Origin of the sequence: Desulfuromonas sp. (genome assembly GCF_002868845.1) — a bacterium.
Lineage (GTDB): Bacteria > Desulfobacterota > Desulfuromonadia > Desulfuromonadales > BM501 > BM501.
The window spans coordinates 46,830-102,241 of sequence record NZ_PKUB01000048.1; the positions used below are offsets into that span (position 1 = coordinate 46,830).

General features: G+C 61.4%; 51 protein-coding genes, 1 tRNA gene and 6 pseudogenes. 25 read left to right on the top strand and 33 right to left on the bottom strand.

The window, feature by feature from the left end; translation table 11 throughout:
- Positions 1–898 precede the first annotated feature (898 nt).
- From C0617_RS14560 to C0617_RS14580, 5 genes are all read right to left on the bottom strand, one after another.
- Entirely contained in the window at positions 899–1,852 is a 954-nt protein-coding gene (locus C0617_RS14560) for a phospholipase A (RefSeq protein ID WP_291317766.1), read from the bottom strand.
- 267 nt (positions 1,853–2,119) lie between these two features.
- On the bottom strand, positions 2,120–2,986 hold the full coding sequence (locus C0617_RS14565; RefSeq protein ID WP_291317767.1) for an NAD(P)-dependent oxidoreductase: 867 nt from the start codon (positions 2,984–2,986) through the stop codon (positions 2,120–2,122).
- 327 nt (positions 2,987–3,313) lie between these two features.
- Positions 3,314–3,829 carry a hypothetical protein gene (locus C0617_RS14570; protein ID WP_291317768.1) on the bottom strand — a complete coding sequence of 172 codons (516 nt, stop codon included), beginning with the start codon at positions 3,827–3,829 and terminating at the stop codon, positions 3,314–3,316.
- A 42-nt stretch (positions 3,830–3,871) separates the two neighbouring features.
- A complete protein-coding gene (locus tag C0617_RS14575; RefSeq protein WP_291317769.1) occupies positions 3,872–4,381 on the bottom strand; it encodes a hypothetical protein in 510 nt (169 codons plus the stop codon).
- Positions 4,382–4,806: 425 nt separating this feature from the next.
- Positions 4,807–5,178 (bottom strand): pyridoxamine 5'-phosphate oxidase family protein, encoded by a 372-nt coding sequence (locus C0617_RS14580; protein WP_291317770.1) that lies wholly within the window; start codon positions 5,176–5,178, stop codon positions 4,807–4,809.
- A gap of 138 nt (positions 5,179–5,316) precedes the next feature.
- Here C0617_RS14580 and C0617_RS14585 point away from each other — a divergent pair, with 138 nt between their 5' ends.
- Together C0617_RS14585 and C0617_RS14590 are read left to right on the top strand one after the other, a co-directional pair.
- Positions 5,317–5,736, top strand: coding sequence for a winged helix-turn-helix domain-containing protein (locus C0617_RS14585; RefSeq protein ID WP_291317771.1), 420 nt, complete (start codon positions 5,317–5,319; stop codon positions 5,734–5,736).
- Positions 5,737–5,748: 12 nt separating this feature from the next.
- Positions 5,749–6,711: pseudogene (locus tag C0617_RS14590) on the top strand (PLP-dependent aminotransferase family protein); the annotation flags it as partial.
- 200 nt (positions 6,712–6,911) lie between these two features.
- Here C0617_RS14590 and C0617_RS14595 read toward each other — a convergent pair.
- Positions 6,912–7,301 carry a hypothetical protein gene (locus C0617_RS14595; RefSeq protein ID WP_291317772.1) on the bottom strand — a complete coding sequence of 130 codons (390 nt, stop codon included), beginning with the start codon at positions 7,299–7,301 and terminating at the stop codon, positions 6,912–6,914.
- A 61-nt stretch (positions 7,302–7,362) separates the two neighbouring features.
- Between C0617_RS14595 and C0617_RS14600 the strand changes: the two genes are divergently transcribed.
- Positions 7,363–8,265 carry a metallophosphoesterase gene (locus tag C0617_RS14600; RefSeq protein WP_291317773.1) on the top strand — a complete coding sequence of 301 codons (903 nt, stop codon included), beginning with the start codon at positions 7,363–7,365 and terminating at the stop codon, positions 8,263–8,265.
- Between the two features lie 132 nt (positions 8,266–8,397).
- Here the strand turns inward: C0617_RS14600 and C0617_RS14605 are convergent, their stop codons facing one another.
- The 7 genes from C0617_RS14605 to C0617_RS14635 all read right to left on the bottom strand — a co-directional run bounded on the left by C0617_RS14605 (position 8,398) and on the right by C0617_RS14635 (position 16,056).
- Complete coding sequence (locus C0617_RS14605) at positions 8,398–9,669, bottom strand: hypothetical protein (RefSeq protein ID WP_291317774.1); 1,272 nt, start codon at positions 9,667–9,669, stop codon at positions 8,398–8,400.
- A 37-nt stretch (positions 9,670–9,706) separates the two neighbouring features.
- Entirely contained in the window at positions 9,707–10,369 is a 663-nt protein-coding gene (locus C0617_RS14610; protein ID WP_291317775.1) for a CDP-alcohol phosphatidyltransferase family protein, read from the bottom strand.
- Complete coding sequence (locus C0617_RS14615; protein ID WP_291317776.1) at positions 10,366–11,493, bottom strand: histidinol-phosphate transaminase; 1,128 nt, start codon at positions 11,491–11,493, stop codon at positions 10,366–10,368. The genes C0617_RS14610 and C0617_RS14615 overlap by 4 nt, the downstream gene beginning before the upstream one ends.
- A gap of 105 nt (positions 11,494–11,598) precedes the next feature.
- The gene (locus C0617_RS14620) at positions 11,599–12,498 is read right to left on the bottom strand and encodes a phosphocholine cytidylyltransferase family protein (RefSeq protein WP_291317777.1); all 900 of its coding nucleotides are present in this window, start codon (positions 12,496–12,498) and stop codon (positions 11,599–11,601) included.
- Between the two features lie 696 nt (positions 12,499–13,194).
- The gene (locus C0617_RS14625; protein WP_291317778.1) at positions 13,195–14,058 is read right to left on the bottom strand and encodes a YitT family protein; all 864 of its coding nucleotides are present in this window, start codon (positions 14,056–14,058) and stop codon (positions 13,195–13,197) included.
- A 286-nt stretch (positions 14,059–14,344) separates the two neighbouring features.
- Positions 14,345–15,010: an NINE protein gene (locus C0617_RS14630; RefSeq protein WP_291317779.1), complete on the bottom strand. Its 666-nt coding sequence runs from the start codon at positions 15,008–15,010 to the stop codon at positions 14,345–14,347.
- Between the two features lie 368 nt (positions 15,011–15,378).
- Entirely contained in the window at positions 15,379–16,056 is a 678-nt protein-coding gene (locus tag C0617_RS14635; protein WP_291317780.1) for a hypothetical protein, read from the bottom strand.
- A 238-nt stretch (positions 16,057–16,294) separates the two neighbouring features.
- Between C0617_RS14635 and C0617_RS14640 the strand changes: the two genes are divergently transcribed.
- Genes C0617_RS14640 through C0617_RS14650 form a run of 3 tightly spaced genes read left to right on the top strand, consistent with a single transcriptional unit; the run spans position 16,295 to position 17,546 of the window.
- Positions 16,295–16,534 carry a hypothetical protein gene (locus C0617_RS14640; protein WP_291317781.1) on the top strand — a complete coding sequence of 80 codons (240 nt, stop codon included), beginning with the start codon at positions 16,295–16,297 and terminating at the stop codon, positions 16,532–16,534.
- Complete coding sequence (locus C0617_RS14645) at positions 16,531–16,989, top strand: iron-sulfur cluster-binding oxidoreductase (RefSeq protein ID WP_291317782.1); 459 nt, start codon at positions 16,531–16,533, stop codon at positions 16,987–16,989. The genes C0617_RS14640 and C0617_RS14645 overlap by 4 nt, the downstream gene beginning before the upstream one ends.
- Before the next feature lie 2 nt (positions 16,990–16,991).
- A complete protein-coding gene (locus tag C0617_RS14650; RefSeq protein WP_291317783.1) occupies positions 16,992–17,546 on the top strand; it encodes a hemerythrin domain-containing protein in 555 nt (184 codons plus the stop codon).
- Positions 17,547–17,644: 98 nt separating this feature from the next.
- Here the strand turns inward: C0617_RS14650 and C0617_RS14655 are convergent, their stop codons facing one another.
- Positions 17,645–17,833 carry a hypothetical protein gene (locus C0617_RS14655; RefSeq protein ID WP_291317784.1) on the bottom strand — a complete coding sequence of 63 codons (189 nt, stop codon included), beginning with the start codon at positions 17,831–17,833 and terminating at the stop codon, positions 17,645–17,647.
- Between the two features lie 263 nt (positions 17,834–18,096).
- Between C0617_RS14655 and C0617_RS14660 the strand changes: the two genes are divergently transcribed.
- Positions 18,097–18,172, top strand: a tRNA-Thr gene (locus C0617_RS14660).
- A gap of 268 nt (positions 18,173–18,440) precedes the next feature.
- Positions 18,441–18,914, top strand: coding sequence for a hypothetical protein (locus C0617_RS14665; RefSeq protein ID WP_291317785.1), 474 nt, complete (start codon positions 18,441–18,443; stop codon positions 18,912–18,914).
- An 88-nt stretch (positions 18,915–19,002) separates the two neighbouring features.
- On the opposite strand, the gene C0617_RS14670 is transcribed toward C0617_RS14665, so the two are convergent.
- A complete protein-coding gene (locus tag C0617_RS14670; RefSeq protein WP_291317786.1) occupies positions 19,003–19,185 on the bottom strand; it encodes a hypothetical protein in 183 nt (60 codons plus the stop codon).
- 188 nt (positions 19,186–19,373) lie between these two features.
- Here C0617_RS14670 and C0617_RS14675 point away from each other — a divergent pair, with 188 nt between their 5' ends.
- The 3 genes from C0617_RS14675 (at position 19,374) to C0617_RS14685 (ending at position 20,686) form a co-directional block, all read left to right on the top strand.
- Entirely contained in the window at positions 19,374–19,583 is a 210-nt protein-coding gene (locus C0617_RS14675) for a hypothetical protein (RefSeq protein WP_291317787.1), read from the top strand.
- Positions 19,584–19,716: 133 nt separating this feature from the next.
- Positions 19,717–20,289, top strand: coding sequence for a rubrerythrin (rbr, locus tag C0617_RS14680; RefSeq protein ID WP_291317788.1), 573 nt, complete (start codon positions 19,717–19,719; stop codon positions 20,287–20,289).
- A 16-nt stretch (positions 20,290–20,305) separates the two neighbouring features.
- A complete protein-coding gene (locus tag C0617_RS14685; RefSeq protein WP_291317789.1) occupies positions 20,306–20,686 on the top strand; it encodes a desulfoferrodoxin in 381 nt (126 codons plus the stop codon).
- Positions 20,687–20,920: 234 nt separating this feature from the next.
- On the opposite strand, the gene C0617_RS14690 is transcribed toward C0617_RS14685, so the two are convergent.
- The 3 genes from C0617_RS14690 to C0617_RS14700 all read right to left on the bottom strand — a co-directional run bounded on the left by C0617_RS14690 (position 20,921) and on the right by C0617_RS14700 (position 23,507).
- Positions 20,921–21,289, bottom strand: coding sequence for a response regulator (locus tag C0617_RS14690; RefSeq protein ID WP_291317790.1), 369 nt, complete (start codon positions 21,287–21,289; stop codon positions 20,921–20,923).
- Between the two features lie 52 nt (positions 21,290–21,341).
- Complete coding sequence (gene ercA / locus C0617_RS14695) at positions 21,342–22,502, bottom strand: alcohol dehydrogenase-like regulatory protein ErcA (protein ID WP_291317791.1); 1,161 nt, start codon at positions 22,500–22,502, stop codon at positions 21,342–21,344.
- Positions 22,503–22,751: 249 nt separating this feature from the next.
- The gene (locus C0617_RS14700) at positions 22,752–23,507 is read right to left on the bottom strand and encodes an FKBP-type peptidyl-prolyl cis-trans isomerase (RefSeq protein ID WP_291317792.1); all 756 of its coding nucleotides are present in this window, start codon (positions 23,505–23,507) and stop codon (positions 22,752–22,754) included.
- A gap of 497 nt (positions 23,508–24,004) precedes the next feature.
- Between C0617_RS14700 and C0617_RS14705 the strand changes: the two genes are divergently transcribed.
- Together C0617_RS14705 and C0617_RS14710 are read left to right on the top strand one after the other, a co-directional pair.
- Entirely contained in the window at positions 24,005–26,446 is a 2,442-nt protein-coding gene (locus C0617_RS14705) for a DUF3536 domain-containing protein (RefSeq protein WP_291317793.1), read from the top strand.
- A gap of 229 nt (positions 26,447–26,675) precedes the next feature.
- A complete protein-coding gene (locus tag C0617_RS14710) occupies positions 26,676–28,949 on the top strand; it encodes a PAS domain S-box protein (RefSeq protein WP_291317794.1) in 2,274 nt (757 codons plus the stop codon).
- Positions 28,950–29,071: 122 nt separating this feature from the next.
- Here the strand turns inward: C0617_RS14710 and C0617_RS14715 are convergent, their stop codons facing one another.
- Together C0617_RS14715 and C0617_RS14720 are read right to left on the bottom strand one after the other, a co-directional pair.
- Positions 29,072–30,244: a pyridoxal phosphate-dependent aminotransferase gene (locus C0617_RS14715; RefSeq protein ID WP_291317795.1), complete on the bottom strand. Its 1,173-nt coding sequence runs from the start codon at positions 30,242–30,244 to the stop codon at positions 29,072–29,074.
- Positions 30,241–31,494 carry a M48 family metallopeptidase gene (locus C0617_RS14720; RefSeq protein WP_291317796.1) on the bottom strand — a complete coding sequence of 418 codons (1,254 nt, stop codon included), beginning with the start codon at positions 31,492–31,494 and terminating at the stop codon, positions 30,241–30,243. Before C0617_RS14720 ends, C0617_RS14715 begins: the two co-directional genes overlap by 4 nt.
- 125 nt (positions 31,495–31,619) lie before the next feature.
- Between C0617_RS14720 and C0617_RS14725 the strand changes: the two genes are divergently transcribed.
- The 5 genes from C0617_RS14725 (at position 31,620) to C0617_RS14745 (ending at position 36,898) form a co-directional block, all read left to right on the top strand.
- Complete coding sequence (locus C0617_RS14725) at positions 31,620–33,137, top strand: ATP-binding protein (RefSeq protein WP_291317797.1); 1,518 nt, start codon at positions 31,620–31,622, stop codon at positions 33,135–33,137.
- Between the two features lie 157 nt (positions 33,138–33,294).
- Positions 33,295–33,507 (top strand): ferrous iron transport protein A, encoded by a 213-nt coding sequence (locus tag C0617_RS14730; RefSeq protein ID WP_291317798.1) that lies wholly within the window; start codon positions 33,295–33,297, stop codon positions 33,505–33,507.
- 113 nt (positions 33,508–33,620) lie between these two features.
- Positions 33,621–35,465 (top strand): ferrous iron transport protein B, encoded by a 1,845-nt coding sequence (feoB, locus tag C0617_RS14735; protein WP_291317799.1) that lies wholly within the window; start codon positions 33,621–33,623, stop codon positions 35,463–35,465.
- 11 nt (positions 35,466–35,476) lie between these two features.
- Positions 35,477–35,647, top strand: a complete 171-nt coding sequence (locus tag C0617_RS14740; protein WP_291317800.1) for a hypothetical protein — start codon at positions 35,477–35,479, stop codon at positions 35,645–35,647.
- A 138-nt stretch (positions 35,648–35,785) separates the two neighbouring features.
- The gene (locus C0617_RS14745; protein WP_291317801.1) at positions 35,786–36,898 is read left to right on the top strand and encodes an LbtU family siderophore porin; all 1,113 of its coding nucleotides are present in this window, start codon (positions 35,786–35,788) and stop codon (positions 36,896–36,898) included.
- Positions 36,899–36,985: 87 nt separating this feature from the next.
- Here the strand turns inward: C0617_RS14745 and C0617_RS14750 are convergent, their stop codons facing one another.
- The 3 genes and pseudogenes from C0617_RS14750 to C0617_RS14760 all read right to left on the bottom strand — a co-directional run.
- The gene (locus C0617_RS14750) at positions 36,986–37,630 is read right to left on the bottom strand and encodes a radical SAM protein (protein ID WP_291317802.1); all 645 of its coding nucleotides are present in this window, start codon (positions 37,628–37,630) and stop codon (positions 36,986–36,988) included.
- Entirely contained in the window at positions 37,631–38,596 is a 966-nt protein-coding gene (locus C0617_RS14755) for a hypothetical protein (protein ID WP_291317803.1), read from the bottom strand. It abuts the gene before it with no gap.
- Between the two features lie 29 nt (positions 38,597–38,625).
- Positions 38,626–38,715 (bottom strand): annotated as a pseudogene (locus C0617_RS14760) (IS1595 family transposase); the annotation flags it as partial.
- A gap of 190 nt (positions 38,716–38,905) precedes the next feature.
- Here C0617_RS14760 and C0617_RS14765 point away from each other — a divergent pair.
- Positions 38,906–39,022 (top strand): annotated as a pseudogene (locus tag C0617_RS14765) (NAD(P)H-dependent oxidoreductase); the annotation flags it as partial.
- A gap of 62 nt (positions 39,023–39,084) precedes the next feature.
- Here the strand turns inward: C0617_RS14765 and C0617_RS14770 are convergent.
- Positions 39,085–39,261, bottom strand: coding sequence for a MarR family transcriptional regulator (locus tag C0617_RS14770; protein WP_291317805.1), 177 nt, complete (start codon positions 39,259–39,261; stop codon positions 39,085–39,087).
- A 56-nt stretch (positions 39,262–39,317) separates the two neighbouring features.
- Entirely contained in the window at positions 39,318–39,689 is a 372-nt protein-coding gene (locus C0617_RS14775) for a pyridoxamine 5'-phosphate oxidase family protein (RefSeq protein ID WP_291317806.1), read from the bottom strand.
- Between the two features lie 240 nt (positions 39,690–39,929).
- Here C0617_RS14775 and C0617_RS14780 point away from each other — a divergent pair, with 240 nt between their 5' ends.
- A complete protein-coding gene (locus C0617_RS14780) occupies positions 39,930–41,321 on the top strand; it encodes a PLP-dependent aminotransferase family protein (RefSeq protein ID WP_291317807.1) in 1,392 nt (463 codons plus the stop codon).
- Between the two features lie 365 nt (positions 41,322–41,686).
- Here C0617_RS14780 and C0617_RS14785 read toward each other — a convergent pair whose 3' ends face one another.
- The 4 genes and pseudogenes from C0617_RS14785 to C0617_RS14800 all read right to left on the bottom strand — a co-directional run.
- Complete coding sequence (locus C0617_RS14785) at positions 41,687–43,387, bottom strand: potassium channel family protein (protein WP_291317808.1); 1,701 nt, start codon at positions 43,385–43,387, stop codon at positions 41,687–41,689.
- 372 nt (positions 43,388–43,759) lie between these two features.
- The gene (locus tag C0617_RS14790; protein ID WP_291317809.1) at positions 43,760–45,007 is read right to left on the bottom strand and encodes a hypothetical protein; all 1,248 of its coding nucleotides are present in this window, start codon (positions 45,005–45,007) and stop codon (positions 43,760–43,762) included.
- On the bottom strand, positions 45,007–45,597 hold a 591-nt coding region (locus C0617_RS14795), incomplete at its 5' end, for an NAD-dependent epimerase/dehydratase family protein (protein WP_291317810.1). The genes C0617_RS14795 and C0617_RS14790, both read right to left, overlap by 1 nt.
- Position 45,598: 1 nt before the next feature.
- Positions 45,599–46,030: pseudogene (locus C0617_RS14800) on the bottom strand (NAD-dependent epimerase/dehydratase family protein); the annotation flags it as partial.
- A gap of 171 nt (positions 46,031–46,201) precedes the next feature.
- On the opposite strand from C0617_RS14800, the pseudogene C0617_RS17210 reads away from it, so the two are divergent.
- A pseudogene (locus tag C0617_RS17210) lies at positions 46,202–46,321 on the top strand (hydrolase); the annotation flags it as partial.
- 255 nt (positions 46,322–46,576) lie between these two features.
- On the opposite strand, the gene C0617_RS14805 reads toward C0617_RS17210, so the two are convergent.
- The 4 genes and pseudogenes from C0617_RS14805 to C0617_RS14820 all read right to left on the bottom strand — a co-directional run bounded on the left by C0617_RS14805 (position 46,577) and on the right by C0617_RS14820 (position 49,185).
- Positions 46,577–47,074 carry a YqhA family protein gene (locus tag C0617_RS14805; protein ID WP_291317811.1) on the bottom strand — a complete coding sequence of 166 codons (498 nt, stop codon included), beginning with the start codon at positions 47,072–47,074 and terminating at the stop codon, positions 46,577–46,579.
- Between the two features lie 432 nt (positions 47,075–47,506).
- Positions 47,507–48,562: pseudogene (locus tag C0617_RS14810) on the bottom strand (SO_0444 family Cu/Zn efflux transporter).
- Complete coding sequence (locus C0617_RS14815) at positions 48,559–48,924, bottom strand: metalloregulator ArsR/SmtB family transcription factor (RefSeq protein ID WP_291317812.1); 366 nt, start codon at positions 48,922–48,924, stop codon at positions 48,559–48,561. Before C0617_RS14815 ends, C0617_RS14810 begins: the two are co-directional and overlap by 4 nt.
- A gap of 27 nt (positions 48,925–48,951) precedes the next feature.
- A complete protein-coding gene (locus tag C0617_RS14820) occupies positions 48,952–49,185 on the bottom strand; it encodes a hypothetical protein (RefSeq protein ID WP_291317813.1) in 234 nt (77 codons plus the stop codon).
- 206 nt (positions 49,186–49,391) lie between these two features.
- On the opposite strand from C0617_RS14820, the gene C0617_RS14825 reads away from it, so the two are divergent.
- The 4 genes from C0617_RS14825 to C0617_RS14840 all read left to right on the top strand — a co-directional run.
- Positions 49,392–49,772, top strand: a complete 381-nt coding sequence (locus C0617_RS14825; protein ID WP_291317814.1) for a hypothetical protein — start codon at positions 49,392–49,394, stop codon at positions 49,770–49,772.
- A gap of 103 nt (positions 49,773–49,875) precedes the next feature.
- Entirely contained in the window at positions 49,876–51,225 is a 1,350-nt protein-coding gene (locus C0617_RS14830) for a TolC family protein (protein WP_291317815.1), read from the top strand.
- Positions 51,222–52,637 (top strand): efflux RND transporter periplasmic adaptor subunit, encoded by a 1,416-nt coding sequence (locus C0617_RS14835; RefSeq protein ID WP_291317816.1) that lies wholly within the window; start codon positions 51,222–51,224, stop codon positions 52,635–52,637. The genes C0617_RS14830 and C0617_RS14835 overlap by 4 nt, the downstream gene beginning before the upstream one ends.
- Positions 52,638–52,647: 10 nt before the next feature.
- A partial coding sequence (locus C0617_RS14840) for a CusA/CzcA family heavy metal efflux RND transporter (protein WP_291317916.1) occupies positions 52,648–55,412 on the top strand: 2,765 nt, incomplete at its 3' end.

Consider the following 55,412-nt stretch of genomic DNA (forward strand, 5'->3'; position numbering starts at 1 on the left):
AAGGCTGTTGCTGGCATGGGAAAGCCTCTGGGTCAGTCTGTCGTAGAACTGAAAGGCGATGATGGCCTTGTTGACCTGCTTGGCCAGCGGTTGAACGTTTGCCAGAATGGCCCTTTTCTCGTCCGTATCCTGAAGGTTTTCCGCAGCCGAGTCGATAGCCTGGATGCTCCCGGCCAGCGAGGTGAAGGTGTCCGCCAGGTGGTCTACGGACTCATCCCCCTCCTTCATGGCCTTTTAGATCTGGGCGACGGCCAGGTTCAGCATCAGTACGGTCTCCCGCACCTGGCTCCAGTCCAGGTCGGGTTTTGGGGGGGTAAATCCTGTCGTATCTTCAGACATGTGGGGTTCCTTTTGCTTCTTGGATTATTAATGTTGAAACGTGTCCGGGGAAATGAGCTTTCATTCCCCGGCCTTCTCTGTGCCCTCAGTGTCTCTGTGGCAAACAAACCACTGTCTATCGTTGCCGGTCCGTTTTGCCGGCCCATTTTCCGGTCCTGAAAACGCGACAACCCCGCCAGGATGGCGAGGCTGCCGACGCACGATCTTGAAACTTGGGGAGACGGCGGGGCGGTACCGGTTTCGTCCCTTCACCGAATGGTGGCCCCCGGAAAGTCACTTCAGGCTTCCCGCTGCCAGGGCGGGCCTGCACACCATGCTTTGCCGAAGGCGGAACGTTTTAAAGTGATGACGAATAGGCCTGTATCGAACCGCCGTGACCCCTTTATCAAAAAGCTTGCCCTTGGTTTACTTGTCGGCAGGCGGGGAAGGGATGTTTAGTTTTTCTCGAAGGGCCGGAGAGCCCGGGGGAAGGGAGGGGGATTGAAATGCGAGAGCCGCTGCGTCGGGCAGCGGCTCTCGTTTCATGTGAAGGGGGCCTGGGGAGGGGCGGCGCGCCTCTTCAGAGCCAGTTGGCGAGGATCAGCCCGAAGCCGATCCTGTTGTTGGAGCTGTCGTATTCGATCAGATTCTCCCCGTAGCCGTTAAAGTACTGAACGTAGCCGTCGAGTTTCTTGTGCAGGGGGAAGCTCCAGTCGAGCTGAACGGCTCCCTTGTTCTCCGAGCGCAGGTTGTTGCGCAGCATCAGCCCCAGGCGCTGCTTGCCCAGGGCGTAGACGGCGTAGAACTCGCCGTGGCCGAGGTACTTGTCGATGTCGGGGTTGTCGTCGTCGGCGCTCTTCTCGGGGATGCGGTACCACGGCCGCAGCGCGAAGTAGAGGTTTCCCCGCTCGAAGGCGAACTGCGCGTAGAGGCGGTTCCAGCTGCGGGAGAGGTCCCCGCCCCGGCCGTTGGACTGATGCACCAGGCCGAGGGTGACCATGCGGTTGCGCACCCCGAGGACCGGCAGGTCGTTGAAGAGGTTGAGGAAAAGCTCGGGCTCGTAGTTGGTTTCCCGGAAGGGAGAGGAGCTTTTCGAGTTGTAGGCCTGCCAGTACGACTGCTGGGTGTAGCCGGCGAAGAGGGTCCCCCGGTCGGCGAATATCCCCTCCCAGAGAGGCATCTTGAAGCTCAGCTGGAACTTGAGCTCCACCCGTGCGACGTCGTCGCCGAGGTCCTGGTAAACCTGCCGGTTGGGGGTGGCGTTGTAGGTGAAGGGCAAAAGGTAGCTCGGCTTGTACGGCAGGAAGGCGAACCGGTTGCCGGCGGCCCGTTCCTCGAGCCGGCGGCGCTGCACGATGGCCGAGGCGGAAGGGTTCGCCTCGATGTCGGCGGCGGAGGGGGGGCACTGGGGCCCTTCGGCGTCGAGGGCCGCCGGGGCCGTGAGGGCCTCCTGGGCGAAGACGGGGGCGGGGCCGGTCGGCAGAAGCAAAAGGAGCAGGAACGTCGCCCCTGCCAAAAGATAGGGTGATTTCATGATTTTCCGGGTCGCTCGGGAAAGACTGGATACGTGATGCCTGTTTCAGAATATTGATCTGCTCCTTTTTGCCACGGGGCGGGCCGCTTGTCAAATTGTGAAATCTCCACCGCTGCCTGTTGACCCAGGCGCCCCCCCCTATGGCCGGATCGTCGTCGAGTCGGCTTCACTCGATCCCCACGACAAAGGGCCGCCCCACATATCGGGGGCGGCCCTTTTTTCTTCAATGTCAAACCGTGAAAGCCTGATCCCCGCGCAGGACCAGATCTACACGCGGAGCACCTTGACCACGGCCGAAAAGTCCTCTTCGCCGCGGCCGTCTTTGACCGCCTGAGCGAAGACCCCGGCCACCGCGTCGGCGGCGGGGAGCTTGAGATCGGCGTTGCTGGCGGCGTTCTGGACCAGCTGCAGCTGCTCCTGGACGTATTTGAGGGCGAGGTTGCGGGAGAAGTCGCCGCGGGAGATCGAGCGCCCCTTGGCGTGGAAGAGGGGGGAGGCGACCCCGCCCGAGTCGAGCACCTCGAGGATCTTGTCGGCCTTGAAGCCGAGCTTCTCGCCGAGCACCAGCCCCTCGGAGAGGGCGACCATCAGCTCGGCCTGGACCAGGTTGACGACGAACTTCATGCGGGTGGCGTCGCCGACGTTGCCGACATGGATAATGTTGATGCCGAAGAAGCCGAAGGCCTCGCGGCAGCGGCTGATCAGGTTCGGGTCGCCGCCGGCGAGGATCGTCAGCAGGCCGTTGGCGGCATGCTCCTTGGTTCCCCACACCGGCGCGTCAAGGAACATCACGCGGTGCTGAATGGCCTGTTCGGCGAGCTCCATGGTCGCCTCGAGGGAGTGGGTCCCCATGTCGACCAGGATGGTTCCGGGGTCGATCCCCTCGAGGACCCCCTCGGCGCCGGGGAGGACCGCCTGCATCTCCTCCTGTTCGGGGAGGATGATGATGACCATGTCCTTCCCTTTGGACGCCTCGAAGGGGGTGGCAGCGGCGGTCGCGCCGAGCTTGACCAGTTCGGCCACCTCGGCGGGATGCCGGTCGTAGATCGTCAGGTTGTAGTCCCCCTTGGTCAGGTTGGCCGCCATGTGCCGCCCCACCGTTCCCAGCCCGACAAAGCCAATCTCTTTGATCATTGTCATCCTCCAGTTAAGATGTCGGAATAAAAAAGATTATATATTCTATACATTTTTGCGGTTAAAAACCACCTAATTCAAAAGCAGGGCCCGGGTAGAGGGGGGGCGGTTCGCCAAAGCGTGAACCACGGCCCCGCCGCGCTCTTATGGTGCACAGCAGGATCCCATAGCCCTGTTTTTCCAGTCCTCGTGAGCACCGGGAATGGCAGACATCCTGACCTCCAGGATCTACCCGGTTTCAGCTGAAACGACATGAGCCCATCTCTGCAGAGATGGGCTCATGTCGTTTTTGGCGGACCGCTGGGTCGCTCCGTTTTCCGGTCCGGTCTACTGGATCAGGATGGGGGAGTAGCCCTTGGCCTGGTAGCCGATGGCCGAGATGAAGGTGTTGCCGACAACCTTGATCTCCGGCAGGATGGCGTCGTTGGGGGTCCCGGTGAGGGCGGTGGCGACGTTGCAGGCCTCGAAGGTGACCCCCATGCCGGCCAGCGTGGTCACCAGCCCCTTGACGTCGTCGGAGGCGGCGCCGGTGACCAGGGTGACGGCCGAGCCGCGGACCGCGACGATGATGTCGGCGGCGGCGCCCTGGGCCTCCAGCCCATCATGGGTCTGCCGGATGACGTCGAGGTAGAGGGCGAGCTTGCCCATCGACGCATCGAAGGTCTCCGGGGTGACGCCGATGTTGACGTCGAAGAGCCCCTTGCCGACATCGACGCCGGCCAGGGCCGCCATGTCGTTGGGGGTGGAAGGCGTCGCGGGTGAGTCGCTGTCGCTGCCGCAGCCGGCGGCGAGGATGAGCAGCGTCAGTCCCAGCAGTAGCAGGAACCCTTTTTTCATGGTCATGATGAACTCCCTTGGGATTGAAGAACGGTTCGCTGGGCCGGGTTACATGATGGGAATGGTGGCGTACCCCTTGTGGTCGCTGCCGTAGCCGATGGCCGAGATGAAGGTGTTGCCGACGACCTTGATCTCCGGCAGGATGGCGTCGTTGGCGGTCCCGGTGAGGGCGGTGGCGACGTTGCAGGCCTCGAAGGTGACGCCCATGCCGGCCAGTGCGGTCACCAGCCCCTTGACGGTATCGGAGGCGGCGTCGGTGACCAGGGTGACGGCCGAGCCGCGGACCGCGACGATGATGTCGGGGGTGACGCCCTGGGCGACCAGCCCTTCATGGGTCTGCCGGATGACGTCGAGGTAGAGGCCGAGCTTGCCCATCGACGCATCGAAGGTTTCCGGTGTGACGCCGATGTTGATGTCGAAGAGGGCCTTGCCCGAGGTCAGGCCGGCCAGAGCATCGCTGTCATCGGGCAGGTCGACGGCCCATGCCGGAGAAGCGGCGAGGAGCAGGGTCAGGGCGAGGGCGGCGAGGAGCCGGATGGGACTGCGGGTGCTTTTCATGATTCCTCCTTGACGGTTGGTGTACGGGCGAAGGGATATTCCGTCCGTACGGGAACGGGAAAAACGTTTGTCCATAGGGGGTGGACCGAAGTCAGAAAGAACATTCGGTCTAATAGTAGGCGGAACGGCCCGGCCCAGTCAATGACAATCCGATTAAACCGCTGCAATCGAAACTGCGGGGGAGGCCGGGGCATGATGCCTGTTTCGGAAAATGGGCGTTATGGTCGTGGGTTATGGGATGGGCGGGGGGACGTCGGCAGGGGGGGGGAAGGGCAGGAATCAGGTTCTTTGTGGCGGTCGAAAAAAGTGCCAAGGCAAGACTCCTCGGCCGTTCTGGGGCGCCAACCCAAAGGGCCGCTTCCCGTTGAAGCGGCCCTTTGGGTTGTTCGAAAAATGCCAGGAATAGCGATCCCGCAAGGCCCGATCTACAACGTCTGGGTGGCCGAGTCAATGGTCACGGCCAATGCCGCCCGCGCCCATCCGAACTTTGCCTTGATGGTGTCAAAGTCCGGGCCGGAGGCGACGAAGGCCGCCGTGCCCTTGATCAGGAAGCCGGTGCCGGGGCCGTTCTTGCCGGCCACCTTGCTGCTGCCAAGGGTCATCAGGACCTTGTTGTTGACGGCAAGGTTCGCCTCGGTGAGTTGCATATAGCCGGCCGGGATCAGGAACCGCCCATCGGCCGTGATTTGAATGTAGCTGTTCCAGGTGTTCACCATGTGCGGATCGCCCCGCCCCATCGTCGCGATGGCCACCACCCCGTCCTTCTTCAGTACCTCGAGTAATTTTTCGGGAATCATCGTCGTTGTCTCCTGTCGTTCGTGTGGGTGTCCTGGCTGACACTTGCCAATGTGTCACCCTCGGTTTAAGCTGTTTCCATGAAGTGCAAGGGGGCAGATGGCTGCAGGCCCCCTGGATTTAGGTTGATTGGAGCGCCTATGTACATCCTGGATACCGATAACCCTGCCCCGCTCTACCAGCAACTCTATAGCCAGATAAGAGAGCGCATCCTGTCGGGGCGGCTGCCCGCCGATTCCAGGCTTCCATCCGTCCGGCACCTGGCCGCCGAACTTTCAACCAGCCGCAACACGGTCGAAGGGGCTTATCAGGAACTGTACGCCGAAGGGTACATCTACAGCAGACCGCGCAGCGGTTATTTCATCTCGGCCCTCGACCAGGAGGCCGCGCCGCTGTCCCTGGTGCACAAGCCGCGCAAACGCGCCCCGCTCCCGGCGCCCCCGCCGCACTACGATTACGATTTCCACCCTGCCCGCCTCGTCCCGGAGAGCTTTCCTGCGCCCCTGTGGCGCAAGCTTTTTACGGAAAGCCTGCGCGAAAGCTCCCGAGATCTTGTCTAGTACGGCGACCCCCAGGGAGAGCGGGACCTGCGCCGCACCCTCCAGCACTACCTGGAGCGTTCACGGGGCGTGGTCTGCGACCCGGAGCAGATCGTCATCTGCGCCGGACTTCAGAACAGCCTCGACATTGTCGCCCAGATTCTGAAGGACAGCCATCCGGTGGTGGCTGTCGAGAATCCCGGCTTCCACCTGCCGCGTTCCGTCTTTCGCAACCATGGGTTTGACGTCGTTCCCGTTCCCGTCGGATCGGGCGGGATGGACCTGGGTGCCCTCAAAACCAGCGGCGGCACCCTTGTCTATGTCACCCCCTCGCACCAGCTTCCCATGGGTTGCGTGATGCCTGTGGCCAACCGGATCACATTGATCGAGTGGGCCGAATCGAGCGGCAAGCTGATCATCGAAGACGATTACGACAGCGAGCTCCGCTACCACGGCAAACCGATCCCCTCATTGCAAGGTTTGCGACCGCAGGGGCCGATCATCTACCTGGGGACCTTCTCCAAAGTTCTCTCCCCGGCGCTGCGCGTAAGCTACATGGTCCTGCCTGATGCCCTCCTCGCCGCCTACCGCCGGCTTTTTCAGGATTATTTTGCCACGGTCTCCCTGCTGGAGCAGAGAACCCTGGCAAAATTCATGGAGCGGGGGCACTGGGACCGGCATGTCCGCCGGATGCGCGCCATCTATAAAAAGAAGCACGACGCCCTGCTTCGAGCCGTCGACCGTCACTTCGGCACCCGGGCCGATGTCGTCGGGCAGGGGGCCGGGCTGCATGTCGTTTTGCAGCTGCCCGAGGGCACCCCGGGAGAGACGGAGATCATTGAGAGGGCACGGCAGAAGGGCATCCGCCTCTTTCCCTTTTCCGCCACCTGCGCCACAGGCGAACCCGCCTCGACCCGGTTGCTGCTCGGCTTCGGCGGGATGAGCGCCAGCGAGTTGGAGCGGGGGATTGCCCTTTTGTCCCGGGTCTGCTTTTGAGGGGGCCACGAGTTCAGGATAGGTAAAAGTTGACCCCGGTTGTAGGTCCAGCTTTGGATATAATTATGGGGGCAGATTTGACCGGCGCGGGCGGATGGGGCGCCTGGCTCGACGAGCAGAGATCATGACGGATAGTGATGGGCGGGGGATAGGGATACGGCCCCCTTTTCCCCGTGGTGGGAAACCTTCGCGCGAGCGGATCAGGCCGCGAGATCGGTCACGGCAGTGTCCGGCTGGGCCGTTTCCTCCTCGACATCTTCGAACTCTTCGCTGTCGACGTACGGTTCCGTCCTTCTCCCGAGGATGGCGATGACCTTGCCGGAGACCAAACCGGAACAGGCGGCGATGACGACAGTGACGACAATCGCGGTCAGCTGGGCGCCGAAATCGATGCCGGAGACGACGAAGGCGGAAAGGCCGCCGAAGATGCCGGGCAGGCCGGAAGCATGGGAACAACAGGCAGAAGGGTGGTTCTGAGGTGCGCGGTCATGGCTTCCTCCCTGAAGGCAATAAAATTCGACGCGGCCATAACACTGTAAAATGTCGAGAGTCAGGAAGGGCCTGGCCTTTGCGACTTCCCCGGACCCCAAGCTTCTCTTGACTTTGTCTGAAATGGAGAGCCATCGTGGGCGGGACGACGCTGCATTGAGTATGGCCGCGAAGCGCGAGGCGGTGAAGATGGTGGCCGACCCCGAATTGGAGTCATGCATGAATATTTTACATATCTCGGATCTGCATTTCGGTCCCCGCCACTGGGAGGGGGACGATCAGCTGCTGCTGGAGAAAATCAATTCCTATGCCGCCGATATTGTCATCAATACCGGAGACAGTACAACCGATGGCCTGGAAGATGAGTATGCCGAGGCGGGGCGCTTTCTGAATGCCATCACGTGTAAAAATGTTATCTCCACCATCGGCAATCATGACAAAAGAAGTATGCGCTCCCATGAACTATTCCGAAAATATATCTACAATTCCGACACTATCTGTATCCCGGAAACGGTAAAAACCACCAAGAAACACCTCTTTCTGAATCGGGAGATAACAAAAGTCAACGAAAATTTTACCGATGTGAATTTTATCAAATCCATTTCTGTCAAGGGCCAAACCCTATTGATTATTAACATCGACTCCAATGAATTGTACAGTGATGACGGATATGTTGAAAAAGAGGTTCTGAGTGCGGTTTCGATGAAAATTGAGCAGACAGAATATGATCTGCCGCTCCTGATGACTCATTATTCGATTCTGGGCACCGACGAGTGTCCGCTAAAAAATTCCGCCTGCCTGATCGATTTTGTACAAAGGCACAACATCAAATACGTCTTTTGCGGTCATACCCACGAGCTGGAACTGATGCGAACCACCGACCTGTATCACGGCCACTCCTTTCACCATTTCATGTGCGGCACCCTGGCCTCCTGCAATCATGCCAACGATGACAACATGTTCCTGTATTACGAAAATTTTGACAGCGATGAGATGCACTTGTATCTGACCCGGATCTTTCTGGAGCGGGGCAAGGTTCATTTCAAGGAGGAAATGGTCTTTTAGGGCGTTCAACAAATCTGCCGGGCTCCACCTGAACAGCCGGCAAAATCGACTCAGCGGCCCATCCCTCACCCTTGGCCCGGTTGGCATCACCGATGTTCCTTAAATATGTCCGGTCCCTGCCGATTCTGGCGACTAATCCCGCTTAACTCCCAGCTCTGCCAATGCCGCCTCGAGCAGCTGAAGTTGGGCCATGTCGTCGGCCAGAAGAATCACGGCGAAGTTTCCGGTCCGTGATAAATCTTCGCAGTTGAAAGGAAACACGGAATTCGATTTGCTGCCGTCGTAAAGTACTGAATCGATCCGTTGGCTCAATTCGACAAAGGTGCAGGGGGTCGTCTTGATCTTGATAAACTTCCAGACCGGAACCGGCCCCATCAATCCTTCAATGTTATGCAGGATCATGTGCACAAAGGAAGAGCCATTAAAGCGGGCATTATTCTCAACCGGGAAGATCCCTTCATCGGTGACGATATAATCGAAACCGGTCACCCCTCGATATCCCGATTCGGCCATCTCGGATACGAGTTTCAGCGATGTCGATGTAATGGCCTCAACGACTTGCGATGAAGGCCCTTGTCCCTTGAGACTGCCGACATGCACCATCCCCTGCTCGCAGAGCTGCTCGATCATGCCGATATGGGTGACCCTGCCGTCCAGACCGACGACCCATTGGTCATTCGGGGTGGACCTGACCTGCAAAAAAGGTTCGATGAGCACGACCTTTTCGCCGCTATCGGCAATGGTCTGGTAGAGTTCGGCAAGGTCAGCGCCCGTTGTCTTGTACAACGACATGCCGGCCTCACCCAGGGTGCCTCGGATGATGACGGTGTCGCGGGTAGACCGGTAGCCTTCAACCAGGCTCCTCATTTCCTCGAAGTTGTCACTACCCTCCGGCTGCATTGCAAAGGCGACACCCTCCACGACCGGCACCTTCAATCGCTGGCACAACGCCTTAAAGGTCGCTTTGTCGTTATGTTTCCACGTATCGGCTTCGGTAGCGCCAAACAGCTCAGCGCCAAGGGCTTTGGCCGCAGCGGCTTCCATTTGGGTCGAGAACCAGGGGGCGTAGACCGGTTTCCCGCCGATCTCGCTGATCTTCTTTTTAACCGGTTCCGGATTAGCCACAATCAGTTCCGAGAGGGTCTTTCCGAGGGGGGGCATGTTGTAAGAAACGACATGGTCTGATCCCAATTTATGGGAGCGCAACCAGCGATGATAGTCCTGATCCAGTTCGCCACGCAAAACCACCAGGTCGCCGGCGCTTGCCGAGGCCAGGGCGCGGTCACTTTTCGCAGTGACTGAGGCATCACGCCGGGGAAATTGGGAAAAGTTATCGACGGCATAAATGACCAGGTCGTCTTTGTTGTCAGAAATTGCGGTTCTTATCGATTGAAGGTCTGTCACTTCGGACTCCCGGGAACGGTATAAAAAAACGTGCGGTTTATGCCGGACAGAGCAATTTCCAGCCGTAGGCCAGCGTCAGCACCAGCGTGTAACCGGTGACGGCGTAATACCAGCGTCCGGCAAATTTAGGGGTCTTGATCGGCGCGACGTTGAGGGCGCAGAGAGCCATCAGCAGTGCGTAGAGCATTGGGCCGAAAACCGCGGGACTGACCAGGCCGTCAAAGAGGAAGAGAAAAACCAGGATAATCACATTGTTGTCGAGGGCCAGACCCCAATAGGTTGATTTGTCCACCAGGCCAAAGACATTAAAATAGCTCAGCCGGATCACGCCGGTCGCGACAACGATAAAGGCTCCGGGGATGTACCAGGGGCTGAAATTGCCATAGCTGAGCAGAATAACAGCGGGACAGATCCCGAAACTGACAATATCGATCAGCGAGTCGAGTTGGCCGCCAAACTCCCCCTGCTCATGGGTTCGACCTTTCATCCGCCGGGCGATAATGCCATCGCTCCAGTCAAAGAAGACCGCCCAGATCAGGCAGATCATCGCTGCCGGGAAATTGCCCAGAAAACCGAAATAGATGCCGAATATTGCGCAGAGGAGGCCGACCAACGAACAGATGTTCGGCAGGTCCTTCGCGTAGCAGAGGATGGCCCTGGGAGTCTCTGGGGGCGTTGGGGTTTGGGGAGATTCACTCATGAACTTTTCTCCGAACCGATAATCACACCTAAGGCCTCAGCCACAACCTTGTTTTCAGCCTGGGTGCGGCTGGCAATGCGGATGTAACGGTCAGATTCCGGCATCGTCTTGCCCTGGCAGTGCTTGACGTAGATATTGTGCTGGACAAAAAGCCTGCGGGCCACCTCGGGACAGGAAGGAGCATGGTCGGGCAGCCGGCAGAAAATATAGTTGGCGTCAGGCCGATAGACCGTCAGTCCATTAATGGCACAGAGGTCCCGATAAAACTGATCTCGATCCGCCCGGACCCGGTCGCAACTGGCAAGAAACTCCTGTTGGTATTCAGGGGCATGAATCAGAAAGGTTTCCGCAAAGCCGTTGAGGTTCCAGATATGCAGCCCTTGACGGACCTGATCGGCAAATGCCGCGTTGGCCGTCAGCATATAGCCGATGCGCAGACCGCAGATACCGTAAGCCTTGCTCATGCTCTTGAAGATCGCCAGGTTAGGGTATTTGGCGATATCCCCGTCCAGGGTTTCCCCGTCGCGATCCCGGGCAAAATCGATGAAAGATTCATCGACGATAAGGATACAGTCGTGCGCGGCCAGCTTGTCCAGCAGGCGAACCAGATGCGCTTTGGGTACCAGCAGTGACGTCGGATTGTTCGGCGACACCACCACCGCAACGTCGGCCTTGTTGCGGATAGCCTCCGCCGCAAACTTATCTACATCGAGCTGGAAGGAAGGCGCATCGAGGGCGAACTCAATTACATTTTCCGTCGGTGCGGCATTGGCGTATTCGTTGAACGACGGCACCGGAACAATCAGCTTTTGGGCGAGGTGGCCGGAGACGATATTGATCAACTCTGCCGCGCCATTGCCGACCACAATCCGTTCCGGCGGCTGGTCGATGAGGGTGCCCACCAGTCCGGCCAGAACATCCTGAGCGACCGGATAGTTCAGCACCAGTTCATTGATCTGGCTGGTCAATTGCTGGAAGAAACGCTCTGGCGGAAAATAGAGATTATAGAGGTAGGCATGATCGATAAAGTCATGCCGCCAATAGCCGCCATGCTGGCGTTCGATGGCTTCAAATTGTTGTTCTTTGTTAGCCGCATCCAGATTTATCGTATTTTGTTCTGTCATGTTTTGTTATTGCCTATCGTTAAAGCGATCAGAACTGACGACTGTCTTACGGTCTTTACACAGAAACCGTCAACCCCATCCCATTTCATTCCCGGAGAGGATCGCTCAATTAGAGGTAGCTAGGGGCAATAATGGGAATACGGGTTTGCCCGGAGTCGTATGTTTCTTCATGTCGAGAGCCTTCTGGGAACGGACCCTGATAGCTTCCCGAAGAGGTGACAGCCTCTCGTCCATAGCTACCTTGACCTTGGAAGGCTCGGGAAACATTTTCTCCGCCGCGCTCAGGTCCTCAAGGGTATCGATCTCATACCAGCGGGCAGCATCAAAGAAAACCGGCGCAAAGGAGATGGTCCCTTCCGCAACCATCTCGGCGAAGATCGACTCATAATAGCCATTCACCTTCCCGGCGGAAATATGTTGATCCAGTCGTTTCTGGATCAACGCCCAGGTGTTCCTGGAGAAGTTGTAGATGTTCACCGTCTTATAATGGCTGGCGTCATTGCGGCTTGCAGTGCCGAGGCAAAAGCCCTCCAACTGTTGCCGTTCATTGAGCGTCACCGTCGTGCCGTTCATCCATGGCAGCATTTTGGAGACAGCAACCCGGTCAGGTTGGAGCATAGGCGTAAGCAGTTCCGGATGAAAAACCAGATCGCTTTCAATCAACAGAAAAGGTTCGTCAATGACTGCTCCGGCAAGCCACAAGGAGTAGATGTTGTTGGTTGTTTTATATCGCGGGCTGTGGATATATGTGATTTCAATATCGGCATGCCGACTGCCCAGATAGTCTTGAATAACTTCCGACAGGTGGCCTGTGACCACAAAGAGCCGATTGAATCCGTGACTACGCAGGGAGCGCATCAACCTTTCAAGGATGGGGAGAGTATTCACTTCGACAAGACATTTGGGTGTTGAATCCGTCAAGGGAGAGAGTCGACTCCCCATGCCGGCGGCCAACAACAAGGCGGTTCTCACCGGGGTACCATCATTTGAAAGGTCACTGTGCATTAACGCTCCTGATGTTGCCTGAGGTGAACAGGGAAAGGAAAAGGGGGGAATCATGCCCGGGTGGAGCAACCGTCACTGTGCTCAGCCGAAAAACAAACGACATAAGGTCGCTGGCAGGCTAAGAAACTGCACCAATACAGGTGAGAGAACAAGCCTGTGCATGGTGGCTGAACGGATAAAAGACGAGCGGTGTTCTTTTTCCGGGGTGCGAGAAAGAACCTGTATGGGACCTGAACGGTTGAAAGTATTGAGTGTTCTTTTTAGTGAGTACGAGAAAGAGATTGAGAATGGAGACTGGAAAGGTAGAAGTGAGCTTTTTGGCAGGGCTTATTGCGGGAAACGAACGTCGCCTCACAACATGTTACGTGACCAAGGCTTTAAGATATAGCACTTCACCGAAACATGCAAGGGTAATGCTGTCAATAGGGTAGTGCTGCACAGTCTTTGAAAATCGACATTAGAGCCTGAGGGAGTTCCGGGGGATGGGTCTTGGGGACATTCTATGGTCCAGACGTCAACAGGAAAAGAGCGGGGGGGGCGTGGAGGCGAAAAGGGGACTGATTTGTTTTCGGAAAAATCAAGAGTAAAGATGCGCCGCAAAAGCCAACGGCAGACTTGACCCCTTTGGCACTCCTTGTGGGAGTGCCTTAAAAAAGTGTTACGGCAAGACTTGAACCCGCCGCTCCGTCCGGATCTTCAATAGAGCTTGCGCCGGGAAAAGGACGAGCCGATGACGTTGAAGGTGTTCTCGACGATGAAGAGAGCCTCGGGGTCGAGGGTGAAGACGATCTCCTCCAGCCGTTTCAGCTGAATGTTGTTGATTACCGTCATCAGAACCCGCTGGGGGGACTTGTTGACGGCGCCGCTTCCCTCGAGAAAGGTCGATCCGATCTTCAGCTTTTCGAGGACTTCGTTGGCGATGCCTTCGGATTTCTTGGAGATGACCAGGGTCAGCTTGCGCTCGCTGAAAAGCGCCAGCACCTGGTCGACGATGTTCGCCGAGACGAAGGCCATGATCAGCGAGGCGATTACCAGGTCGGCGTCGCGGGTCAGGAAGCAGATGGCGAACAGGAAGACATTGAAGATCAGGTAAAAACGTCCGATGCCGACGTTGTAGCGCTGAAAGCAGATCACCGCCAGGACGTCGATGCCGCCGTTCGAGCCGAGGGAGCGCAGCACGATCCCGGCTCCCGCCCCGGAGATGGCGCCGCACGTGACGGCGGCGTAGAGCTCGTTGTGGATGGTGAAAGTGACCGGCAGCAACGAATAGGAGAGGCCGGTGACCAGCATCGCGTAGAGGCTGTAAAGAATAAAACGGCGGCCGATCATGGTCCAGGCGAGGACGAACATCGGGATGTTGTACACGATGTACCAGGTGCCTGCGTCAAGGATGCCGGTCAGCTGCTGGGTCAGCACCGAGATCCCGAACAGCCCAGCGGGGATGAAGCCGTGGCTGAGGGCGATCCCCTTGATCGCCAGCGAGTAGATAAGGGAGCCGCTGGTGATGAGTAAAAGGTTCCAGAGGACGGAATAAGCATAATCCTGGCGGTTGATATTCAAGGCTCTTCCTCTCTGGCCGAAGATTCGGGGATGGCTGGGGCTAACCCGTAAGAAGTTTATGGGAGGTTGGTGAGGGCGTCAAGGCGGGGTCCTGAAGGGGCAAGGCGTATTAGCAATGATTAAATCTGTCTCGGTTTCTTTGGCTTATCCGTTTCCGGCCCTTTTGTATGATGGTGCCTAAAGAAAAAAGGGGACGAAGAAAAAAGGGGACGGATTTATTTCTGTGCGAAAATAAATCCGTCCCCTTTTTGTCTCTTTATATATTTGTTACGCTCACCAATATGAATTATTCGATAAATTCAAAGCCATCACCTAGTAACCCATCACCCTGTAACCCATCACCAATGTCACCTGAAAGCAGACTGATCATTTCCGTCTTTGATTTCTGTCTAATTACGGAGGAATCGGGACTAGCTGAATAAGCCTCATCACCATCATCATGATAGGAAATGATTAGGTAATCATCACCGGAATCGAGGGCCATATAATAAACTGTTACTTTATTAGATACGCCACAGCTTAACTGCTCAGCCCGTACCGGGTAAGTCATATTGTCCGCAAAATATGCCTCAGCTTGAGTTTTACAATTTTTCAAATCAGACTTAGCCGCAGAGTTGAAAGCCTTTAACCGATAGGATGAAGATTTTGGAATGGCTATGGCTGCAAGAATTCCAACTATGACAAGACAGACAAGAGGAAGCACAACAGCGAGAACAATTGCTGCTCCACTGGTTTCAGGATAACGCTGCTGTAGTTCTTCTTCACTCTTAAAACAGTAGATAATAAATTCAATCAGTGCGACAAGTCCGGGGATATAGGTCCAACAAAAAAGAAGATAAAGAATACCGAGCCCATATTTTTTTTGATAGAACCTATGTCCTCCAAAACCACCTAAGAAAAAAGTAATTAGGAGCAATGCGACTTTGTTGATCCTCTTGTTTGGCGCAACCATGGCTATAACCCCGCAATCTGGGCAATTTCAGCCTTAACATTCATTTCATTACCACATTCAGTACAAAATTTCTTCTCTACACTCGCGACATTGCTCATCATTCCCACTCCTTTTTAAGATTTGATATAAATAAGATATTAAAAAATGTCTTTGGGGTCAGGTTTTGCCGTGCCGCTTTTGAGGCCTGGGATCAGACCCGAAAGCCTGCATCCCCCGAAAACCAAAAGCCGCCCAACCCGTCAACGACAGGCCAAGGCGGCTTAGAAATTTATCGGCCATCCCCTCGCAAAACCATCACACCCCGCATCCCATGAAATATTTCACATAAGCTACGCCTCCATCTCGGGGATGTCAAGGATGTCGTACAGTTAGTCCTCCCGCGTCGCCAGCCAGATCATGTGTAGCGATCCTTGTTTCCCATCGGACAGCACCCGGGCCTGTCGCACCGAGAAGCCGGCCTTTTTCAACCGTTGGGTAAAAACGCGGTCGGGGCCGGCCGACCAGATGGCGAGTATCCCTCCGGGCCGCAGGGCGGTGTAGGACTCGGAGAGCCCGTCGAAGCTGTACAGCCAGTTGTTCTTCTGGCGGGTCATCGCCTCGGGGCCGTTGTCCACGTCGAGCAGGATCGCGTCGAACGCCTTGCGCTCGGCCCGCAAAACCTTGGCGACGTCGCCCACCCGGACCGTGGCCCGCTTGTCGTCGAGGGGGCGGCCGGCGTGCTCGCCGAGGGGGCCGCGGTTCCACTTTACGACCTCCGGTACCAGCTCGCCGACCACCACTTCGGCGTCGTCGCCGAGGTGGCGCAGGGCCGCGGCGAGGGTGAAGCCCATGCCGAGGCCGCCGATCAGCACCCGGGGCTGGGGGCGATTCGCGACCCGGGTGCAGGTCAGCTTGGCGAGAGCGTCCTCGGACGAATGCTCCCAGGTGTTCATCAGCTGGCCGCCGTCCTGGATGTCGATGGTGAAGTCGTTTTCGCACTGGTGCAGGCAGAGTGCGCCGTCGGTGCCGGGGATCGTGGCGGTGTCGAGGAGGGTCCAGTGATTCATCGGGGCATCTTCCGGTAGGGTTGGCGCCGGCTTCGGGTGGCGCGGCGTCTCTCAAGATATCTGAATGGCGCCTTTTGCACAAAGAAATAGTGACTCCCTGCCGGTGCGGCCTCCCTTCCGATCGCCTCGAAATCTTAATCCCTGATCGATTTTGTCGGGCTTTTGACCCCGGTCATGTTTCCCCGTCCCCTTTTCGCCTATCCTGGCATCAACAAACGGGAACAAAAGGAGCGCAACCATGAATCTCCCCCACGGCATCGGCCGGCAGGCCATCAACAAGGTGATCGAAGAGCATCCCGCCATCGGCGAGATCCTGCAGAAGCACGACATCGGCTGCGTCACCTGCGGGGTCGGCATCTGCCTCCTCGGCGACGTGGTCACGATCCACGCCCTCGGCGACGAGGCCGAGGCCCGGATCGAGCGGGAGATTGCGGACTATCTGAATACACAAGGCAACGACAAAGGAGAAACAAGATGAAGAATCTTGCTTGCGGTTGCCCGGGCTCCCAGGTCCGCACCATCGAAAAGAAAGAAACCGACGTCGCCGGACCGGCCGGCCGCCTCGCCTCGGAGCTGCGCCAGTGGCCGACCCAGCTGCACCTGGTGCCGCCGACGGCCCCCTGGCTGCAGAACGCGCACCTGCTCATCGCCGCCGACTGCGTCCCCTTCGCCTACGCCGAGTTCCACCGCGACTTCATCAAGGACAGGGTGCTGGTCAACGCCTGCCCGAAGCTCGACGACACCAGCCCCTACGTGGAGAAGCTGGCGGCGATCATCCGCAACAACGACATCCAGTCGGTGACCGTGACCATCATGGAAGTCCCCTGCTGCCGGGGCATGGCGATGATGGCCCAGCAGGCCCTCGCCCAGTCGGGCAAGGAGATCCCCCTGGAGATCGCGGTGATCGGGGTAGGCGGCGAGAGGAGGAGCTGATCATGAAGACCGACGTGACACGGGTGATGGTCGAGGAGCACAAGCTGATCCTGCGCATGATCGCGCTGGTGGAGAAAAACACGGCGCTGCTGGAGGCGGGCCGGTTCCGCCACTGGCAGTTCTACCTCGACGCGGTCGATTTCATCCGCAACTACGCCGATCGCTACCACCACGCCAAGGAAGAGGACGTCCTCTTCGTCGAGCTGATCCGCAACGGCATGCCCGAGAAGAACTCCCCCATCGAGGCGATGCACATGGAGCACGAGCAGGGCCGGGCCCACGTGAGGGCGGTGGAGGAGGCGGCGCAGAAGGCGCTGGCGGGCGAGCCCGGCCAGGGCGCGGTCATCGCCGAGCACGCCCGTGGCTACGCCGAGCTGCTGCGCGGCCACATCGCCAAGGAGGACGACATCCTCTACCCCCTGGCCGAGCGCGTCCTGCCCGAGGAAGTGCGGCCGGGGATGCTGGCCGCCTACGAACAGGCCGAGGCGCGCACCCCCGGGCTGGAAGAAAAATACCGACTGATGGTCGAGGGGTACGAGGCGCAGGCCGCGGTGTGAGGGGGGGGCGATCTCCGGACAAAAAAAAACCTCCTGATCGGAGGCTCTTCTGAATCATGGCCCACCCGTCCGGGGCGGGCCGATTTCATCCTCGGCCTTTAATCCTCGGCCTTGCAGTTTTCGGCGATCCAGGTCTTGTGCTCGCCGTTCACGTCCACCTCGAACTCGTAGTCTTCGGGGTGGCAGGAGAGAATCTTGCCGATCTTGTGGGTCACGATGTGCTTGACGTGCGCCTCCTGACCCGACTGGACCTTTTGACAGAAACTTTCGAATTCGGCGTGTCTCATTGTCGACCTCCCTGCGCAGGGTTTTCGCTCCGTACTCTTGCCTGTCTGCTACGACTCAATTATACCACCCCGGAATAGAGTTTCAGGGTTTGGCAGGGCGGAAGTTTATTCGCGCGATCGGGGGGTTGCGGGGCCCGAGGACGTGCGGCTCATGAAGGGCTGCCGGGTCGGGCCCGGCCCCGGCCCTGCCGCCCATCCATTGCCCGGAAAGAGATTGACAGCCCCCGGAAATTGCGGTAAATACTGGACCGCAATTACAAATTGCCGCTGTAGCTCAGCTGGTAGAGCAGCTCACTCGTAATGAGCAGGTCGTCCGTTCGAGTCGGATCAGCGGCTCCAGTAAGACAGAAGGGCCCGCGCGACAGCGCGGGCCTTTTGTCATTTCCGCCAGGCGCTTCGGGCCTTTCCGGCTTTTCGGGCCTGAGTTTCCCCTCATCCGGCATTTACAAATCTTTACAACAAAACACCCCTCCTTAACGTTCCCGCCCCCCTGTTTGCTTTAGAGTGGAAGTAGAAGACAGGTAACGAAAAAAGCCGGGGAACGAACCCCGGTTCGGGCCCGTGGCCCAGCCCGCCGCTGAGCCCGCACCCAAGAAAGGAGGACGAGATGAGATCCCTGAAATCAGTCCAGACCCTTTCGAGCCCTCGTGTTCTTGTTGCAGCGCTCGCGGTTGCAGTGACCTCTCTGCTTCTGACCGCTCCCGTCGCCAGGGCCGGCGATGTGGACCTGAGCTTCTCGGTCGGCGTCCCCATCGTTTACAGCGCTTATGGCGACCACGGCTACCTGGTCATTTCGACCGGTTCCTGGGGCGCGGGGTACGGCCACTACTACGGCACACCCCATTTCCGCTACGGGATTCCGCAACATCATGCCATCAGGTCGCATCGTCCCTACGGGAAGCGCCACATCTACTACGGCAAGCACTATCGCCCGTACGGGAATGACCACCGCTCCTTCGTCAACCACCGCGGGCACGGCAAGGGCGGCCGCTTCTACGGCAACCACCGCAGCCACGGGGGCCATCGCCACCAGCAGATCGACCGGTACCAACGCCGGAACTTCCGGGGCCACCGCCGCTAGAAAGAGCAAAGAAGCAGGCCCGGTCGGAAAATTCGACCGGGTCTGCTTTGTTCTGCTCTCTCTGCCCACCGGTGGCGTCAGGCAGTGCCTATCTGGCCCTGCGCCGTCCGAACCCCAGCAGCAGGACCAGCGCCGCGGCCGCGCCGAGCGCCGGCCAGAAGAGGGGCGAGCCGGTTATCTGGTCGAGCGCCGGCGGGATGGTGTCTCTCCACCATTCGGCGGCGTCGAAGCGCACCTGGATGGTCCTGGTTTCGAACAGTTCGGACCGCATCGCCGCCCTCCCTTCCCCCGGGGTGTTTGTCCCTATTATATCCTGCGAAATCCGTTTTGCTCCCCCCGCGCGTGACGTTGACAGCGCCGGCAAAGGTGTTAATGGTTTATAAGGTTGTATTCTCCCACCGGTCGGACGGGACAGGGTCACGCCGGCGCCTGCCGGGGGGCATTTTTTGTAGGAGGGCGATGAAGAGACATTTCTGCCACAACCCCCGCTGCCAGTTTCACGACGTGCCTTTCGACGGTCTTTCCCCCTTCATCCATAGGGCGGGCGGGGGAGGGCGGATCGACCGCTTTTCCTTCAAGGACATTTCCGGGCATGTGATTCACCTCTGCGGCTGTTGCGCCGGTTCCAGGAGAGGCCACCCGGCCCCTCCGTCGCAACTCCGCCACTAGCCTCCGCCATCCCATTCGCTCCTTTCGGACCGGGCGTAAACGGGCCGCTTTTATCCCCGGGAGATTGACCCGTGGGGGAAGTGTGCTAGAATTTCCCCGTTTAATGAACTTTTTGCCCAAAGGAGTGACGTGCATGAGCTTGAAAGGAACCCGGACGGAAAAGAACATCCTGACCGCCTTCGCCGGCGAGAGCCAGGCCCGCAACCGCTACACCTACTTCGCCGGCAAGGCCAAGAACGAGGGGCTCGTGCAGATGGCGGCGATCTTCGAGGAGACCGCCGACCAGGAGAAGGAGCACGCCAAGCGGCTCTTCAAGTTGCTGGAGGGGGGCGAGGTGGAGATCACTGCCGCTTTCCCGGCGGGGATCATCGGCACGACCGCCGAGAACCTGAAGGAGGCGGCGGCCGGCGAGTGCTACGAGCATACGGAGATGTATCCCTCCTTCGCCAGCGTCGCCAGGGAGGAGGGCTTCGAGGAGATTGCCACGATCTTCATGGCCATCGCGGTGGCCGAGAAGCAGCACGAGAAGCGCTACCGGGCCCTGCTGGCCAGCCTGGAAGCGGGCCGGGTCTTCAGCCGGCCCGAGACGGTGACCTGGCGCTGCCGCAACTGCGGCTACCTGCACGAGGGGACCGGGGCGCCGGAACTCTGCCCGGCCTGCGCCCACGCCCAGGCCCATTTTGAACTGCTCGCCGAAAACTACTGACCACAGGGAGGAGATCATGGCCGAACAACTGGAAGTCTACAAATGCGCAGTCTGCGGGAACATCGTCGAGGTGCTGCACGGAGGGGCCGGGGCCCTGGTCTGTTGCGGGGAGGAGATGGCCCTGCTGAAGGAGAACACCGTCGATGCCGCGAAGGAGAAGCACGTGCCGGTCATCGAGAGGGGACCGGACTCCATTACCGTCAAGGTCGGCAGCGTCGCCCACCCCATGGAGGAGGCCCATTACATCGAGTGGGTCGAGCTGATCGCCGACGGCAGGGTCTACCGCCAGTTCCTCCAGCCGGGCGGCAAGCCGGAGGCGACTTTCCCGATCACCGCCGACAAGGTCACCGCCCGGGAGCACTGCAACCTGCACCTGCTCTGGAAATCAGAGGGCTGAGGCTGCGGAAAAATCTGGTAACGGAAAAAGGCACCCTGCGCGGCGGGGTGCCTTTTTCCGTTGCCTGATTCGTACATGTCTTCCGCTCGACCCTTCTCCAGGGGGAGAAGCTGGCCGAAGTCCGGATGAGGGGGCTTGGGTCAAGACACGGCGGAAGATGGATGCCAGACAGGTTTTTTTTCTCTCGAGGGGCATGCCGGGGTGGCAACGGGGACTGTCGCCCGGAGGGGGGGGTTACTGGGTCAGGAACTTGTCGACCTTCTCCTTCAGGTCGCTGATGTCGAAGGGCTTGCCGATGTAGTCGTCGGCCCCGGCGGCGAAGGCGTCCTCCTGGTCCTGGGCCTGGACCTTGGCGGTCATGGTGATAATGGGGCAGGCGGCTGTCAGGGGGTCTTCCTTGAGGGCCTTGGTGTTCTCGTAGCCGTCCATGCCGCCGGGCATCATCACGTCGAGCAGGATCACGTCCGGTTTTTCGGAGCGGGCGATGGCGACGGCCTCTTCTCCGCTGTCGGCGTGGAAGAACTGTCGACCCCCGCCCTTGAGGATGATCTCGAGCAGGCGTTTGACTTCGGGCTGGTCATCGACGATCAGAATCTTTTTCACGGCTCTCTTTCGGTTCTCGCCTGCATCCTCCGGTGCGGAAGAGGCGCAAAGCTCAGATGGATTCTTCGTAGATGGTTTCGAGGTCCTGCTCGGTCGCCCGTCGCGGGTTGGCCTGCATGCAGGCGTCCTGCAGGGCCTTGTGGCCCAGTCGGGCGAATTCGGACCGGCTCACGCCGAGGCTGCCGAGGGTCTGGTCGATGCCGGCCTTCGTCTTCAGGGCATGGAGTCGCGCGATGAGGGCGGTCTTGCGGGCCGCCGAATCCCGGCCGGCCATATCGATCCCAATGGCCTCGCCGATCCGCTCGAAGCGCTCCGGGCAGGCCGCCCAGTTAAAGGCCACCACGTGCTCCAGGAGGATGGCGTTGCACGCGCCGTGGGGCAGGTCGAGCTGCCCGCCGAGGCTGTGCGCCATGGCGTGGACCGCGCCGAGGCTGGCGTTGGAGAAGGCGAGCCCGGCGTGGAGGCTGCCGAGCATGACCTGGGCGCGCCGGTCCACGTCCTTCGGGGCTTCAACCGTGGCGATCAGGTGGGCTGAGATGAGGCGGACGGCCTCCAGGGCGTGCAGGTCGGTCACCGGGGAGTGGGCCTTGGCGACGTAGGCTTCGATGGCGTGGGTCAGGGCGTCGAGGCCGGTGCAGGCGGTCAGGAAGGGGTCCTTGGTGGTCAGGGTCAGGGGGTCGACGAGGGCCACATTCGGCACCGCCTTCCTGTCGACGATGGTCACCTTGACCCCCTCGTCGGGGTTGTTGATGATGACGAACTGGGAGACCTCCGAGCCGGTGCCGCCGGTTGTCGGCACGCAGACGAGGGGGGGGAGGGGCTTTTCGACCCGGTCGCTCCCCTCTAATTCAAGGATGTGCCGCCCGTTGGCGGCGACGATGCCGATCCCCTTGGCGCAGTCCATGGGGCTGCCGCCTCCCACCGCGACGATGCCGTCGCAGCCCTCTTCCCTGTAGCGTTCGGTCCCCGCCATGACCTCCTTGGCCCGGGGGTTGGGAGAGACCGAGGAGAAGACCGCTGTCTGCAGTCCGTACTCCTCGAGGGACTGGGCGACCTCCCCGGACCAGCCGGCGGCGGTCACCCCCGGGTCGGTCACCAGGAGCACCTTGCTGCATCCCAGGCCCTTGGCATGGCGTCCCGCCAGGTGGCGCGCCCCGACCCCGAAGATGAATTCGGGGGCGACGAATTTCCCCATTTCCAGACTCTTTTCCATAAACCCTTTCCTGAAAAGTAATTTGATTATAGGGGCTATATGGGAATGAATCAACTGCGGAAGGGCAAAACGGGGCGCAGCGGGATGCGGGGACGGGAGTGTGAGATCGCATCTCGCCGGAGCCCGGGAGGGAAGGTGCCGGCCTCCCGGGTTCTCTGGAGATCTTAAAAAAGAGGGCCGCCCCTTCCGGAGTTGATCCGGCAGGGGCGGCCTTTGGAGCAGACGCCCGGGGAAGCCCCCGATCCCGCTTTACTTGGCTTCTTCGACAGGCTCTTTTTCCTCTTCTTCCATCTTCGGTTTCTTCTGCCCGATGTACAGCAGTTCCACGTCGAAGACGAGGGCGGAGTTGGGCTGGATGACGTTTCCGGCGCCGCGCTCGCCATAGGCCAGCGTGGCGGGGATGAAGAGCTGCCACTTGGCCCCTTCCTTCATGAGTTGCAGGGCTTCGGTCCAGCCGGGGATGACGCCGCCGACGGGGAAGGAGACGGGCTCGCCGCGCTTGTAGGAGCTGTCGAACTCGGTGCCGTCGATGAGGGTCCCTTTGTAGTTGACGGTGACCGTTTCCGAGACCTTGGGGGTTGCTCCGGTCCCTTCCTCGATGACCTTGTACTGCAGGCCGCTTTCGAGGGTTACAACGCCTTCCTTTTCCTTGTTCTCGGCGAGAAAGGCTTCACCCTTCTCCTTGTTCTCGGTCTTCATGTTCTCGACCCGGGCGGTCTGCTTGGCGACGACCTCCTCCTGGAAGGCCAGCTGGGTCTCCTTGATTTCTTCGTCGGTCATCAGGGCCTCGGCGCCGGACAGGCCGTCCTTGATGCCCTTGGCGATGATGGCGGGGACGACCTCGATTTCCTGCTTTTCGAAATCCCGCCCCATGCTCAGGCCGATGGCGTAGCTGACTTTGTCGTTCTGGTCCTTGAGCTCGATTTTCTTGTCCTCGGCGACGCAGCCGCTCGCCAGGAGCAGAATGCCCAGAGTCCCTGCTGTTGCCCACATTAGTCGTTTCATCGCTACGGTTCTCCTTGACTGGGATTAATGAAATTATGCCTTTCCTGAGAGGCCACCATTACATACATCAGGGGGGGGGTAACTGTCAATAATTGTTTGGCATTGGCCCTGCTCTGCGCGAGCGGTTCAACGCTCCCTGTCCAGGCGCAGGGAGAGGGCCCGGGCGACCGCGGGCAGCAGGCCGAGGGCCTGGGTGTCGAGCAGGGCCGGCACCGGACTCGGCCTCTTGATTGTAGGTTTTTGACGGGACCCGCTATCGGCGATAGAGTTGTCTGGCGCGGCCGCCGCCGGGGGAGCCTCGGCCCCCGGGAGGAGGACCTCTTCGAACCCTGGCCCGCCGCCCCGGCCTTTATCGCCGGCGGGCCGGGAAAAGGGCCTGAACCGGGAAGCCGACTTGGAACTTCCACCTTTTGGTGTAGACTATTCGGAGGCCCGGGCCGGATTCGGCCCTCGGCCCATAACCCACCCCCGGCTCCGCCCGGGGTCGCGGAGGGAACGTGAGCTCGCAATCGAAGAAACGCTATGTCTGCATCCACGGCCACTTCTACCAGCCGCCGCGGGAGAACCCCTGGCTGGAGGACGTGGAGCTGCAGGACTCGGCCCACCCCTTCCACGACTGGAACGAGCGGATCACCGCCGAGTGCTACGCTCCCAACGCCGCCTCCCGGATTCTCGGCCGGGAGGAGCGGATCGTGGAGATCGTCAACAACTACTCCCTGATCAGCTTCAACTTCGGGCCGACCCTGCTGTCCTGGCTTGAGCGCCACAGCCCGGAGACCTACCGCGCCATCCTCGAGGCCGACCGGCAGAGCATGGCCCGCTTCTCCGGCCACGGCTCGGCCCTCGCCCAGGCCTACAACCACATCATCATGCCCCTGGCCAACGAGCGGGACAAGCGCACCCAGGTCCGGTGGGGGGTGGCGGACTTCGAGCACCGCTTCGGCCGCCGCCCCGAGGGGATGTGGCTGCCGGAGACCGCGGTCGACACGGAGACCCTGGAGGCCCTGGCCGGGGAGTGGATCCTCTTCACGGTCCTCGCCCCCTACCAGGCGCGCCGGGTCCGCCTGATCGGCAGCGAGAAGTGGTGGAGCGTGCCCGGGGCGGGGATCGACACCCGCATGCCCTACCTGTGCCGCCTGCCGTCGGGGAAGGCCATCAGCCTCTTTTTCTACGACGGCCCCGTGGCCCAGAAGGTGGCCTTCTCGGACCTGCTGCGCAAGGGCGAAAACCTCGCCAGGGGCATGCTCGGCGGCTTTGCCGCCGAGGAGGTCCCGCAGCTGGCCCACATCGCCACCGACGGCGAAACCTACGGCCATCACCACCGCTTCGGGGAGATGGCCCTGACCTACTGCCTCGACTACCTGGAGAAGAACGACCTGGCGGCCATCACCATCTACGGGGAGTACCTGGAGAAGCACCCCCCCACCCACGAGGTGGAGATCGCCGAGAACACCTCCTGGAGCTGCGCCCACGGGGTGGAGCGCTGGCGCAGCGACTGCGGCTGCAGCATCGGCGGCGAACGGGGCTGGACCCAGGTCTGGCGGGGGCCGCTGCGCTCCGCCCTCGACTGGCTGCGCGACCGGGTCGCTCCGGCCTTCGAGAGGGAGATGGCCTCCCTGGCGGGGGATCCCTGGGCAGCCAGGGACGCCTACATCGAGGTCGCCCTCGACCGCTCCCCGGCCAACGTCGAGGCCTTTCTGCGCCGCCAGGCCGGCCGGGAGCTGACCCGGGAGGAACGGATCAAGGCCCTGCGCCTGCTCGAGATGCAGCGCCAGGCCATGCTCATGTATACCAGCTGCGGCTGGTTCTTCGACGAGGTCTCCGGGATCGAGACGACCCAGATCCTCGCCTATGCCGCCCGGGTCCTGCAACTGGCCGAAGAAGCCTGCGGCGAGGCCCTGGAGGAGGAGTTTCTCCGCCGTCTTGAGGCGGTCCCCAGCAACGTGGCCAAGTGGGGCAACGCCGCCCGCCTCTATGCCGGGCAGGTCAAGCCGACCCGCCTCGATCTGATCCGGGTGGCCGCCCACCATGCCATCGCCTCGGTCTTCGACGGGCATCGCCCGGCCGAGAGGGTTTACTGCTACCGGGCGGAAAATCAGATCTTCGAACGGATTCCCGCCGGGCGGATGTGCCTCGGCATCGGCCGCACCCGCATCCGCTCGGAGATCACCGGCAACGAGGGGGAATTCACCTTCGCGGTGGTTCATTTCGGGGAACACAACCTCAACGCCGGAGTTCGGGAATTCCAGGGAGAGGAAGCCTTTGCCGCCATGGGCAGGGAGGTTCGCGGGGCTTTCCAGAGAAGCGACCTGCCCGGGGTCATCCGCCTCATGGACCGCCATTTCGGCTCCCACAACTACACCCTCTGGCATCTTTTCAGGGACGACCAGCGCAAGATCCTGAACCAGGTCATGGAACAGACCCTGGAGGATATCGGGATCTCCTTTCGGGACATCTACGACAAGCACTTCGCCCTGATCAATTTCCTGCGGGAGGTGGGAATGCCCCTTCCCGCCCCCCTGGCGGCCCCCGTCCAAGTGGTGCTCAACTCCCGGCTGCAGACATCTCTCGACCGGGACGATTACGACCCGGGAGAGTTCCGGGCCCTGGTCGAGGAGGTGGAGAACCTCGAGGTCTCCCTCGATCGCCCGACCCTCGCTTTCGCCGCCGGCCGGAGGATCGAGTCCCTCATGGACCGCCTCGCCGCCTCCCCGGAAGATCTCGAGCTTCTTCTGACCATCGATGGACTGCTGGCCCTGCTGCAGCCCCTCGACCTGCGGCCCAACCTGTGGAAGGCCCAGAACATGTATTGCGCCATCCAGCGCCGACTCCGGCCGAAGATGAAGCGGGCCGGCGCAGAGGGCGATGCGGCGGCGAGACGCTGGCTGGAGTCCTTCTGCAGGCTGGGCCGGCACCTGCAGGTCAGCGTGACCGGGTGACAGGTCCGCCCCGCTGGAACTCAAGCAGGCCTGTCCCGACTCCCCGGATTCCTTTGAAGGTCCTTTCTCCCCGGCCGGGGGGGAAGCGGAAAAGGGTTCCCTTTCGTGGGAAAATTTATTATATTGCCCCAATTTCAAGTGTTTCTCTCTGGAAATATGATGGAGAGGGGATTGTATTGGTGATGAAATGGGAGGGGAAAGAGATGTTTTTGCCCCGCAGGATGTGTTGATGGGGAGAACGGTTCAGGTTCTCCTGGTTGAGGATTCGGAAACTCATGCCGCCCTGCTGTCCCAGGCCCTGGAATCTCCCGGGGGCCGGGTGGCGGTGCGGGTCGCCCGCAGCCTGGCCGAAGCCCGCTCCGTCCTGGGCGGGTTCACGCCCGACCTGGCGATCGTCGATCTGTGCCTGCCCGACGGCCAGGGCACCGAGCTTCTTCCCCCGGAGGGGGAGGAGGGCGCCTTTCCCGTCGTGATCATGACCGGCCACGGCGACGAGGGGGTGGCCGTGGAGGCGATCAAGGCCGGAGCCCTCGATTACGTCGTCAAGACCCCCGCCTCCCTGGCCGAGATGCCCCACGTCGTCGAGAGGGCCCTGCGCGAATGGACCCAGGTCACCGAGCGCAGGCGGGCCGAGGAGGCGTTGCGGCAGAGCGAGGAGAGGTTTCGCTCCTTCTTCGAGTCGGCCGCCTCCGGCATGGCCATCATCAGCCCGGAGGGGAGGGCGCTGCGGGTCAACCCGACCTTTTGCCGTCTCTCCGGCTACAGTGAGCCCGAGGCGCTGGAAAAGAATATTCTCGAGGTGACCCACCCCGACGACCGGGAGGAGACGCGGCGCCTCTACGACGAGATCCGGGCGGACCGCCGCCGGGTCGTCGACTATGAGAAGCGCTATCTGTGCAAGGACGGCTCGGTAACCTGGGGCCGTGCCACGGTGGCGGGGGTGTTCGGCACGGACGGGGCCCTGAGTTACTTTGCCGCCAACGTGCAGGACATCACCGAGCGCAAGGAGACCGAGGAGGCGCTTCGGCTCAGCGAGGAGAGGTTTCGCACCGTCTTCAACAACGCTGCCGCGGGGATGGTCACCCTCTCAACCGAGGGCCGGTTTCTGGAGGCGAACGAGGCCTTTTGCCGTTTCATCGGTTATTCCCGGGAGGATCTGCTGTCCCTCCGGGTCCCGGACATCACCCATCCCGACGATCAGGAAAAAACCGCGGAAAACTACCGGGTTCTCGGCAGCGGCCAAAGCCGGGCGATCGATTACCAGAAGAGCTTTTTGCGCAGGGACGGCAGCACCGTGTGGGGCCACGTCTCGGTGGCCGCGGTGCCGGGCGCCGACGGGTTGCCCCTCTATTACGTCGGCCTGGTGCAGGACATCACCGAGTCCAAGCGGGTCCAGGACCAGATCCGGGAGTCGAAGCAGATGCTGCAGTTGGTCCTCGACTACATCCCCCAGCGCGTCTTCTGGAAAGACCGCGACTCGGTCTATCTCGGCGGCAACCGCAACTTCGCCCGGGCCGCGGGGGTGGAGGCGCCTCAGGACCTGGTCGGCAAGACCGACTACGACCTCCCCTGGAGGCGGGAGGAAGCCGATTTTTTCCGGGAGTGCGACCGCCGGGTGATGGAGTCGGACGCGCCGGAGCTGCATATCATCGAGCCGCAGCTTCAGGCGAGCGGCAAGCAGGCCTGGCTCGACACGAGCAAGGTCCCCCTGCATGACGGCGAAGGGCGGGTGGTCGGGGTCCTCGGCACCTTCGAGGATTTCACAGAACGCAAGCGGGCCGAAGAGGCGTTGGTCGAGGCGAACCGGGAGCTGGACGCCTTCGTCTACACCGTCTCCCACGACCTGCGCACCCCCTTGACGCCGATCATCGGCTATGCCGAGGTCCTTCAGGAGACCTGCCGGGACCGCCTGGACGAGCAGTCCCTCGACTGCCTGGCCGAGATCGAGAACCAGGGCCGCAGGATGCTGGCGCTGATGGAGGACCTTCTGGTCCTGGCCAAGGTGGGACACGTGCAGCGGCCGGCCGAACCGGTCGACCTTGGCGCGGTGGTGGCGGAGGTCCTGGTCGGCATGGGGAGCCTCCTTGCCGAGGCCGGCGTCGCCGTCGAGAGACATTCCCTGCCCGGCCTGAGGGTGCCGAAGACCCTGCTGGCCCAGGTGTTCGACAACCTGATCGGCAACGCGGTCCGCTACGCGGGGGCGGAGGGCGCCTCGCTCGAAGTGGGGGGGGAGCGGACGGGGGCGATGGTGCGCTTTTTCGTGCGGGACCACGGCCCGGGCATCCCCGCAGGAGAGCGCGAGCGGGTCTTCGAGGTCTTTTTCCGGGGGACGGAGGGGAAGAAGGTCCAGGGGACCGGGGTCGGGCTGGCCACGATTCAGAAGATCGCCCGCTGCTACGGGGGGCGGGCCTGGCTCGAGGAGACCCCCGGCGGCGGCTGCACCTTCTGGGTGGAGATGGAAGACGCTCCGGCCACCGGGCAGGAGCCGCAGGGGGGGGGCTGAAGAGAATGCGCCGAAGGGAAGGGGGCAGCCCCCGGCCTTGAGCCCTTCGAATGATCGTACGACACTCAGGAGCCCCGGTCGAAAGACCGGGGCTCCTGACGTTTGGAATCGTCTCCGCCTCTCTACGCCCAGCCCCGTTCCCGGAACAGGGCGGCGAGGCGGTCGAGGGCCCGGTCGATGTTCTCGAGGGAGTTGGCGTAGGAGAGGCGCAGGTAGCCCTCTGCCCCGGGGCCGAAGTCGATCCCCGGCGTGAGGGCCACGCCGGTGGTCTCGAGGATCTCCAGGGCCAGGGCGCGGGAGTCGGGGTTGATGTGCCGGGCGTCGGCCAGGACGTAGAAGGCCCCCGAGGGGGTCCCGGCGGCCCTCAGACCCAGTTCCGGAAGGCGCTGCAGCAGGTGGCGGCGGCGCTCGTCGTAGGCCCGGCCCATGCGTTCCACGTCGGGCCGGCAACGGCGCAGGGCGGCGATTCCGGCGACCTGCACGAAGCTGTTGGCGCTGATCATGAAGTTCTGGTGCAGGGTCTGCAGGGTCCGCACGCACGAGCGCGGGGCGACCAGGTAGCCGAGGCGCCAACCGGTCATGGCGTAGGCCTTGGAGAATCCCCCGAGGACGAAGGCGTTTTCCGTGAACTCCAGGATGCTGCGTTCCTCCCCCGCGTAGGTCAGGCCGTGGTAGATCTCGTCGGAGACGATGGGCACCGGCAGCTCGGCCAGTTCCTTCAGGCGGGCCGGGGCCAGGACCGACCCGGCCGGGTTGGAGGGGGAGTTGACCAGCAGGGCCCGGGTGCGGGGGGAGAGGGCCCGGCGCACGTCGTCGGCCCGGGGCTGGAAGCCGTCTTCCTGCCGGGTGGCCAGCAGGACGGGCCGACCGCCGGCGAAGCGGACGACGTCAGGGTAGCAGGCGTAGCAGGGGTCGGGGAGGATCACCTCGTCCCCCTCCTCGAGCAGGGCGGCGAAGAGGAGGAGCATCAGGGGGCTGGTCCCGGAGGAGACGACGATCTGCTCGGGGTCGATCTCCACCTCGTAGCGCCGCCGGTAGTGGGCGGCGATCTCCCGGCGCAGGTCGAGGCGCCCCAGGGAGTGGGTGTAGGTCGTTTCTCCTCCCTTCATGGCGGCGGCCGCCGCTTCCACGATCGGCCGGGGGGTCGGGAAGTCGGGCTCCCCCAGGCACAGGTAGATGATCTCCCGTACCTCGGCCTGCAGGGCCTGGGCCCGCTCCATCACCTCCATGGCCAGGAAGGGTGTCACCTCCCGGGCCCGGCGGGAGAGGGGAATGGACATGGCGTCTTCGTTCATCGGCCTGTCTCCTTGGACGTGTTCCGCCGGCGCAGCGCCCGAACCCGCTCCACGATCGGCGGATGGGAGTAGTAGACGCGGGCGTAGAGGGGGTGGGGGTGCAGGTTGGCCAGGTTCTCCCGGGAGAGCCGGACGAGGGCCGATGCCAGGTGCTCCGGCTCTCCGGTCAGCTCGGCGGCATAGCGGTCGGCCTGCCATTCGGCGCGCCTGGAGAGCCAGCTGCTCAGGGGTGCCAGGGGGAAGGCGGCCAGGGAGCCGAGGAAGGCCACGAGCACAAGGCGCGCGCAGAAGGAGGCCTGCTCGAGGCCGAGCAGCTCCGGCAGTCCCGGCCAGTGCAGCAGGCGAAAGGCGACGTAGCAGCCGGCCAGAAAGAGCGCCTCGGTGGCCAGCAGGCGCTTCCAGATGTGCCCTTTCTTCCAATGCCCCACCTCGTGGGCGAGGATGGCCAGGGTCTCGGGGGGCTCCATCTGCTCCAGCAGGGTGTCGAAGAGGACGATGCGCTTGACCCGGCCGATGCCGGTGAAGTAGGCGTTGGAGTGGCGGCTGCGGCGCGAGGCGTCGACCTGCAGGACCTTGCTCACCTTCAGCCCCGCCCGTCCCATCAGGCGGCGGATCTCCTCCTCCAGGCCCTCCCTGCGGACCGGCTCGAACCTGAAGAAGAGCGGCTCGATGAGGACCGGGGAGAGGTAGAGAAGGAACAGGGTGACGGCGGCGAACAGGGCCCACACCCAGAGCCACCACCGGTCCGGGCTGGCCGAGACGAGGGCCAGGGCCCCGGCCGCGAGCAGGCCGGCCAGCAGCAGGGAGAGGAGGGTCGACTTGAGCAGGTCGGAGAGCCACAGTCTCCAGGTGGTGGTGTTGAACCCGAAGCGGGCCTCGATGCAAAAGGTCCCGTACAGGCTGAAGGGGATGTCGAGGGCGGTCTGGATCAGGAGCAGGCCGAGCAGGAAGAGGGTGCCGGAGAGGACGAACCCGCCGCTCGACGCGGCCCATCGGTCGTAGTGGGGGAGCAGGCCGCCGAACAGGAAAAGAACCAGCAGGGCTGAGCCGAGCAGCCCCTGGAGCAGGCCGAGGCGGCTGCGCGCCAGGGTGTAGGCGGAGGTCTTCTGCAGGTCCTCGGGCCGGACCGCGTCCTCGAAGCCCTCGGGGACGGTGGCGCCGTGCCGCGCCAGGTGCCGCAGGTTGAGCCAGCGCAGGCCGTGGCGGGCGGCGAGCACGGCGAGGTAGGTCAGGAGGATCAGCCATTTCATGAAACCAATGATAGCCCATCGATGGCCGCCGGTCGAGCCGGAAGTATCTCTTCGGCCGGGGGCTTGTGTCGCAGGGCCTCTGGTTCTATGCTTTAATAAAGGGGATGCGAAGAGGAAGGGGCGACATGGACGAGGGACAATCCATACACCTGCTCGTGGTCGAGGACTCGCCGACCCACCTGGCCCTCATCCGCGAGGCGCTGGAGTCCCGGGGCGGCGACTGGCGGATGAGCGTGGCCGGCACCCTCGCCGAGGCCCGCGCCTTGCTGAGCAGGGACAAGCCCGACCTCGCCCTGATCGACATGAACCTGCCCGACGGCCTGGGGACCGAACTCCTTCCGGCCGACCCCGAAGGTTTTGATTTCGGCGTGGTGGTCCTCACCGGGGAGGGGGACGAACAGACCGCGGTGGAGGTGATCAAGGCCGGTGCCCTCGACTACGTGGTCAAGAGCGCGGGCGCCATCGGCGACCTGCCCCATACCGTGGAGCGGGCCCTGCGCGAGTGGCGGAGCCTGCAGAAAGGCCGGGAGGCGGAGGAGAGGCTGCGCCGGGCCAACGAGTTTTCCAGGACCGTTCTGGACAGCATGAGCGACGCCCTGTCGATCATCGACGTGGAGACCTTCCGCATCCTCGGGGTCAACCGGGTCTTTCTCGAGGAGTACGGACTCAGCGAAGGGGAGGTGCTGGGCAAAACCTGCTACGCCGTCACCCACGCCCTGAATGAGCCTTGCGCGGCCCCGGACCACCACTGCCCTTTGAGAGAGACCGTGGCAGAGGGGGACTATGCCCGGGCCGAGCACGTCCACCTCGACAAGGAGGGCCGCCGGAGGCACGTGGAGGTCTCAACCGCTCCCATCCGGGGCCCCTCGGGCAAGGTGAAGCAGGTGCTGCACATCTCCAAGGACATCACCCCCCAGAAACTGGCCGAGGAGAAACTGCGTGCCGCCAACCGGGAACTGGAGGCCTTCGTCTACACCGTCTCCCACGACCTGCGCAGCCCCCTGACCCCCATCATCGGCTATGCCGAGTACCTCGAGGGGGATCGGGGGGAGAGCCTGGACGAGGAGGCCCGCGAGCTGCTGAGGGAGATCCAGAACCAGGGGCACCGGATGCTGACCCTCATCGAAGACCTCCTGAACCTGGCGCGGATCGGCCACATGGAAATCCCCCCAGAGCCCGTCTCCCCGGAAGCGGTGCTGGAGGAGGTCCTCCGGGAGTTCGGTGCCAAGGGGGAAGAGACGGGCGTTGTCGTCAGCCTCGCCCAGTTGCCGCTCCTGCACGTGCCCCGCAGCCTCCTGGCCCAGGTGTTCCGCAACCTGGTCGGCAACGCCCTGCGCTACGCGGGAACCGGGGGGGGGGGCATCGAGGTCGGCGGAGAGGACCGGGGCGACACGGTCCTGATCCACGTCCGCGACCACGGCCCGGGCCTTCCCCCTTCGGAGCGGGAAAAGGTCTTCGAGGTTTTCCGGCGTGGGGCGGGCCAGGAGCGTGTCCCGGGCACCGGGGTCGGCCTCGCCACAGTGCGCAAGATCGCTCAGTCCTACGGCGGCTCCGCCTGGGTGGAGGAGACCCCCGGAGGCGGCTGCACATTCCTGGTGGAACTGAACGCGGGCCCCGACCCATCGGGCCCGGTGGAGGGCTGAGGGGCCGGGCAAGCTCTCAGCCGGAAGCCCCTGTGAACGGTTTCTTCACTGAATCCACACCTTGCAATTGAAAACGACTTTCATTTTTTCCTTGACCCGGCCTTCCGGCTTCGACTATTCTGACATTGGATTTCAAAATCAACCCTAGGAGGACCCCATGTGTCTGAGTGATCTTCGCCGCGGCCAGGCCGCTACCGTCGCCGATATTTCCGATGAAACCCTGCGCGTCCAGCTGCTGCGCTTCGGCATTACCGCCGGATGCCGGGTGCACTGTCACACAAAACTTCCCCTCGGCCCCGTCGTGCTGCGCTACGGCGGTCAGGAGATCGCCCTTGGCCGCGAGATCGCCCGCCAGGTTCAGGTCAGTTGAAAGGCAGCTTTAAGCTTTAAGCTATAAGCTGTCAGCTTTCAGTAAAACCAAAATACACAACCGACTGTCCTTAAGCTTGACGCTTACAGCTGGTTTTATTCAGGAGTTAAGCCATGAGCCACAGCAGCAGCGCACCGGTCATTCAGGAAGTGGAAGACAAGAAGAAAATCGTGCTGGTCGGCAACCCCAACGTGGGAAAGTCGATCTTTTTCGGCACCTGGAGCGGGGTGTATGTCGACGTCTCCAACTTTCCCGGAACCACCGTGGAGATCACCCGCGGCCGGGTGGGGGAGGACGCCCTTTTCGACACCCCGGGGGTCTACGGAGTTTCCTCTTTCAACGACGAGGAGCGGGTGGCGCGGGACGTCATCCTCTCGGCCGATACCGTGGTCAACGTGGTCGACGCCACCCACCTGGAGCGGGACCTCTTTCTGACCCTGCAGGTCATCGACATGGGGCTGCCGACGGTGGTGGCCCTCAACTTCTGCGACGAGGCCGAGGCCCTCGGTGTCAAGATCGACGCGGGGGCGCTGCAGGAGGCGCTGGGGGTCCCGGTTATCCCGACGACGGCGGTGGACGGCAAGGGGGTGGCCGAGGTCTACTCCGCCATCTCTCTGGCGCGGCCGGGCAAGGCCCATCCCGAGATCGAGGCCGAGGTGCACAAACTGCTCGACCGCATCGACTCCCGACCCGAGGCCCTGATGGTGCTGGAGGGGGACTGGACGGTGGCAAAGCGCCACGGCGTCGAGCCCCTGGCCGAGCGGGAGCGGGTCTACCTGCTGCGCCGCCACCGGGCCAACGAGATCGTCGCCCAGGCGGTGACGCGTCCCGAGAGAACGAGCCGCCTGCGCGATCTGATCGGCCGTCTCTGCCTCGATCCCCTCACGGGGATTCCCGTCCTGCTGGCGGTCCTGTGGGGCTGCTATCAGTTGATCGGAGTCTGGGTGGCCGGCGACGTCGTCGGCCTGACCGAAGAGACCCTCATGCAGGGCTACTGGGAGCCCTGGATCCGCGGCCTGGCCGGGGGCTGGGTGGCGGAGGGCTCGGCCCTCGGGCAGATCCTGATCGGCGAGTTCGGGGTGCTGACCATGACCGTGACCTACCTTCTCGGCCTGCTGCTGCCCCTGGTGCTCGGCTTCTATGTGGCCCTCTCGGTCCTCGAGGACTCGGGCTACCTCCCGCGCCTGGCGACCCTGGTCGACCGGATGATGACATCCATCGGCCTCAACGGCCGGGCGGTGATCCCGGTGATCCTCGGTTTCGGCTGCGTCCAGCTCGGCACCATCACCACCCGCATCCTCGGCTCCAAGCGCGAGCGAACCATCGCCACCTCGATCCTCAATTTCGTCGTTCACTGCAGCGCCCAGATCGGGGTCATCGCCGGCATGCTCGCGGTGGTGGGGATGAAGCTGACCCTCGCCTACGTGGCGACCATCTTCGCCTGCCTCGCGATCCTGGGGACGGTGCTGAACAAGATGATCCCCGGCAAGAGTTCGGCTCTGCTCATCGACCTGCCGCCCATGCGCCTGCCGCGGATCGGCAACGTGCTGCGCAAGACGGGGGTCCGGACCTTCTTCTTCATGAAGGAGGCCTACGTCTGGTTCATCGCCGGCTCCCTCGGCGTCTCTCTCCTGCACATCTCCGGCGGGCTGAAGGCCTGGCAGAATCTCGTCGCGCCGCTGACCGAGGGGTGGCTCTCCCTCCCCAAGGAAGCCGCCACCGCCTTTGTCATGGGCATGGTGCGCCGCGACTTCGGCGCCGCCGGCCTGACCGAGCTTTCCCTGGCGCCCTGGCAGGTCGTCGTCTCCCTCGTCGTCATCACCCTCTTCGTCCCCTGCATCGCCTCCCTGATGATCCTGTTCAAGGAGCGGGGCGTGAAAGAGGCCATGGCCATATGGGCCGGCGCCTGGGTGCTGGCCTTCACCGTCGGCGGCGTCCTCGCCCAGATCGTACTTTAGGAGGTGACCCCGTGCTGAAAATGTTCGCCAAAGCGAAAACCGTGCAACCGGCCCACGTCGCCCAGTGCCCCAACTGCCGCTGCGCCCTCGACGGTGCCCACTGGCAGAACTGCCCCCGCTGCCACCAGGAGCTCCCCAAGGGGAGCGGCTGCCACGGCTGCGGCTCCTGCGGAAAACACTAGAGGCCTTTTTTTTGTCAACCAAATGAAAAGAGTTTTCATTTTCACGCAGTTCCGGGGTAAATATTTTCTCCCCGGACACCGATAAGTCCCATAGCAAATCAACCTTCTGAGATTACTCTCCTTAAAAGAGGTCGTATCATGCAGCGTCTGAATGTTCTTTTTGCCGTTCTCGCATTTTCTCTCGTCTCCCTGCCGGCTTTCGCATCCTCCCAGGACCCGAAAGGGGACTCCCTCGAAGGTCGGATGCAGGCCCTGGAGTCGACCCAGGCCGAGATCTACCACACCCTGGCCGAGAAGAAGGCCGCCGGGCTGGCGAGCAGGATCACCGAGCGCATCACCCTTTCGGGTCTCATCGAGGTGGAGGCTACGGCCGAGGGGATCGATTTCGCCGACGGCGGCTCCGACGCCGCCAGCGACCTGGTCCTGGCCACCGCCCAGCTCGGCTTCGGCCTGGAACTGACCGAATCCCTCAGCGGCGACATGATCTTCCTCTTCGAGGAGGACGCCACCGACCTCGAGGTGGACGAGGCGGCGGTCAACCTGGAGCTGGGGCCCTGGTCCGGGCGGATCGGGCGCCAGTACCTCCCCTTCGGAGTCTATAACAGCCACTTCGTCAGCGATCCCCTGACCCTGGAGCTCGGAGAGACCCGCGAGACGGCCCTCCTCGCCGGCTACGGCAGGGACCTTTTCACCGTTTCCGCCTTTGTCTTCAACGGGGACGCGGAGAAGGCCGGCGCCGAGGATCACATCCGCGACTGGGGCGTCAGCCTTGCCGTCACCCCGCTGGAGGGGATCGCACTGGGCGCCAGCTACCTGTCCGACCTGGCCGACACCGACGCCGACCTGCTCGGCGGCGCCGACTACGGGGAGCGGACCGGCGCCTGGAGCGCCTACCTGGTCGCCGCCTGGCGGCAGCTGGAGTTCTCCGGCGAGTACCTGGGGGCGACCGGGGCCTTTGCCGCCGCCGACCTCGATGCCGACGGGAACGGCGCCGGCGACGAACCGGCCGCCTGGAACCTGGAGATCGCCTGGTACCCCTCCGGGACCCTCGAGGTGGCGGCCCGCTACGAGGGGAGCGACCAGTTCGCCGGGCAGCCGGAGACGCAGTACGGCCTGTGCACCTCCTGGGGCGCGTGGGAGAACGTCTCCCTCTCCCTGGAGTTCCTGCACGGGGAGTTCGAGGCCGCCTTCGCCGAGGCAGGGGAGGAGGAGCGTGAACTGGTGACCGCGCAGCTGGCCTTCGAGTTTTGAGTGGGGAGCCAACAAATACAAAGGCGTGGTCCAATCAGGGCCACGCCTTTTTTCTATTCATAAGCGCCGAAGGGGTGAGTCCCCCCCCTAAAAGCAAGCTCCTGGCAACTGATTCCAGAAATCTCTTAACAAAAGCTCCTTGTTCGACGCTGTGAACTGGTAGTTAAATCTCGTGGTGTTGCTGCTCACCTGATCAACTTCATCAGTAAACATGCCTATTCGCAGCCCTGTGGGGCGCAAACCTTCTAATAGCTTGTAGACCTGGGCGTTCACCTCCTCAGGGGTCAAAGACCTGTTGTCTGTTTCGGCGTTCATGTTTCTGGCATACATCGAACTCTCACAAGGATTGATGGAGAGAAGGGTCAGGTAATTCAGGTAAATGTTGTTTAGCAGTTCAAGGGTGCCAGCAACGTGCTCTTCTGATAGCCTCAGGCCGCCAACCCCTGGCATTAACATGGCGGAGGTCTCGATTTCAGCCTCGACAAACATCTTTGAAGCCTCAATCATGTCATTGCGAGTGCAGTCCTTACATACATAACGCAATACTTCATCTGAACCGCTCTCCAGCCCCCAGTAGATCAAGGATAGGCCTGCATCCTTGAGCTCTTTCAGTTCGTCGACAGACTTCTCCAGTATCGAGGCGGTCCGGCCGTAAAGAGAAACCCTCTGCGGGTTGAAGATGTCTCCGGCATAGTGCAATGCGCCTAGCAGCAGGCCGGTGTCGACCCCCAATTAGTTTCCGCTGCCGACGAACAGCCGTTGGAGCCTCGATTTTTCGGACCCTATCGAGGCAACGACCTTGTCTACGTGTTCCCTGAACTCGTCAAGAGACTTGTTTTCAGGTGCCATTTCAGAATATTCAGAGCAGAACGTACAACGGTTGTAATCGCACCCTGTCGTTAGCTCTAAACGTAAAACGTGGGGCTTCCTCTCGGAGGGGGGAGATGACAAGTCGTGTGAACTGAACAGGTTCCTGTCCTTGTAGGTCTCATCCAGCCTGGGAGCCAAAGTGGAAAAAATTCGGCTCGGCACACCGATAAGTTCACCGGAAACTTCTTTTATAAAGCCCTCATCGATCAGGAATTGAACCCCGGTATTCGCAGCAAAGGAATAGACGGAGGAGTCGATATTCGATCTCATGGCCCGCAGCATGGAATCGCAAAAAAAGTATTGAGCAATGCCGTCGATGCTTTGATGCCGGTCCAGAAGGTTTTCCAAGGTCAAGACCTGGAGTTCTTCATCGGGAACTTCCATTGAAAGTACATCCGCGCCGTAACGTCCAGCAGTGGAATAGAATCTAACTCTTGACGCCCCATTCAGCTTTTCTGTGACAAACCCCTCGCTTCCAGGCTTAACGTAACTGGCTCCGCTGCACAGCCTTACAAGAACCCTGCTGCCTTTTTGTAGCGAAGAAAGGTTTTCGCATTCCAACGATCGAAGTAATGTTGGGCAAAAATGGTTTTCTAAATCGAGATAAGAAAAATTTTCCAGGCACTGGTCGGTCATTCCCAATGGGTGATGGGCTCTTGCTTCCAACGATTTGACAACGTTTTCCACCACCCCAAGTTTATCGCACGAATTCTCAAAAAGGGAGTTTATGCCTTTAAAGTAAGGCAATAAGCTCGAAAGGCCATGATTCGTAAATTTACGAATCAGTTTTTCCCTGTTGACCCTTTGACCGTCAACTTGCCTTAACATCCACAATAAATCACAGTGACTTACAAACATATATTGGCTGCCGTACGGGCCGTAGAGCCCGAAACAAAGTGTTCGATGAGCCGTTCTTGCTTGGCCTGACTCAGACGACTTTTTCGCATACTGCTGTCCTAGACAATTTTCAGTTGTCTAGGACAGCCCCTTAATCGCGACTTTGGTCCTCGTGCCGCTGATGATCAACTGGATTGCTCCTTTCGTGAGGAAGCAGGTCGAGCGACGCTAACGATGTTCCTCCAGTGCGATCCCCGGAGCGCACAAGAGGGACAACCTCAAGAAGACATGGAGATGGCCATGAAAGTATTAGGCGTATCCGGATCCCCGGTCCCAAACAGCAACACCGACAGGGCGTTGAAACTCGCCCTGGAGGCGACCGTTCTGGACACGGAATTCATCAAGCTCAAAGACTACTCCTGACCTCAGTCGGCAGGGTCAGGCCAGGCCGCCCAATCGGCATCGGTCGCACTCTTTGCTTACGCCGGCGTCCAGTAGCAGCGCTTGGGGGAGACGATTTTGCTCTCCTTTTTCAGTTGCGCCATCGCCTTGTCGACCTCCTTGCGGTCGAGGCTTCCGAGTTCGGCGATCTTTCCAGCGTTGAGGGGCTGCCCTTCTTCACGCATGATCTCCAGAACCTTTTCCTTGATGGCCATGAATACACTCCTTGTCGCGGGGAATCCCGCAATGGGTGAAATGCTGCGAGAGAACCTCACCAGGTCTGGGTGACGGAATCGATGGTGACGGAGAGCGTTGCCCGCAGCCAGCTGAATCGTTTTTTCATGACGTCATAATCGGGGCCGGAGGTGACAAAAGCCGCTTTCCCCTTGATGAGAAAACCGGCTCCCGCCCCGTGGAGCCCTTCCACCTTGCTGCTCCCCAGGGTGATCAGCACTTCGGGGTTGTGGCGGATGTTTTCTTCCGTCTTGTGCATGTAGCCTGCGGGAATCAGGAACCGCCCTTCAGGTGAGATCTGGATGTAGCTGTTCCAGGTGTTGACCATGTGCGGACCGTCTTTGCCGAGGGTGGCCATGGCGACGACGCCATCTTTTTTGAGAATTTCGAGCAGTTTTTCCGGGACCATTGCGACCTCCTGTCTTCCTTCTGTTCGGTGTCTGGCTCTGGGTGCTGCACCTGATGGGTGATGGCGGGGCAGTTCCCTTCTCCCTTTCGCGTATGGAAAGAATAATTGTTGCCTGGCCCTACGGGAAGGTACAATTATAGAAAAAATCGTGGGGGCAGAAAGGGGAAAGGGGGGGCAGCCCGAAGAGGGACGCTTTCGCTCGCCCCCCTCTGTCCTCAGAGGTCGCGGCGGGGGGAGACGATGTTTACACTGAACAACGAGGACAGCAGCCCGCTTTACCGTCAGCTCTTCGAGCAGATTCGCGACCAAATCCTTTCGGGGAATCTGTCGGCCCATTTCAAGCTGCCTTCGATTCGCGACCTGGCGAACGAGCTTGCCGTCAGCCGCAATACGGTCGAGGGCGCCTACCAGGAGTTGTGCGCGGAGGGGTATCTCTACAGCCGGTCGCGCAGCGGCTATTTCGTTTCGGACATCGAACAGGGCGTCACGACATCGGCCCAGGGCAAAAAAACCGAACTGGACCTGCACCCGAAGCTAGCGGAAAACTACCGGTATGACTTCCACCCGGCAAGGCTCGACCCGGAATCGTTCCCGGCGGCTCTGTGGCGCAAATGCATCCTGGAGAGTCTTCGGGCAAGTGCCGAGGACCATTCTCAGTACAGCGAGCCTCAGGGTGAATGGGGATTGCGCTGCAACATCCAGTTGTACCTGGAGCGCTCCCGCGGAGTGCTCTGCCGGCCGGAGCAAATCGTGGTCAGTTCAGGCTTGCAGCAAAACCTGGAAATCGTCGCCCAACTCATTAGGGGAAGTCATGACTCGGTCGCCGTCGAGAACCCAGGCTACCATCTGCCCCGGGACGTTTTCCGCAACCTCGGATTCAAGATCACGCCGGTAGACGTCGGCCCGGAGGGGCTGGATACGAATAAACTGCTGGCAACCGACTGCAGTGTCGTCTACATCACCCCGTCACACCAGATGCCCCTCGGCCACGTGATGCCCGTGGCCAATCGCCTGAAGCTCCTTTCCTGGTCGGAAAAGGGGGGCGGGCTGATCATCGAAGACGACTACGACAGCGAACTTCGCTATGTCGGCAGGCCCATATCGTCGCTGCAGGGGCTGAGTCCGCAAGGGCATGTCATTTATCAGGGGACGTTCTCCAAGGTTCTCTCGCCGGCATTGCGTTTGAGCTACATGGTCCTTCCCCCCGTGCTGGCCGATGCCTATAGGAAAAAGTTCAGGAACTACCTTTCTCCCGTTCCTCTTCTGATCCAGCGGGCCATGATCGCCTTCATGGAGCGGGGCCACTGGGAGCAGCACCTGCGACGTGCGCGGATATTCTATAAGAAGAAACACGACCTGATGCTCCACGCCATCGAGCGTCGTTTCGGGGACAGGGCAAAAGCCATCGGCCAGGGTGCGGGCCTTCATATCGTTCTGGAACTGATCGATAGCATTTCAGGGGAAGCGGAGTTTGTTGAAAGGGCAAGGGAGCATGGTTGCAGATTGCTGCCCTTTTCGGATTTTTATGCCGACGGCAGAAAGGAACATGACAAGTTGCTGATCGGCTTCGGGGGCGTTCCCATGGACGAGATTCCGCAGGGGGTCGAATTGCTTTCCAGGTTGCTTGAGTGACCGGTTTTCCTCCCCGCGCAGTCCTATCTCCTCCCGCCAACCTCCGCCTGCCGCAGGCTGGAGATGTCGCGCATCGGGGGGGGGGCCGCCATCTACAAAATCTGATGGTAGACCCCCTTCGACTCCCTTGTTCGGTCAAGCAGCCTGTCCCCCCTTTTTCTGCTTATGTGCAACAGTAGAGGCGGCCAATTGGTCGCCTTTTGTATTGAGTAAACTGACCCCGGAATTCCCGTTCTTTTCTTCCATAATTGTCAAACTGTAAAAGCCCCCGATGCCTTAGTTACTGTCGCAGCCAACACAAACAACAGGTCAAGGGCTCAAGTCCTGTTATTGCGGCGCTGTCCATCCAGGTTTTTGGCTGGTCATCATCTGAATTCTTCAGTGAAACTCTGGCGCTGTGATTCGCTTCCCAACATCACCAACTCGCAATCCGGTTCAAGAACCGTCGAAGCTGTCACCGGGACGACTCCGCCATCGGGCAGGCGCAACGCCAGCACGTTGAGGCCGGTCCGCGACCGGATATGGCTGCTGGCCAGGGACTGCCCGGCCAGGGGCGCAGGCGTGGGGACATAAAAGAGGTCGAAGCCCTCACCCAGGATCACGGACTCTCGACGCTGCAACAGCGACATAACGGCCTCGGCTCCCAGGGACGGGTAGCTCAGCACAAAGTCGGCACCGGCCCGGTGGATCGCTTCTATGTTACGCTCGTGAGTGATGCGGCTGATCACCCGGAGTTTCGGATTCAGGCGGCGGTAATACACCGCCAGGTAGATATTCATGGCGTCATCATTGGTGGTGAGCAGCACACTGGGGGCATCAGCCAAGCCCGCACCCATGAGCAGCTCCCGGTCAGCCGCGTTGCCGATGAACAGCTTGTCGGCGACCCCTTCAAGGGCATTCCGCAGAGACTCCTCGCGCTCGATCATATGCACGGTCACGCCACGGCTCCGGAGGGTCTGGGTGGTGGCGCAGCCGACCTTGCCGCCACCGACCACGAGCACCGGGTTGAAATTGGTGTTGTAGATCACCAGGTACGTGTCGAGTTCGGTGATCTGTTCTTCCGTTCCCATCACCACCGGAAAGCTTCCGTCGACCAGGAGGGTATCAGGGGTAACCGGGACCATGCGCCCCCGTTCCCACACCGCCACCACATTCAAGCCGAAGCTCTCCCTCAATTGCACATCCCTCAAGGGACGGCCGACCAGCGGGGTGTTGTGCACCGGAAACTCCGCGATCAGAAGATCCCCCAGTCGTCCGACCACGTGGCAGTGGAGATGTCCGGCGTTGACACGATTGGCAAGGTGCTCCCCCAGCTGGAGCTTGAGGGGCAGGACGTGATTGCTGCCGGTCAGTTCCAGCAGGTCGATGGACCGCTCGTGTTCCGCCACCGCTGCGATGGGCACGTGCGGAGAAAGATCCCGGATCGTCAGGGTGATATTGGTGTTGATGGTGTCGCTGCAGTTGGCGACCACCATCCGCGCGTGCTCCACCTGCAACGCCTCGTAGGTTGCCCGATCCTCTACGCGTCCGGTAACCACCGGAACACCGTCGATTTGTCGTTGCGCAGCCTTGACCGGGTCCGGTTCGATCACGAAGTGGGGGATGTTGTGAAGTTGCAACCGTGCTCGCAACGCCGTGGCAAGACTGTCCAGGCCGCACAGGATGACATGGTCTCGGGTGCCGGGGGGGACGGCCCTGGGCGCATGAAACCGCATGCGGGATTCCATCCAGGGGGCGTAGAAGAAGCGGATGAATACGAATGGCAACACGATCAGCAGCAGTACGACGCCCGTCAGCAGAACCACGATACTGAACAGGCGACCCACATCACTGTGGAAGGTGATGTCGCCGAAGCCGAGAGTCGTCATGACCGTGAGGGCCCAGTAAACTCCCGTGACCCAGGAGTGCTCCTGCCCCTCGACGTGGTACATGATCAGGTGAAAGCCGACGGCAAAGAGCGCCACGGTCGCCACCAGAAGGAGCGAATAGCTTATCAGCGCCCGGATATTGGGGCGGGCGCGTGCCGGGAAAAGGAGAGACATCAACTGGCTCGAAAAAAACTTCATCGGGTATCCGTGAAAATTCAGATCAACGTGAGAAACAGGCTTTTCTCCTGTCGATCAATTTGAATGGCAAAAACCATATGTCCGTTATTGAGAAGCAGCCTCACGAGTTGTTCTTGCCTCAATCTCTGCAGTGTAAAACATCCATGGGTCTGCCTCAGCCCGAGGATACCACAGTTGAACCTATTGTATTTGGGGAATTATTGGCCGGCCTGGTGGGTGGGCACTCCGGTCGACCCATTGTATTCTTAGGCTCTCCTTTGTATTGGCAGATCGGCCATAATAAGTTCCTAAATAAAAAATATGGGGACATAATACCTATTTCCAAAAATAAATAGGTATTATGTCCCCATATTTCGATGCCGCTGCCGGGGGTCACTGCTGCCACTGATGCAGGGCGGTGCGAATGATTTCGAAATAGCCCCGCTCCCGCACGACTTCTTGATATCCCGGAACGGCTCCCACCCACTTGCCCAGTCGGACGTTGCGTTCCTGTGTGAGATAAAGGGTGGGCAATCCCATAAGCGCCGGTCCGTCCATGCCGGCAGTGGTAACGCCAATCTGGCCCACCAGGCCGTGGCGGTATCTCAACTCTTCAAACAGTTGCAGTTGAGCTCGGCGCATGTCCGGCCCCTGGAAGAGCGGCTCTTTCCAGCAAAGGGTCAGGTCTACTCCGCTTGTCGGAACAAGCTCTAGAGGAACAGCATCGCCGAAAAAGATGGGTGTGAGCCCGGCATTCAATACCAGTTCAGAAAGCTGACGCAACTCATCGAAACAGGTATTGCGCAGGGCATCGTGGTCACCCGTTCGTACCCAAAGCAGTACTTTCTGCTCTGGATTCCCGCCCACATTGCCATCGATCCATGATCTTAAGGAAGCCGATGGCGATTCGTCTCCGAGGAACGCTGTGCGAAGGGTGCACTGTGCTCCTGGCGCGTCGGCGTGAAAAGCCCCGGCGATGATATGAGTCAGATGCTTGGGACTCGCCGGACGAGACCGATATGGGCGAAGGGATCCTTCTAACCCGGCATCGAAAAGGAATCGTTTGGCCTGCAATTCCCGGGCAGCGCCAGGTCTGATCTGGATGGGAACGCCGGCAAACAGTGCCGCAGCAGCCAGGTACCAGCCTTCGCCAAAGGAAAAGCCGGGATCGGCATGGAAAGTGTACGCGCGGTTCCGCTCTATGACGATTTTCCTGGCGGCTTTTCCGGCAACTTCAGCTCTGCGGGCAATCGCTCTCGCTTTGGCCGTATTAAGTAGCTGGGCAAAACGTGCGGCCTCCAATGCCGCATCTTCTGCATTGCAAGCGATCTGCTCTACTCGCTGCCAGCCATCTTCGCAATCTTCCAATGTGGGCGCCCGCTGAGATCCGCGAGAGAGTTGCCCGGCACCATAGCGCGCATCCTCTGCCCGAGCCGCCTGAGCCCGCAGCAACACCCATTGGAGCAACGCAACCTCTCGGCTTTCCTCCATGTTGCCCACCAAAACAACATGCTCCAGCCGAGCTCGATAGTCATCGCGCACTCCGGGCAGATGCAGCCTTCCCTCCAATGCCGTGGCCTCCGCCAAAAGATCGGCGGCCTCTTGTGCGAGCCCCCCGCTATCCGTTTCGTTATCGAGCATCACAGGATCTTCTTCGACCACGTCTTCGGCGCGAGCGGCCCGTCTATCTCCAACTCCACATTGTGTAAAAAAGGGCGGGGTCCGCGAGATTTTATCCAGTTGATCATAACGGCCAATCCCTCTTCGAGTTTCACCTTCGGCTGGTAAGCAAGTAGTCGCCGGGCTTTGTCGGCGCAGCAGTTAGCAAAGTAAACCTCCTGGGGGCGTCCATCGATCCGGTTCGGCTTCAGATCAAAATCGAGTAGCCGGGCGATAGTGGCTGCAAGCTCGTTAATGGTAACAAACTCATCGTCGGGACCGATATTGATAACCTCCTGGACACAGCGGTCGTCTGTGGCCATACGCAGAAGCGGATCCACCACATCGGAGACAAAACTGAAGCAGCGTCTCTGATTGCCGTCCCCGTATATATAGGGTTGACGTCCTTGCAACATCAGGTTGATGAAAATAGCGGCCACGTTGCGATAAGGATCGTCGTACCGCTGCCGAGCCCCGATGATATTGTGAGGAACCGCCACCACCCACTCCATACCGTGGGTTTCGGCAATATTGGCAAGCAGCCGTTCCGCACTCCATTTGGCGATGCCGTANGTAGGGATCCTGAGGAGCCGGCACCATATCCTCGGTAAACGGAACCTCATTTGTGCCGTACCTGGCCATGGACGAACAGAGAACGAAGCGCTTGACTCCTCCGGCCGCTGCAGCGGAAACAACTCCACTGGTCGCCGTTACAACGTTCCGGGTGACCAGATGTGGGCTGAATACGGAGAGGCCTTCATAGGCTGTGGCAGCGCAATGGTAGACAATATCGACGTCTTTCATCAAACCGGCCAGTGGCGCAAAATCATTGCAGTCGATTTGATGAAACCCAGCGCCACTCGGAACATTGTCAAGGTAGCCACCCGTCAGGTTGTCACATCCCGAAACTCCGTACCCTTCAGCCAGACACCTGTCCGCAATATGACTCCCTAAAAAACCTGCTATACCCGTAATGAAAATTCGTTTTCCGCTCAATTGAAGCACTCCATCCGGATTTTTTTATTAGAACCTGCATTGGTGCCCATCCGGAAAGTCCAGGTGGGCACTAATGATCCGGCGAATCATAGCACAAGTCATTGAATCGCCTAAGCACTCCAAAAGTCTCCGCTGAACCTATGAAAACGCATCGGGTCAAACCTGGACATGGGACATCGCAACGGCACCTTCGATCTCGCCATGCACACCTGGCGGGCCCCCTTCGACCGGATCGTCGCGCTGGGCAACGCCCGGCAGATTCCGGTGTTGACGCCCGAGATGGGGGAGTCGGTCAGTCTGCAAGGCACCATGGGCGGTAGGCCATGGTGGGCGGGTGTGGATGGCGGGGCGGAGCCTGGACGGGTGGAGGGGAGGGGGAGGTTGCAGCTAAGCTGCTTTGAAGCGGGATTTGGGTTTGGAGGGGGCAGGCAGGTTGTTGCGGAATCCCAGAGGCGCAATACCTATTCTAATATGTCTCGCGCAGGCCAAGCGATGGTGCCTTGCCGGTGAAATTTAAAATGAGTATTATGTCCCCGGAATTCGCCTTTGACTGGTTCAGCCGCCGGCTTGGCCGGCCCCTCCCCCTTTCTTCCCCTTGCTGCCTAGAAACCAGGTTAGCGCCGCGATGACCATGGCGATGCCGGCACCAAAGCCGAAGAGGTCGCGCACGCCGTCCCAGGTTACCACCTGGCCGAGAAAGGTGACCGCCAGCACGACGATCACCACCCCGACAAGCTTGTTCTTCAGCCCGTCCAGGTCGTGGATCTCCAGCCAGTGCGGCAGGGTCAGGGTGTCGTCAATGAAGAGCTCATAAAGGCCGAGGGCGACAATGTAGAAGACAGTGCCGAGCAAAAAGAGGTCGACCATCTCGATGAAGGCCAGCGCCAGAGCCTTCGCCCCCTTCTGCGAGACTTCGCCGTAGGAGACCGTCTGCTTGATCAGGATGATGACTTCGATGCCGCCGTAGATTAGCAGGGCGGTAGCCGCGAGAAAGGCGCCGGCGACGGCAATGAGGATGAGGTAGCGGCTTCGGGCGAGGACATTCTTGATCATGGGGGGGAGAGACTCCTTGAGATGTTGGTGTTTTTTCGCGGGAGTTCCGGTGACACGAGAGTTCCGGGAGAGTTCCGGGGACAGTATATTCAACTCTTCTTCGAGAGTGGTAGATTCTAGTTCAAAGTGCACCACGCGCTGCCTGCCAACGGCCCCTGGCCGCTCTCGGAGACGGGGCCGTAAGAGACATGCGCATCGTGGAGGGGGTCGAATGGTGGCTGTCCTTTTTCAGGGGGTGCGTGTTGAATCCTGGTAGCGTCCAGGAGGGGCGAGCCAAACCACACAAAATATGGGTGTCCCCAGGGGGGCGCATTTTTTTGAGCAGATCCTGGAGAAGGCCCCGATATTGCCGTTTCACCTCACATGTCGTTCTTCGATGGCGCAGTTTGAGTTCTAATAGCGTCCAAGGTGGGGAGCCAAATATCAAAACGCTCACTTTTTCCCAAGGGATATCCGGCTGCGGACAATCAGCAGCAGGAGCACCACCGCTGCGGCGGTCGCAAGAAGGGGCTCTTCGGTTGCCACGGGGCGCTGCACCCAGTCAGTAATCTCCCACCCGGCCCATCCGTAGAGCCGGTTGGTCAGCCAGCCCAACAGCAGCGAGCAGGCGGCGATTGCGAACAGATAGACGCCGGTGGCCCTCCGGCCCCAGAATTTTCCGACGATGGTGACCGTTGCGGCGTTGGTCGCAGGCCCGGCCAGGAGGAAGACCAGGGCGGCCCCGGGCGAGATCCCCTTCAGGACCAGGGCCGCGGCGACCGGGGTGGAGGCGCTGGCGCAGATATAGAGGGGGATCCCGACCACCAGCATGATGAGCAGGGAGCTGAACTCTCCCGCCAGGTAGCGGCCGAAGAAGTCTTCCGGCACGAAATAGGAAATCAGCCCCGCAATGGCAATGCCGAGCAGCAACCAGCTGCCGATGTCCCCCAGCAGGTCACCGAAGGCGTAGCGCAGTCCATCCCGCAGGCGGGTGGCCAGGGGAGGGGTTGTCGGAAGGGGCGAGCAACTCCCGCCTTTTTTCCCCGGTCAGCCGCAACCGGAGGGGGCCGGAGTGAGATTCTTCCCGACGGGCGCCTCGTCCGGCAGGCGGTTGATAAGCAGGCCAGTCGCTGTGGCGGTGAAGAACGCCGCCAGCGGCCGCACGATCGTCATGACCGGGTCGAGCAGGGCGTAGGTGATGGCGATCGAATCGACCCCCGATTCTGGCGTGGAGACCAGAAAGGCCATCGATGCGCCCTTGCTCGCACCCTGCTTGCGCAGTCCCACCGCCGCCGGGATAACCCCGCAGGAGCAGAGGGGGAGGGGAATGCCGAGCAGGGAGGCCTTGATCACCGACCGTGTGTTGTTCGCCCCGAGGTGGCGGGCGACCAGGTCATCCGGGATCAGGCCCCTCAGCAGGCCCGCGGCCAGAAAACCGAACAGGACATAGGGGGCCGATTCAGCGAGAATCCCCCAGCATTCGGTCAATATCCCGAGTGCCGCGTTCATCGGGGGACGGGTCCTTCTTCAACATGCCGCAACCCCTCGGCGAGAAGGGAGCGGATGTTTTCATCGTTCAGTGAATAGTAGACCATCTTTCCCTCTTTGCGGTACCTGACCAGCTTGGCGGCACGCAAGAGGCGCAACTGGTGAGAAACGGCCGAAGAGGTGCTTTCCAGCAAGGCCGACAGGTCGCAGACGCATAACTCCGCCAGGGAGAGGGCCTGAAGAATGCGGACCCGCGTAAAGTCGCCCAGGACCTTGAAGATATCGGACAGATCCCTCAATGTGCTCTCCGGGGACATCCCTTCCCTGGCGGTTCCAACCCGTTTCTCATCGACGAAATCGACCAGGCAAATATCTGTTGACATGCCACCTCTCAATATGTTAATAAGTATTCAAGTGTTTTTATAATCCAGGGGCGGGCAGCTGTCAAGGGCCTCTCTGCCCGGATTTCCGTAAAAAGTGAAGCGTTCGGCGGTGCGATGAAGAAGTTTCTGTTTGTGGTCCTGGCTTCCCTCGTTTTCGGGTCGATTCTTGCCATCGCCGGATGCGGCCGTTTCGGGCACGGACTCCAGGGCGGGATTGGTCATCCGTGCGACCCCGGCCAGCACCGGTGCAACTGCTCCCACCCCTGATCGCCGCAAGGGTTCTTCTCGAGGCGGTCATTGAACCCTTGTCTTCAGGGAGTGATTCGATCGGTCCGGGTCATCATGTATCAGACCCCCTTGCAATTTGACTCCACGTTCGGATATCATTAAAACCTATGAGATTGCATCGGTCTCGACATGTTGTTTCCCTCGTTAGCCTGCTGATTCTCATGCTCGCCGGACAAAGCGTGGCTATGAGCTATGTCTGGTGTATCGGTGAGGACGGCCATACCGCCCTGGAGTATGCGGCCGGGGACAGTTGCGGGCCTGCTCCGGAGAAGCGGTCCCATGACCACCATTCGGAACAGTCTTCCGACCTGTCCTCCCACATGTCCTCCGAGGACGAGCACTGCGGGCCTTGTCTTGACCTGCAGGCCTCTGTCGATGCCGGACCGACCCGGCAAAGGGACACCCAGGAGCTGTCCGACCAGCTTCCCCTGCCCGCCATTATTCAGACTCCGTCGGTTCCCGCCTTCGTACGGGTTCTGACGACCAGTCTTCACCCTCAACCGCCACCCCGCATTGCCCCATCGATCCGTTCCCACCGCACCATCGTTCTTCTGATTTGATACCCTCCCCCCGCAGTCTATCCTAGCGTTCCGGGACCTCCACGGTCTTCCCGGGAAACGTCCATTTCTAAATTCCAAAAGATTATTGCACGGAGGTAAAACCATGCCCTTTAAGGCCTTGGTTGCTTTCGGTGCCGTCGTCGGCTTCGGATTTTCGATCCTGCTGGTTCCCGCTTGGGGGGCTGAGATTGTCCCCTCGGTGCGGACCGCGGTTCAGGAAGATAGCGCCGCCGCTTCAGCACCGCTGACGCTCGACGAGTCATACACGAGGACACTGACCGGCAGCCCGGTACTGGCGGCCTTTTCCAAAGAGATCCAGGCCGGAAAGGCCGAAGCTCTTCAGGCCGGACTGCGCCCCAACCCGGAGCTTTCCGTCGAAGTGGAGAATGTGGCCGGGAGCGGCGACTACTCCGGCTTCGACAGCGCCGAAACCACCGTCCGGCTCAGCCAGCTCGTCGAGCTGGGGGGGAAGCGCCGCCTGCGCCGCCAGGCCGGCGATCTGGAACGAACCGTCGCCGACAGGGACTTCGAGGCTGCCCGGGCCGCTGCGCTGGCCGAGACGGCCGGTCGCTTCGCCGCACTGCTGGCTGCCCAGGAGCGGCTCGCCCTGGCCGGGCAGCAACTTCGACTGGCCGAACAGGTGCTGCGCACCGGGGAAGAGCGGATCGAAGCGGGCAAGGCGCCGGCCGTGGAAAGGCTGCGGCTGCAGGCGCTCGTCGCCGAAGCCCGTCTCGCGCAGGATCAGGCCCGCCAGCAGCGGGCCACGGCCCGCCAGGCCCTGGCCGCTGCCTGGGGGGGCGAAACGGCCGATTTCGATAGGGCGGCAGGAGAGTTTGAACACCTTCCGGCCCTCCCCGACTGGCTTGAGGTCAGCGGCTGGATCGCGCAGACTCCGGCGGTGGCCGGCCAGGCAGCCAGGATCGAACAGTCCCGGCAGAAGGTGAAGCTGGAAGACGCCCTGGGCATCCCCGACCTGACCGTCAGCCTGGGAGCCAAAGACATCCGGGAGACGAACGATCGGGCCCTGGTGGCCGAGTTTTCGGTACCGCTGCAGTTTTTCGACCGCAACCAGGGGGCGCGCAGCGCGGCCCGCGCCCGTCATGCCAAGGCCGGTGAAGAGCACCGCGCGGCCCTGCTGCAGGCGCGGACCGATCTGGTCGAGGCCTGGGGGCGGATGACTGCCGCCAGGGGGACCGCCCGGGTGCTGCGGGAAGAGATCCTTCCCGTCGAGCAGCAATCCTTCGAGGCGATCAGCTACGGCTACCGGGCCGGGAAGTTCGGCCTGCTCGAGATCCTCGGCGTCCAGCGCACGCTGTTCGAGGCCAGGGGCCGATACATCGATGCCCTGGAGGCCTGCCATCAGGCGGTCGCCGAGATCGAGGGACTGCTGGGGCGAAAAATTTCGAACTCTGCCGCTATTGCCGGTATCGATACGGAACGAGGTGAATCATGAAAAAGCCCGTCAGTTTATTTGGAGTTATAGCGCTTCTCGCCGGGGCCGTGTTCTTTTGGGCCGGGGCGGAGACCGTTCCGACCGCCCTGGCCATAGGGGGCGATCCCCACGCCGGCCACGACCATGGCCGCGAAGAGCCGGATGCCCACGCCCAGGAGGATATTGACGACCTGTTCGGCGACGAGGATGAGCACGAAGGGCACGGCCATGCCGCGGAAAATGCCGGGCATGAAGGGCACGGCCATGGGGCCCTGGACGGGATGTGCGTCGAACATGGGGTCATGGAGGCGGAGTGCGGCCTCTGTCAGGGCAGCCACCTCTCCTCCCTGGAACCGGGGCAGGGGATGCTGGTCCGCCTCTCTTCGTCCGAGGTCGCAGCCAAGGCCGGAATCTCCACCACCGTGCCGCAGCAGTTGTCCCTGGCATCCGGCGTGGCCCTGCCGGCCCGGGCGGAGTTCAACCGCAACCGTTTCTCCCGCATGACCCCGCTGGCGCCGGGCACGGTGCGCCGCGTCCTGGTGCAGCCTGGAACCGTTGTGCACAAGGGGGACGTTCTGGTCGAGATCGCCACGCCGGAGATCGCTACGCTGAAGGCCCAGTTGCTGGCGGCTCGGGCCCGAGCCGCCCAGGCCGATGCGGTCCTCGATCGGGAGAAGGACCTCCTGGAGCGCGGCATTACCTCCCGCCAGGAATATCAGCAGGCGCTGGCCGAGTCCCGGGTGGCGCAGAGCGAGCTTGATCGTTTCCGCATGCAGTTGTTGAATTTCGGCTTGTCGGCGGGCGACCTGCAGCAACTTCTCCAGGGCAGAGGCAACGGCGCGCTGGTCGCCGTTCGCGCTCCCTTCACCGGGGTCGTTTCCGAGTTGGCCGCCGCCGTCGGCGAGAACGTTTCTCCCGGCGACCACATCCTGACCGTGGTCGATCCGGACATCCTCTGGGTGGAGCTCTCCGTTCCCGAGAGCCGGATCTACCAGGTGAGGGACGAAGCCCCGGTCGAGGCCCGCTTCACCGGTCTGCCCGGCCAGGTCTTCCGGGGGCGGATTTTTCAGGTCGGCGCCGCCGTGGATGAGCGAAGCCGCACCCTCACGGCCCTGGCCGAGGTGAAAAATCCCGGTCACCACCTCAAGGCGGGGATGTTCGGCGAGGTTCGCCTCCTTGGCGGAGACGAGACCGAGGTCCTGGCGGTCCCTGCCGATGCTCTGCAGAGCATCGACGGATTGTCTTACCTCTTTCTCCAGCTGGAGTCCGACCTGTTCGAGGTGCGCCGGGTGGAAACCGGCGCCCAGGAGGGGGGCCTCGTCCCGATCCGATCCGGGCTCTCTGCCGGCGAGCGGCTGGTGTCGGCCCAGGGGTTCGCGCTGAAGTCCGAAATATTGAAGGCGCGGCTGGGCGCCTCCTGCGCCGACCACTAGGGGGGTGACGATGCTTGAAAAACTGATCGAGGCAACTCTGCGCAACCGGCTGCTGGTGGTTCTGGTCTTTTTGGCCACCCTCGGAACCGGGCTGTGGGCGCTGGTGAGTCTGCCGGTCGATGCCTTCCCCGATACCACCCCGGTCCAGGTTCAGATCAATACCATCGCACCGGCCCTGGGGCCGGAAGAGATCGAAAAACAACTCTCCCAGCCGGTGGAGTTGGCCATATCGGGCCTGCCGGGGCTGGTGCATGTCCGTTCCATTTCCAAGTTCGGCCTCTCCCAGGTGGTGGCGATCTTCGAGGATGAGATGGCTATCCTCGACTCGCGGCAGCTGATCATGGAGAGGTTGGCCAGTGTCGAACTGCCCGAGGGGATCGAACGTCCCGAGCTGGGCCCGATATCCACCGGTCTCGGCGAGGTCTTCCACTACACCCTGCGCTCGGACAATCCCGAGCGGACCCTCGATGAGCTGCGTACCCTGCACGACTGGGTGGTCAAGCCGCAGCTGCGCAAGGTCGCCGGGGTGGCGGAGATCAATTCCTGGGGGGGGCTCGAGAAGCAGTATCACGTCATCGTCGCCCCCGAGACGCTGATCAAATACGGTCTGACCTTCGACGACGTGGCCACCGCCCTGAGGGAGAACAATGCCAATGTCGGCGGCGGTCAGGTGGTCGTCGGCGGCCAGACCCTGCTGGTGCATGGCCTGGGGCGGGTCTCCGGGGTCGACGACATTGCCGACATCGTCATCTCCGCATCCGGGGGCGTGCCGGTCCGCGTTCGGGACGTGGCGGAGGTCGCCATTGATCATGAGCTGCGCCGCGGCGCGGTCTCGGCCGACGGCAGGGGGGAGGTGGTCCTGGGCCTCGGCTTCATGCTCATGGGTGAGAACAGCCGCGAGGTCGCCACCGATCTGAGACGTGCCCTCGATACGGTCAGGGAGACCCTGCCGAAGGATATCGTCGTCGAGGCGGTCTACGACCGCACAGACCTGGTCGAGCAGGTCATCGATACCGTAAAACACAATCTGGCCGCCGGGGCGCTCCTGGTCATCGCCGTCCTCTTCCTGCTCCTCGGCAACCTGAGGGCGGGGCTGCTGGTGGCGGCGACCATCCCCATCGCCATGCTTTTCGCCGCCCTGGGAATGCAGCGGCTCGGGATCGCCGCCAGCCTCCTTTCGCTGGGGGCGGTCGATTTCGGCATCCTGGTCGACGGTTCGGTCGTCATGACCGAGGCCAACCTGCGCCGCCTGACCGAGCGGCAGATGAAGCTCGGCCGTCCTCTGACCCCGGCGGAGCGTTTGTCTACCATCGTCGAGTCGAGCCGCGAGGTGGTGCGGCCGATCGTCTTCGGCATGGGGATCATCGTTCTGGTCTTTCTGCCGGTGCTGACCCTGCAGGGGGTCGAGGGGAAGATGTTCGGGCCGATGGCCTGGACCTTCATCTTCGCCCTGCTCGGGGCGCTGCTGGTCGCGGTCTTCCTCTCGCCGATCCTCTCCTACCAGTTCCTCCCGAAGGTGCTCAAGGTCAAGGAACGCCGCCTCGAAGGGGGCCTGAAGCGGCTTTACGGCACACTGCTGCAATTTGTTCTGCACTGGCGCAAAACCTTTTTGGGGATGGTGGCCCTGGTCCTGGTCGTTGCCACCCTCTTCGCTTTCCGCCTCGGCGGGGAGTTTATGCCCCGTCTCTCCGAAGGGTCTCTGGTGGCGAGCGTCGTGCGTCTGGCCGGGGTTTCGGTGGACGAGTCGGTCGCTTACAACACCCGGATGGAAGAACTGCTGCTGGCCGAGTTCCCCGATGAAATCCGCCATGTCTGGAGCCGCCTTGGCAGCGCCGAGGTGGCCACCGATCCGATGGGGACCGAGTTGACCGATATTTTCATGACCCTCCATCCCCGGGATAACTGGACCAGGGCAAAAAGCCAGTCTGACCTGGCGGCCGCCGTCGAGGTGGCCCTCCACGGCCTGCCGGGGATTCGCACCGTGCTCACCCAGCCGATCGAGCTGCGGGTCAACGAGATGCTCTCGGGCATCCGGGGCGACGTCGGGATCAAAATCTACGGTGATGACTTCGATCGCCTGGTCGCTCTGGGCGAGCAGGTGGAGCATGCCATGCTGGAGATCCGCGGGGCCGCCGACGTGGCGGTGGAGCAGATCACCGGCCAGCCGACCCTGCAGATCGAGGTCGACCGCGAGGCCTTGGCGCGTCACGGCGTGGCGGCCCGGGATGTGCTCGATGTGATTGCCGCGGTGGGAACCCCGAAGATCGGCGAGGTTTTCGAGGGGGAGAGGTCCTTCCCGCTCGTGTTGCGCCTGCCCGACCGGCAGCGTAACGACCCGGCGGCGCTGGCGCAGACCCTGATCCCGACCCGCACCGGGGCGATCCTTCCGCTGGAGGCGGTGGCCGCGGTGCGGCAGGTCGAGAGCCCTTCCACCATCAACCGTGAGTGGGGCCGGCGCCTGATCAAGGTCCAGGTCAACGTCCGCGACCGGGACATCGCCTCCTTCGTCGCCGAGGCCAAGGAGAGAGTCGGCGCCGATGTGACCCTGCCCGAAGGGTATTCGATCGAGTGGGGCGGGCAGTTCGAGAACCTGGAGCGTTCGCAGAAAAGGCTGATGGTGGTGGTGCCGCTGACCCTGCTGTTGATCTTCTTCCTCCTCTATGCCAGCCTCAAGCGGCTGCGCGATGTACTGATCATCTACACCGGCATCCCCCTGGCCGCCGTCGGCGGGGTGCTGGCCCTCTACCTGCGAGGCATCCCCTTCTCCGTCAGCGC

What these genes read in the sequence shown, in the direction of transcription:
- C0617_RS14560 (WP_291317766.1), bottom strand. Translation starts at nt 1,852, where the DNA reads ATGAAATCACCCTATCTTTTGGCAGGGGCGACGTTCCTGCTCCTTTTG.
- C0617_RS14565 (WP_291317767.1), bottom strand. Translation starts at nt 2,986, where the DNA reads ATGATCAAAGAGATTGGCTTTGTCGGGCTGGGAACGGTGGGGCGGCAC.
- C0617_RS14570 (WP_291317768.1), bottom strand. Translation starts at nt 3,829, where the DNA reads ATGACCATGAAAAAAGGGTTCCTGCTACTGCTGGGACTGACGCTGCTC.
- C0617_RS14575 (WP_291317769.1), bottom strand. Translation starts at nt 4,381, where the DNA reads ATGAAAAGCACCCGCAGTCCCATCCGGCTCCTCGCCGCCCTCGCCCTG.
- C0617_RS14580 (WP_291317770.1), bottom strand. Translation starts at nt 5,178, where the DNA reads ATGATTCCCGAAAAATTACTCGAGGTACTGAAGAAGGACGGGGTGGTG.
- C0617_RS14585 (WP_291317771.1), top strand. Translation starts at nt 5,317, where the DNA reads ATGTACATCCTGGATACCGATAACCCTGCCCCGCTCTACCAGCAACTC.
- C0617_RS14600 (WP_291317773.1), top strand. Translation starts at nt 7,363, where the DNA reads ATGGCCGCGAAGCGCGAGGCGGTGAAGATGGTGGCCGACCCCGAATTG.
- C0617_RS14610 (WP_291317775.1), bottom strand. Translation starts at nt 10,369, where the DNA reads ATGAGTGAATCTCCCCAAACCCCAACGCCCCCAGAGACTCCCAGGGCC.
- C0617_RS14615 (WP_291317776.1), bottom strand. Translation starts at nt 11,493, where the DNA reads ATGACAGAACAAAATACGATAAATCTGGATGCGGCTAACAAAGAACAA.
- C0617_RS14620 (WP_291317777.1), bottom strand. Translation starts at nt 12,498, where the DNA reads ATGCACAGTGACCTTTCAAATGATGGTACCCCGGTGAGAACCGCCTTG.
- C0617_RS14630 (WP_291317779.1), bottom strand. Translation starts at nt 15,010, where the DNA reads ATGGTTGCGCCAAACAAGAGGATCAACAAAGTCGCATTGCTCCTAATT.
- C0617_RS14635 (WP_291317780.1), bottom strand. Translation starts at nt 16,056, where the DNA reads ATGAATCACTGGACCCTCCTCGACACCGCCACGATCCCCGGCACCGAC.
- C0617_RS14640 (WP_291317781.1), top strand. Translation starts at nt 16,295, where the DNA reads ATGAATCTCCCCCACGGCATCGGCCGGCAGGCCATCAACAAGGTGATC.
- C0617_RS14645 (WP_291317782.1), top strand. Translation starts at nt 16,531, where the DNA reads ATGAAGAATCTTGCTTGCGGTTGCCCGGGCTCCCAGGTCCGCACCATC.
- C0617_RS14650 (WP_291317783.1), top strand. Translation starts at nt 16,992, where the DNA reads ATGAAGACCGACGTGACACGGGTGATGGTCGAGGAGCACAAGCTGATC.
- C0617_RS14655 (WP_291317784.1), bottom strand. Translation starts at nt 17,833, where the DNA reads ATGAGACACGCCGAATTCGAAAGTTTCTGTCAAAAGGTCCAGTCGGGT.
- C0617_RS14665 (WP_291317785.1), top strand. Translation starts at nt 18,441, where the DNA reads ATGAGATCCCTGAAATCAGTCCAGACCCTTTCGAGCCCTCGTGTTCTT.
- C0617_RS14670 (WP_291317786.1), bottom strand. Translation starts at nt 19,185, where the DNA reads ATGCGGTCCGAACTGTTCGAAACCAGGACCATCCAGGTGCGCTTCGAC.
- C0617_RS14675 (WP_291317787.1), top strand. Translation starts at nt 19,374, where the DNA reads ATGAAGAGACATTTCTGCCACAACCCCCGCTGCCAGTTTCACGACGTG.
- rbr (WP_291317788.1), top strand. Translation starts at nt 19,717, where the DNA reads ATGAGCTTGAAAGGAACCCGGACGGAAAAGAACATCCTGACCGCCTTC.
- C0617_RS14685 (WP_291317789.1), top strand. Translation starts at nt 20,306, where the DNA reads ATGGCCGAACAACTGGAAGTCTACAAATGCGCAGTCTGCGGGAACATC.
- ercA (WP_291317791.1), bottom strand. Translation starts at nt 22,502, where the DNA reads ATGGAAAAGAGTCTGGAAATGGGGAAATTCGTCGCCCCCGAATTCATC.
- C0617_RS14700 (WP_291317792.1), bottom strand. Translation starts at nt 23,507, where the DNA reads ATGAAACGACTAATGTGGGCAACAGCAGGGACTCTGGGCATTCTGCTC.
- C0617_RS14710 (WP_291317794.1), top strand. Translation starts at nt 26,676, where the DNA reads ATGGGGAGAACGGTTCAGGTTCTCCTGGTTGAGGATTCGGAAACTCAT.
- C0617_RS14715 (WP_291317795.1), bottom strand. Translation starts at nt 30,244, where the DNA reads ATGAACGAAGACGCCATGTCCATTCCCCTCTCCCGCCGGGCCCGGGAG.
- C0617_RS14720 (WP_291317796.1), bottom strand. Translation starts at nt 31,494, where the DNA reads ATGAAATGGCTGATCCTCCTGACCTACCTCGCCGTGCTCGCCGCCCGC.
- C0617_RS14725 (WP_291317797.1), top strand. Translation starts at nt 31,620, where the DNA reads ATGGACGAGGGACAATCCATACACCTGCTCGTGGTCGAGGACTCGCCG.
- C0617_RS14730 (WP_291317798.1), top strand. Translation starts at nt 33,295, where the DNA reads ATGTGTCTGAGTGATCTTCGCCGCGGCCAGGCCGCTACCGTCGCCGAT.
- feoB (WP_291317799.1), top strand. Translation starts at nt 33,621, where the DNA reads ATGAGCCACAGCAGCAGCGCACCGGTCATTCAGGAAGTGGAAGACAAG.
- C0617_RS14745 (WP_291317801.1), top strand. Translation starts at nt 35,786, where the DNA reads ATGCAGCGTCTGAATGTTCTTTTTGCCGTTCTCGCATTTTCTCTCGTC.
- C0617_RS14755 (WP_291317803.1), bottom strand. Translation starts at nt 38,596, where the DNA reads ATGTTAAGGCAAGTTGACGGTCAAAGGGTCAACAGGGAAAAACTGATT.
- C0617_RS14770 (WP_291317805.1), bottom strand. Translation starts at nt 39,261, where the DNA reads ATGGCCATCAAGGAAAAGGTTCTGGAGATCATGCGTGAAGAAGGGCAG.
- C0617_RS14775 (WP_291317806.1), bottom strand. Translation starts at nt 39,689, where the DNA reads ATGGTCCCGGAAAAACTGCTCGAAATTCTCAAAAAAGATGGCGTCGTC.
- C0617_RS14780 (WP_291317807.1), top strand. Translation starts at nt 39,930, where the DNA reads ATGTTTACACTGAACAACGAGGACAGCAGCCCGCTTTACCGTCAGCTC.
- C0617_RS14785 (WP_291317808.1), bottom strand. Translation starts at nt 43,387, where the DNA reads ATGAAGTTTTTTTCGAGCCAGTTGATGTCTCTCCTTTTCCCGGCACGC.
- C0617_RS14790 (WP_291317809.1), bottom strand. Translation starts at nt 45,007, where the DNA reads ATGCTCGATAACGAAACGGATAGCGGGGGGCTCGCACAAGAGGCCGCC.
- C0617_RS14805 (WP_291317811.1), bottom strand. Translation starts at nt 47,074, where the DNA reads ATGATCAAGAATGTCCTCGCCCGAAGCCGCTACCTCATCCTCATTGCC.
- C0617_RS14815 (WP_291317812.1), bottom strand. Translation starts at nt 48,924, where the DNA reads ATGTCAACAGATATTTGCCTGGTCGATTTCGTCGATGAGAAACGGGTT.
- C0617_RS14830 (WP_291317815.1), top strand. Translation starts at nt 49,876, where the DNA reads ATGCCCTTTAAGGCCTTGGTTGCTTTCGGTGCCGTCGTCGGCTTCGGA.
- C0617_RS14835 (WP_291317816.1), top strand. Translation starts at nt 51,222, where the DNA reads ATGAAAAAGCCCGTCAGTTTATTTGGAGTTATAGCGCTTCTCGCCGGG.